We start from the raw sequence: 57,671 nt of genomic DNA, 5'->3' as shown, positions 1-57,671 counted from the left end.
GTAATTTAAGCTCTAAATATAGCTTGATCAAAACTAGCTTTCTTGATTCTAAAAAATTTGAAATTGCTTTGATATAAAGCTGCTCTGAACTAAAAAATTTAGTTTTTTCTTTGATATTATTAAAATATAGATTGATATCCTCATAGCCATTTTTAATAGAGCTTTCCAGCTCACTTATATTGTAATGTAATAAGTAGCGTAATTGTGTAAGGAACGCGTCACTCTTTAGCATCTCAAGTGAAATTCCCATTAAAGCTAAATTTTCTCTAATATAATAATTTTGGTCCACTCCTGGCCCATTTGATATTAAATGAGCATACTCTAGGGATTTACTATGTTTAACTCTATAACCTTTATAATTCTTTTCTCCTTGGTCTTTTTCAAGTATTATATGGCGCTTACTTATAGTAGTATCTGCAAGTAATATACTAGCTGCTAAGATCTCAGGAAGATAAGAGATTTTATCATATACAATATTATGATTTTCACTCCAAGGAATCATATTGCCTTGATATTCTTTAACAATTCCTATTTTTTGCTTATTTTTGATAAAATGAAATTTAGGGGTAACCTGAGGATATAAATGGTTTAAAATTAAACTTGTAATATATTCATTAATAATAATTTTTGGTTTATCAAATTTTATTAAAGCCCGTGGAAAGTCTGAATTTTTATCATTTGCATAATATATATCCCATGTTTCCAAAGGTTTATCTTTTGATTTGTTAAAACTCAGTAACTTTTTAACCTTATCACCAGCATCAACAGTAGCTTTTACTGGGTGGAATAGATTTTGTAACTTAATTATACTTAACATAACATCTTCCCAAAAGTTAAGATTATCTATATTAATTATAAGCTTTTATTAAATAATTAACAAATATTATTTACAATAGTCTGAATTATGATAAAAAAACATAGCAACTATTCAATTGTTTATCATAAGAAATTATGATACTAATTAAATGCATAATTTAGATGTTTTAAGGAAAAATGGATAATCTTATTAATGAACTGCGTGAAGAGCATAAGTGGGATGATATACGGAATAAAGTCCTCAATTACTTCCCTCATATATTAGGCATTATAGGGGCAATACTTATTTTGGTATCTCTTATTAACTGGTATTTACAACTGAGAGAAGAACGTAATGAAGTTGCTACCCAGGCATTGTTTGAGTATTTTACAAGCCATGACGATAAGGCATTACAAGCAGTTAAAAATTCTAATAGCACCATAAGTGAATTTTTAACATTATTAGATAACAATTATAATACCAAACCTAATATTAAGCTAGTAACAGACTTAGCTAACTTAAAAGACAACAAGATAGATTCTAAAAGTATGTTTTTGCCCTTAGAGTTAGAAAAACATGTAGTAAGCATGGTAGCAAAAGGTAACTATAAAGAGGCCAAAAATAAAATCGAAGAACTTTTAGAATCTAAAGAAATCACTCATTCAATGAACCAAAGATTAATCAAATTATCAATAATCATAAATGAGCTTGGTAATGAATAAAAACTGGTTATTTATTATTGCGTTACTATTAAGTAGTTGCGAAAGCTTAGATTGGGTAGGTAATAGCGAAAAAAAAGGGAGTTTAATCGGCGATAGAGAAAGCTTATTTGAAAATAATAACCATCACGAACTAAAAGATATGCAAACAAGCTCAGAGGGTTCCTATTTAGATAGCGCTCATAATGTACTGACGCCCCAATATACAGTCTCGTATTATAATATCCCTCGTCTTAAAAGATTGGTTGACTCTAATGTAGAACCTCATTTAGATCAAACAACTCTGACTTATTTTGATGGTAAGCATTACTATAAATATAATTATAATACTCAAACTTATGAAAGCGATATAGCTTCATTGAGTAAAGAACCTATCATTAGTTTTGCTAAAGCCAAAGAAAAGGTTGTTACCACTGCCGGCAAGCATATAAATTTTTATCATGCTAACGATCTTAAATGGACAAATGATTTGTCCTTACCTATCAGGAATGCGGCTTCTATAAGCGATGACCATGTTTGCCTGAAAAATATTAAAGCTGGGGTTGAATGTTTTACCACTGCTAATGGTAGAAAGATTGTTAGCTTGGAAAATAACTTTCAAGAGGTAACTATTGATAATAAATCTTCTCCTCTCATAGTTGGCAATAATGTCATTATACCTACTAATAATGGTTATATACTTAATTACAACCTTGATAATAAAGAAATTAATTGGACAGCCAATTTAAGTTATAAATTTGATAACCCATTAAGCGGCAGTTTTGCAAACATTAGCCTAACACCGATAATTTCTAATGAAAAAATTATCGTAGCCAATTTTAGCGGTGGGATTTTCGCGGTTAATATCCATAATGGTGAGATATTATGGCATTTACCTATTATGAAGCCAAAAAGCATTGAAATTAATGGGAAATTAGGAATTGTGCTGGATTATGATAACAATATTAATCTAATTAATTTAGACAAAGGCAGCATAATTTGGCAAAAAAAATATAGAGATAAAATGAAGAGTATAAATGTAATCAAAGAATGGATTATAGTAACTACTAATGATAATAGAGTTAAATTTTTAAATAGGTTTAATGGGAATATAGTAGGTGAAATAAAATTAAAAATCGCCTCTCTCTTTAAACCCGTAGAAATTAATAACGATCTTTACATAATCAGTGAAAATAAAATTGCTAAAGTTAGCTTGAAATAAATGCATCATAGAAAATTGAAAGTAGCCTTAGTTGGCAGGCCAAATGTCGGCAAATCAACTTTATTTAATAGGCTAGTAGGCAATAGATTTGCCATAGTAGAAGATACACCAGGTGTTACCCGAGATTATCGATTTGGTAAGGCTCATTTTGGTGAATTAGAGTTTGAAATAATAGATACAGCTGGACTTGAAAAGGCTTTTAGCGAACTTAGTAAAAAAATGACTGACCAATCTCTTAAAATTATTCAAGAAGTTGATTTAGTCTTATTTGTAATTGATGCCACCACCGGTCTCACTCATGCCGACCTTGATTTTGCCAAAATCATTAGAAAACTCGGCAAAGCTACAATTACCATTGTTAACAAATGTGAATCAAGAGCTGTACGAGATAATATCCAAGATGGTCGCAAACTAGGTTTTGATGAGGTAATAGGAGTTTCAGCAGCCCATGGTGATGGCGTAATAGATTTGTATGAATATTTAATAGAGTTTAACGCCACCTATTTTCAAGAAGAATTGGAACAATCTGCCCAAGATGATACCCAAGCTAAACCCTATCTACAAGTTTCCATTGTAGGCAGACCTAACGCCGGCAAATCCACATTGATCAATTCATTTGTAGGATATGAAAGAATGTTAACAGGGCCTGAACCAGGTATTACGCGCGATGCAATTAGTATCGACTGGGATTACAAAGGAAAATGGATCAAACTAGTAGATACCGCCGGAATGCGCAAAAAAAGCATGGTTAATGAAGAGCTAGAAAAACTTTCATATCACGATGCAAAACGTGCTGTGGAATTTTCACAAGTAGTAATAGTTTTAATGGACATAAATAATGCTTTAGAAAAGCAAGATTTATCTATAATAGAGCATGCGATAGACGAAGGAAGAGGAGTTGTGCTTGGTTTCAACAAAATTGATACTCTGACAGCTAAACAACGCAAAGAAAAAATAGCAGAAATTGAATATTTAGTTCATCAGAAAATTTCCTTGATCATTAAAGTTCCTATAATATTTTTATCTGCTACCAAACAACAAAATAGCTTACAAGTTATTGACGAAGCTACTAAAGTTTATGAGCAATGGAAAAAAAGAATAACTACCGCCAAACTAAATGAATGGCTTGAAAAGGCTACTTCTGCACATCCTTTGCCAATGGGGCCAATGGGCAAAAGGGTAAAAATTAAGTACGCAACACAGCATAAAACCCGACCACCCAGCTTTCTGCTTTTCACCACCCGACCTGAGTTGATTGATAAAAGTTACATGAAATATCTTACTAAATCCTTAGCTGAATATTTTGATCTAAATGCAACACCACTTAGATTATATTTGAAAAAAAAAGAAAATCCCTATGTAAATTAAAGCGTTAATGCTAAGATAAATTTAAACTCGCAATACAGAGGCATTATGACCTGGGGTGAAAATCCTGAAGATGGTAATAAAAAACCATGGGGATCACAAAAGAACAATCCTGATTTAGATGAGTTATTTAAGCAAACTCAGCAAAAATTCAAAAAGGTTTTCGGCGGTAACAACGGACCAGAAACTCCTGGACCTTTTGGTTTTGGCTCAAGTGTATTATTAAGTTTGATCATAATTATTACTATAGTTTGGGCAGCAACAGGCTTTTATATCGTTGAAGAAGAAGAACAAGCAGTAGTACTAAGATTTGGTAAATTTGCCAGGCTTGCTAACCCCGGCCCTAATTACCACATTCCCTTTCCTATTGAGAAAGCAATAAAACACAAAGTAACAAACCATCAAATAGAAGAATTTGGATATCGCTCCTCTGATAACAGCACTAAAGATATTTTTAGCGGAAGAAAATTAGACGCTAGAAATATCATTGAAGAAAGTTTAATGCTGACAGGAGATGAAAATATTGTCGATATCAACTTTTTAGTAAGATGGAAAATAGATAATATTAAAAATTATACCTTTAACGTTAAAGATCCAAGATTGACTGTAAAAATGGCAGCCGAAAGTGCTGTAAGAGAAGTAATAGGTTATACCAAATTTGCTGAAGCGCAAACTGAAGGAAGAGCGCGTATCGAGCAAAAATCTATGAAACTATTACAAGACATATTGGATTCATATAACTCAGGTATTATAATTTTAGGTTTGCAAATGCTTAAAGTGGATCCTCCTCAACAAGTAATTGACGCTTTTCGTGATGTGCAAACTGCCAGAGCCGATAAAGAAAGAATCATCAATGAATCTTACTCCTTTAAAAATGACTTGTTACCAAAAACAAGAGGGCAAGCTGATAAAATCGTAAAAGAATCAGAAGCTTATCAATACGAAGTCATTGCTCGCGCTGAAGGAGAAATGAGCCGTTATAAAAGCATCTATGAGCAATATAAAGTTGACAAAAAGGTTACAAAAACCAAGCTTTACTTAGAAACTTTAGAGCAAGTACTGGGTGATGTTAATAAAGTTATAATTGATGATAACATTAAAAGTTTAGCGCCATTTTTACCATTAAGCGATTTAAATCAATTAAAAAAATAGGATACTTGAATGTTTAATTCTCAGCTAAAAATTGTTGCTATTTTTACTGCCTTTTTTGTATTAATTAGTGGGCTTTTTATTGTAGATGAACGTCAGCAGGCTTTAATAATTCAGTTTGGTGAGGTTATCAGAACTGTATCTAAGCCAGGCTTACATTTCAAAGTACCATTAATTCAAGAAGCAAAATTTTTTGAAAAACGTATTCTTAATGTTTTTGCCGCCGAAAAAGAAGTTCTGGCAGCAGATCAAAAAAGAATTATTGTCAATGCGTTTCTAAAATATAAAATTACTGATCCTTTAACATTTTATCAAACTGTACGAGATGAGAATGGTGCAAAGCTTAGACTTATAGGAGCTCTTGAATCATCAATGCGTCAAGTTATTGGTGAAAGGCCCTTAGTTGCGATGCTTACTGATAAAAGATCTGAGATTATGTCTCAAATAGCTCAATTGGTAAACAACCAAACTGAAAAATCCGGCATTAAAGTAGTTGATGTAAGAATTTCAAGAGCAGATTTACCTAAAGAAAATAGTGCAGCAATCTACAGTAGAATGCAAACAGACCGCGAAAAAGAAGCAAAAGAATTTAGAGCTCAAGGTAATGAAGAAGCTTTGAAAATCAAATCAGAAGCTGAAAAAGAAAGTAAAACTTTGCTTGCTAACGCAAAAAAACAATCTGAAATAATTAGAGGTCATGGCGATGCAAAAGCCTATAAAATTCTAACCAATACAATTGGACAAGATCAAGATTTTTATAGCTTTTATAGAACATTACAAGCTTACACATATAGCTTGAAAAAAGATAATACGACTATTATAATGTCACCTAATAACGATTTTATGAGATATTTAAAAACTCTTAGGGATTAGTTATGAGCTTTCTAAGGACTTGTATCTTAACTTTATTTATTTCCAGTTGTATAAATTACTATTCCTTGGCTACAAGTATAGCACCTGATAGCTTTGCTGACTTAGTAACCAAGGTATCTCCATCGGTGGTTAACATCTCAACCACCCAAAAAGCAACCCATAAAGCTGGCCAAAATGGTTTTTTATTTCCTCACGGATCGCCATTTGAGGAATTTAATGAATTATTCGAAAGATTTGGGATTATTCCAGGTTGGGAACCTGAAGATACTGAGCGATTTATCAGCTCATTAGGTTCTGGGTTTATTATTGACCCTAAAGGCTATATAGTAACTAATCAGCATGTAATTGCTGACGCAGATGAAATTACGGTTATTCTCAATGACGAATCAAAATACAAAGCTGAAATAATCGGTTCTGATCCTAAAACTGATTTAGCCGTAATTAAAATTAAATCTGATAAAATCTTTCCTTTTTTAAAATTTGCTAACTCTGAGGAAGCAAAAGTAGGAGATTGGATCATAGCAATTGGCAACCCTTTTGGCCTTGGCGGAAGTGTCACTGCAGGCATAATTTCTGCTAAAGCTAGAGATATACAAGCTGGAAATTTTGATGAGTTCATTCAAACAGACGCAGCAATTAATAAAGGGAACTCTGGTGGACCAATGATTGATATTAATGGCAATGTTATAGGTATTAATACCGCCATTTACTCACCTTCAGGAGGAAATGTAGGAATCAGCTTTGCAATCCCTTCTTCTTTTGCCAGTCCTATTATTGAACAAATTAAAAAAACAGGCAAGGTTAAACGTGGCTGGATAGGGGTAATAGTACATCCTGTTACTGAAGAAATAGCAGATTCTCTTGGCCTTAAAGAAGCACGGGGAGCAATAGTTACCGAAGTGCAAGCTGGTAGTCCTGCCGAAACACATGGGATTAAGCCGGGAGATGTATTATTAAAATTTAATGGTAAGCAAATTGCATCTAGTAGGAATTTACCGCGAATGGTCGCAGGGTTAAGCATAGGTTCTTCAGCAAATATAGAATTATTTAGGGATGGTAAATTAAAAACCATCAATATCAAAGTTGATGAAGTTCCAGGAGAGGCCGAAGTAAAGAAACAAGAGCGTGCTAATAATTCTGCATCATCAGTACTTGATTTACTTGGAATAGAAGTTGCAGAGCTTACCCTTGAACTGAAACAGCAACTTAAAATTGATCCACGACAACCTGGCGTAATAATAACTAAGGTTATTAAAGGTAGTAAGGCTTCACGTAACAACTTAATGCGTAGAGATATAATCCTGCAAGCTAATCAAAAAAGCGTTACTTCTCCTGCAAAACTTGAAGAAATACTATCACAAGTAATAAAATCAAAAAGAAATAGTATTTTATTAATGATCCTAAGAAATAATCAAAAATTCTACGTAGGTATTAATATTGGCGAAAAATAATTAATAACTCATTATTAAGGGTTATGTATGGTTGCTTATTGTTGTTAGCTATAAAATTAGCAGCTTAGTTTATAAAAAACACCAGTTTAGAATAGAGACCCATTAAATAAATAAAAAAGCTGGTAAACCAACAAGAATAAACCATAAAAATAGACATTACACACCTTTGTACTATTTCCAGATAAATTGTATTAACACACATCACGAATGAGAAAATAAACTGCTATAGCTGGCAAAGCAGGTAAAACAAAGGGTTATTAAGCTTAATTCAAATTGCTATCTATTGTGATATATTACCAATTATCTCCGTACAGGAATTTTAAAGTCTACTATTTATAATTCCCACATAAAAATGTACAGGATACTCTCATAACTTGGTTAGCTATAGTGAGCATACAATTAATTAACATCCACGGCTTGTCACGCCATTCATCTTGCTGATGTATTACTTTTAAAGATAAAGCCAGCGGTTCCCAAACAAGCTCTCAGTTTGCCATAGCAAATATACCGTTAAAACTATCAGATTTTTCAAAGTTTAACCAATATTAGCAAATCATGTTATAAAGGTTTAAGCTACATTTAATTATCATCTATAAAAGACAATGGCTTTGATACCACTAAACTAGGCACTCTTGATATCTCGATATCACCTTAGTTAACATGGAATTTAGCAGTAAAATATTCAAGGTTACATTTATCTCAAAGTTCTCAAGCAGTTATTTGCTTAAAGATTTAACTTAATTTATTACATTCACAATGATATAAGGCCACCTAAATTTTTATAAGAATAAATTTTATGCAGAAAAAACCTTCATTTAATCAAAGTTATTTAAAAAATTTAAATTTTAAAATTTTAAATTTAATAATAATGAGGCTAATTCCTGCGATCGTAAGAATGGTGCCGATTAAAATATAATTATTAATATCTTCACCCAAGATTATCATGGAACATATTATGCCGGTTATGGGACCTAGCAAGGAAAAAGGTGTAACTAACTGTACTGGATACTTTTTAAGCATTTCAATCCAAATAGATAGAGAAACTATTGATACTCCCACTGCCAAAAAGAATACTGACATCCATGCTGATAAAGGGGCATTCATTACATATTTAAAATTAAATCCTTCAACAAAATATGCTAAAAGATATTGAAATGGTAATGCAAATAAAGCTCCATAACCAATTACCGAAAGAGCATTAAAATTGCGAATAGACTTTGAAATAAAATTACTAATTGTATACAGAAATGCCGAGACTATAGCCATAGCAACTGGTCCATAATTACTAGCTAGCTTTGGGTTGCCCACCATAATCACAAGCCCTGTAAATGCTATTATAAGCCCTATTATTGTTTTATTGCTGAGTTTTTCACTAAGAAGCAAGACCCCTATAATACAGCTAAAAGGAATATGCATTTGTTGAGCTATTACTGAGGTAGCAATATCTAAGCCAAAATACATGGCCATAACTGTTAAACTTTGAAACCCTAAAGCATTAATGAAACCAAATATAAATACTTTTTTCCAAGGAAAAGTTTTAACTCTCAAATTAAAAGGAACCAAAATTGCGGCAATCATGGTTAACCTTAAAGCAATTAAGGTTAATGGCTGGAAATAGTCAAGGCCATAAAGTACTATGACATAACTAATTCCAACCAAAACATAGGCAAAAACTATACTGAATATATCTATAAGGCGCAATTTTTAGGTAATAATTTGTAGTTTTAATTCATTATTACCATTAAATACCCCTTTATCTATAGTGTCAAATTCCTTAACTACCAGCTCTTCTGCTTGGGTTACGTTTTTAAAATCTGTGATTATTTTGCTAAAGCTTTTTTCAACATTTTTATCTTTACACGCCAGCCAAATTTCTTTAATAGGCGCCTTAAGCGAAATGTTTGCTTCTGATTTAGTTTTACGAACATATTCTAGCAACTCTACCAAATAATCACCTAATACTACCGCCTCTTGGTCATATGGCAGGTTGCTGGCTTCTGGCCAAGTATTTCTTTGATGGATTGATAATACCTCTTTTGGATAAAGAGCCTGGTAAATTTCTTCAGTTACATGCGGCAATAATGGTGCAAATAATTTTAGCACAGTACTTAGAGTATAATAAAGTGAATATACAGCACTTAATTTACCTTGTGGATTACTATCATTTTCATCATAAGCGCGCACTTTAATAATTTCTAAATAATTATCACAAAAAATATTCCAAAAGAAATTTTCAATATGAGCTTTAGCATTACAATACTCAAATTTTTCAAATTCTAAGGTAGCATTTTTAACTGCTTCATTAAGCTTAGATAACATCCAAATATCAACCAATTCAAAAATCTGGTTATTTTTATAAGCGTCTATGGCTGTAATATTATTGATCTCTACTCCTGAAAAATATTGAGCACAGAATTTCGAAGCATTCCATAATTTAGTTACCAGCTTTTTGCCGATTTTAAACATTTCTTCGGAATAAGCGATATCAGCCCCTAAACGTGAATTTGCAGCCCAAAAACGTACAATATCAGCTCCTTTTTCTTGTATCAAATTTACCGGCGTTACTACGTTACCTTTAGACTTAGACATTTTAGTTTTATCTGCCGCTAAACACCAACCGCTAATCATTAGACTTTTCCAAGGAATGGTATTTTCATGCAAGTGAGATTTAACCATAGTATAAAAAGCCCAAGTACGTATAATTTCATGAGCTTGTGGTCTTAAGTCAGCTGGATAAAGCTTTTGATGCCTCTCATAATCAATAGCAAATTCCTTGGTTATAGCTTTACTGCTCAATTGAGGGGTGATAGAGCTAGTTGCCCAAGTATCCATCACATCAAAATCAGGCTCTACTTCTTCCTTACTATAACCTGCTGGCAAATCATGCAAAGGATCAATAGGCAGTTTTTGCGTATTACCAATAATAACCTTCCCCTCTTCTCCAGGTCTTTTCGAATACCAGACTGGAAAAGGAACTCCAAAAAAACGTTGCCTACTAATACACCAATCCCATGAAAGACCGTTAATCCAGTTTTCAAGACGGTGTTGCATATATTCTGGATACCATTTGCATTCTTTAGCTTTGTTAAGAAGTTCTTTTTTATGCTCTAATATTTTAACTGACCACTGTGATGTAACCAAGATTTCAAGCGGGCTACCTGAACGCTCAGCACATTTTACAATATGCACAATTGAGGATGATTTAGTAAGCAAACCATTAGCCTTAAGAAGTTCAATAATTTTTTCACGAGCTTCTTTAATTTTTAATCCGTTTATTGCTTCTAAATAAGGCTTCGCTTGATCATTGATTTTTGCTTGTTGTATATAATCTAAATCATTTAATGCCAATCTACCATTTTTAGCAATAATTTGCCTTAATGGTAAATTATGGATACGCCACCATTCAATATCGGTAGTATCACCGAAAGTGCAGCACATTACTACCCCTGTTCCTTTCTCGATTTCCACTTTTTCATCTGCAATTACTCTTACAGATATTTCAAACAATGGAGTTTTAAGAGTTTTTCCTAATAAACTTTTGTGTCTTGGGTCATCTGGATGTATCATTACAGCTACGCATGCTGGCAGCAATTCAGGTCTAGTAGTAGCTATTACAATCTCTTGATTATCTTCTGTTTTGAAAATGATTTCATGCATTTCCGAATCAAATTCTTTATCAATAATATCGGCTTGAGCCAAAGCAGTTTGATCGATTGTATCCCAAAGTGTCGGTTGTTGGCTTCGATATATATGTCCTTTATTATATAAATCTATAAAAGACATTTGGGATAATTTAGTAACCTCAGGACTAATGGTTTGATATTCTTGATCCCAGTCAAAACTCATGGCAGCAGATCTAAAAAGCTTTCTAAATTCTTCTTCTGCATCCAATACTACTTCCCTACATAATGCAATAAACTCATTTCTAGGAAGATTGACCCCTCTAACATTTTTAGTTTTTTCTACCAGCTTTTCTGTTGGTAAGCCATTATCATCAAAACCAATAGGATAAAATACATTCTTACCCTTCATTCTCATAAACCGAGCGATGAAATCAGCTTGAGTATAGCTAAATATATGCCCCATATGCAAAATACCTGATACTGTAGGTGGCGGAGTATCAATTACAAAATTTTCGCTTCTATCTTTGCTTGGATCCCACTTATATACTTTATGCTGTTCCCAATGATTTTGCCATTTTGCTTCAACTTCTTGTGTATTATATTTATCTAAAATATCATTCATTGTAACCTTGACCTTTTACAAACTTGTATTTAATTGTTCTTTTAACTCTCTAGCCACTTGCTCATGCTTTTTCATTTCTTGCCTTAAATGAGTGATTTTCTCAAAACCTGCGCCGCCGGTAATTAAGTCCTTTAAATTATTTCGCATAATATCAAGAAAATATTCGTTTTGATAAAATTTGAAAAGGTTTTTTAATCGAAGTTTATCATCTTTAAAATTGATATTAATGTTATAAGGAGAATAATTAATAAAGCTTAACTCAACATTTTCATTATTTAAGAGCCTTTCTAAATTTTCTGCCACCTTTTGATCTTTTAATTCTAAAGAACCTATAAATTCACTTTGATCTAAAAAAATATCAGGGCATGCCGCCATTAAAGCTACTAAAATAATTTTGATTCTTTCGTTAGCATCTATGCTTGCAGTTTTAGGAGGCTGCTTCTCCGCTATCCTGCTAGTAATCATCCCACCGTTTTTATAGAATTGGTTTTTTCTTCTAAGAAGCGTCCTTACTTGGTCTACAAAATAATCATAATAATAGGCTTTTTTTTGTTGGTCGCTTATTTGATTAATAGCCTTAAAAAGATTTTTTTCAGCTTGAGCTTTTTGATCAGGAGATAATTTTTCTGGATCGCCTACATATTTTTGCCATATTATAGAAGTAAGCGATATCGGCTTATTCAATAATTTATTTAACTTTTCAACCTGCCCTTCCTTAATCATATCATCAGGATCCTTCCCTTCAGGAAGCAGTACAAATTGGGCTGAATAATCAGTTTCTAGTATGGGCAATATTAAATCTACTACTTTGGAGCTTGCCTTAAGTCCTGCTTCATCACCATCAAAGCAAAAAATAGGTTCATTACAAATTCGCCATAACATTTTTATTTGCTCGGTCGTAATAGCTGTTCCTAAAGGGGCTACCACATTTTCAATGCCCACTTTTGCTAAAGCAACTACATCCATATATCCTTCAGCAACAATAATGTTATTAGGATGAATTAATTTAGCACGATTCAAATTATATAACTGATTCTTTTTAGTATAAATTGCTGTTTCAGAAGTATTTTTATATTTAGGAATATCTTTGTTACTTGCTTCGATAACTCTTCCACCAAAAGCTATAACTTTATTAATTTGATTAAAAATTGGGAATATAAGTCTATCTTGAAATGATTCAATAATATCACCATTACTTTTACGCCAAGCAAGGCCTGCCTTTACTATATCAACTTCTTTATAGCCCTTATTAGTTAGATATTTAATAAGGTTTTTACTTCTATCGGCAAAACCAATTGCAAATTTTTCAATGATATCTTGATTCATTTCACGCATTTGGCAGTAATTTTGTGCTTTAAGATTGGTGCTCAAATTAGCAGCAAAAAACTTTAGGGCTTCACTATTTATTTGATATAGAACTTTATTAGGATCTATAAAGCTTATATTGCTAGAGAGAGTTATTCCTGCTTCTTTGGCTAGCTTTTCAAGAGCAGCTCTGAAATCAAGCTTTTCGGTTTTAATTAAAAAATCAAAGATATTGCCATGCTCTTGGCAGCCAAAACAGTGATAGAATTGCTTAATATCATTAACACAAAAAGATGATGATTTTTCATGATGAAATGGGCACAATCCCCAATATAAATGGCCTTTACGTTTTAAGGCAACCTTTCTGCCTACAAGATCAGATATACGCAGTCGATCCTTGATTTGTTGAGTAATTTCACTAGACATTATTTATCTTAGAGGCTTTGATTTATTATTCTTTGATGATATTCTTTAAGGAATAACTCAAATTGATCAACACCTAAATTTTTATCAATTGATTTTATATCCAATTTTTGAGTATCTCGTGCTATAAAATTCAGCACTTCCCAGCCAGGACTAGCAGGATTTATTTTATCTAAAAACCTTTCAGCAATCCTTTTGACTGCAACATGATCATTTAATTTAGCATAGGCCACAGCAAGCTTAACTATCATCCTTTGTTGAGTCTCACTAGGAGGTATACTAAATTCCCATAACGCCTCACTTAAAGGATCATAATATTTTTTGATGTTATTCCAATCTTTATTTGACCATAATATATCCATTCGTAGCGCTAAAGATTGCTCATCATCGCGGTACCCTATCATATCTAGTGCTTCATTGGTAAGACCAGCATTGATCAAAGCCTTGATTTTTAAATAAAAATATCTTTTCTCAAGTTCTTTATTTAAAGGCTGGTCTAAAGATAGATTTAAAGTCTCAAGAGCTTCGCGGGGTTTACTATTGATAATTTGTACATAGGCCAAATCAGCTATAAGGTTATTTCGAGTTTCTCCCTCAGTACGGAATTTTATCTGATGGTTAAGTAGGCTGCTTGCCTGCTCGAGTAAATCAAGCTTAACCACCTTAGCAATAATGCTACGGTTAACTTGGTCTCCTAATTTACCCAGAGGCGTTAACTCTTGAAATTCATTAAATATTGCTACTATCGTAAAATCATCAGCTAAGTATTTTTGTTCATTGCTTATAAGATCTGCAAAACTCTCACTCATCTTGGAAGCCACCAAAATGCTACTAGGACTTGAAGAAAAATTGTTTACTATTTGCTTCCAACTAAGCAAGGCTTTGTCATATTGTTTAGTCTCCCAATATAATTCCGCAAGAAGCTCTAAATAACTCACTTCAATTTCATCGCCTCTCCAGGTGAATTTAACTTTATTAAGTAATTCAATAGCCTGATTTTGGTTCAGTTCCTTATTGTTAAGCTTGGTTTCTACAAGCTTTAGAACCGCTTTAAATCTATTTTTAGGATCTTCATAATTTGCACTTAGCTTATTTAGAATTACTTCAGCTTTTTTATTATTACCACTAAGGTAATAATAAACCCCTTTAAGATATTCAAGATCATTTGAGTTCTTTAGTTTTTGTAAGCTGAGATAAGTTATCAACTTTCCAGCCTGAGGTAAATTTTTAATAGCAAGATTTGATTCTAACTCTTGTAATGCAAACTGATTTTTTAATTCATCAGGATAGTTTACAAAATAAAAATTTTGATATGTTAGAAAGTTAATTTGATATTTGCTAAATTCAGGATTTATTTTTTGCTGATTGGCAGCTATCCAGCTAAATAATTCATTATGAAATTTGGGTGGTAATGGATCAAAATCAATTTCATCCCAAGTTTGCTTGCTACTTTGGTATCGCCCCATTAAATACTCACTTGCAGCCTTAAATATCTTTACTTCAGGCACTTTATCACAAAAATACGGGTCTGATTTCTCCATAAAATTTAGCATAGCTACAGCTTCACTTAAAAATTTATTTTTAAAATAGTGTTTAGCTATTTCTAATCTATAAATTGATTTTTGTTCTTTGGAAGAATTGGAAACTTTTAAAAATAAGTTATTTAGTTGGTCATCAAATTGGTGGTCTTTTACTTTGCTCCAATTACCAAAATCAAAAAAACTATTTTGATTTTGAAACTTATTAGCTCCATAAGCTCTTTTCTTTGAACTTGGCGAAAAGAGTTTAACTTTATGAGAAGTTACTTCCGTTCTTAACTGATCATTGTTTTTAACTATCACAATACCTTGAAAAGTATTTATAATTTCATAATCCGATGAAGCTATTGTTTGATCAACATAATATAGGTCATTGGCCAGAGGATAGATTAATAATTGATCACCAATTAATGGATCAGTAAATTCTAAATATTTATCAGCATAGGGTATATCAATAACTAGGTCGCTATCTTCAAAATCATAAGGTTTTAATTTAGTAGGTATGCGCTTTTTATTTCTATCATTTGGTATGACAATATGCCAAGTATTGTTTGATCTTACTAAATCTAAATTATTTTGTTGTATACGGAATTTATAAATCACAAAACCATCTTTAGTCACAAACTCTATGTTACCTATATCATAAGGAATATCCTTGGGTATTACAGGAGGATTATGATAACTACCAAATATAATATAAAAATTATCCCCTCGATTAAAACTTACTGCCGGTACAATATGATCCCAAGGAAAACTAATAATTAACCGCTCATTATTTTGATCAAACTTAATGATGTTTTGGGGAGATAAAGACTCTTTATTATCTACTTTAATATCAATATTAGCACTACTAACTTTGGTATTTTTAATCTCTGGTATAGTAGCTGGGCTTGCAAATTGCTCTTTAACTTGAACTGGCTCTTTAGGATGTGCCAAACCCCTTTCTGTACTTCCTGCTAGAAGTTTACCAAGGCTTGTAGCTTTATTCTCTAGCCTCTTGCTAGTTTTTTTTGTGCCTTGATTAAGGGGTGTGATTTTAGGTTGCTTTAAATCGATGTTGTTCTGACTTTGTGAGGTTTCTTTTTGGGAGAATGTTTCATCAATTGGCTTATTTATACTGATAATATCTAGCCCGACAAACTTATCACTTATGAACTTTCTAAACCTAGCTTGATTGTTTAGCTCTATAACTATGTCGTTACCGTTCTTGGTAGTATTCTTAATTATATTGTGATTTAAATTTATAAAACTTGGGGTATCAGCACCTAAGTTAACTATAATCTTAGAATTATTTTCTGTAATATCAAAAACCTTAGGATCATTTACTATAAATATAATCCTTATCCCGTTAGATATAGGCTTAGTGATTGTTTTTACATCTGCTGCAAAAACAAGGTTAATACCTACAATTAAAAATGATAATATTCTAATTATGATTATCATTTTTAATTAAAATACCCCTTATTGGCTGTTGGTCACTTTGAAACTTATAAGTTATATCTAACTCCGTTTTAACACCGTTGTCATTTAAAATTTTTACTATTTGTTCAAAATCTTCATGATATTCTTCAAATTTATTTAACAATCCATCTTTTTCAATACTAATACAACTAAATCTATATTGACGTAAGGTTATAAAAATTTCAGATAATTTTTGCAAATCTTTGATAAATTCATTGGTTAATATAATATTTCCTTCTTTATTGGTAAGATCTATAACTAAATTATCCTCAATGATTTTAATTTTATATTTTAATAAGGAGGGTTGCTCAGAAAATTTTAAATATATTAATTTTTCTAAATAATTTTTTGAAAATGATTGTACATTTAAACTTTTATCTATTTCTTGTTGAGTTTTTTTATTGATACTAAACTCACCAAAGTTTTTTAATGAAAAAGTCATCTTAATTGCTGAGCCTAATGCCTCCCATTTTTTATGATCTGGAGTATAACTCATATAAAGTAGTACCAAAAAACATAATATTAATGACAATAAATCATTAAATATGATTAGCCAGACTTTTGGTTGCTCCTCTGATGACGCCTCGCTATTTTTAATTAATATAGCTAAGCTGTTATTAGATACAGTATTTTCCTTGGTAAATTCCATTATCTATATTCCAGCTCTAAAATTAATTTATCCTTTATTATATCAGTGAAAATAACTTCATAACCTGTTTCTAGCTCCTCTGCCAAGAAATCCATTAAATATGCTTTTTGTATGACTGATAAGCTGTGCGGCAGCAGAAATTTAGAATTTCTAAAACTAAAGTGAGATTTAATATTATAATAAAATTTATATAAAAAATTTTTAAAATTAATATGTATCTTATTTTCATAATATACATCCTCAATATTGACACTTAAACTGTATGCTTGGTTGGCATTGTTAGCATTCTGAGCTATAGGCAATTTATATTCTTGAGCTATTTGATTTGCTTCAGTTTTAAGATCAAAAATGGTGTTTTTTACTAGCCATTCGCCATCAACTTTTTGATTTACTGTATTTTTGGGGTGATCTAATGGTTCTTTCTTACGCGTTAACTGTAAATGGCTAATAATTAGTATAAAAAAACTGATTAAAATCAAATATATTATAATATATAGTAAGGAACGATTATCTGCCATTACAAAAAACTTAAAAAATAAATCCACTTTAGATTAAAGCAAAAGAATTTTTAAGGCAAGTACCTAAAAAAGATTGATCTTTTAAAAAATCTGTATGATAATGATTCTCAATTGCATCAGGAAATTATTTTTTATGGTTAAATTATTAGTTTTTATATTTTCTATGAGTTTTATATTGAATGCTCAAGCTAGTGAGGTTCAGCACTACACCTTAAACATACAAAATCATAGATTTGAACCTGAAATTTTGGAACTTCCTTCCAATACTAGAATTAAACTAAATATTATTAATCATGATAAAACACCTGAAGAATTTGAAAGTATTGACTTAAAGCGCGAAAAAATTATTTTAGGAAATAGTAAAACTACTGTTTCATTTGGTCCATTATCTCCTGGAGAATATATATTTTTTGGTGATTTCCACCAAGACACCGCCCAAGGAAAAATTATTATAAAGTAGAATTATATTATGTTTGCTATTTTTGCTGTTGTATTTAGAGAATTATTGGAAGTAATTTTTATTTTAAATTTGGTGTTAGTAGCTACCGCCGAAATTCCAACTCGAACGAAATATATAATTACCGGCTTACTTATAGGGATATTAGGTTCTTCTATATTAACTTACTATTCTGGCTCAATTGATACTATGGCTGATGGCATGGGTCAAGAATTAGTAAATGGACTAACCCTTGCCTTTACAGCATTAATGATTGCTACAGCTATAATTTGGATTAATAAAAATGCCAGCCAAACTTCTACTAAAATTAAAAATATTTCTTATAATATTACAGTAGGTACTAAAAGCATTAAGTCCCTTGTATGGCTTGTAGCTTTTTTAATTTTTAGAGAAGGTTCTGAATTAGGCATATATTTAACTAGCATTATCCGCACTCACTCATACCCTCTTTCTGAAATTCTTTTAAGCGTCCTTTTAGGCGTGTTATCTGTTAGTTTGGTAAGTTTTATTTTTTACAAAACATCCTTAATCTTTTTAAGAAAATATATATTTAAGCTAACCAATTTTCTTTTAATTTTAGTTGCATGCAGTCTTGCATCTCAAGCTGCTAATTTTTTTATTGCAGCAGGTATTTTACCAGAGTTAATTAATAATTTTTGGGATAGTTCTCAATTTATCTCCCTTAATAGTACTTTAGGTAAAACTTTAAATATTTTGATAGGATATGACGATCGTCCTACGTTAATGTCATTTCTTTTTTATATTATAACTTTCATTATTATTATAAGTGGCATAAAATTTTCTAATAAAACATTTAAACATTCATAAATGAAATTTGTTAATTACTTGGTTTTATGTATTTTGCTAGCATTCGCTAGCCACGGAGAAGGTCTTTCAATAATTCGTGATGCTGAAATAGAATCTTATCTAAATGAACTCACTAAACCTTTATTCAAGGCAGCTAACCTTAAAGCTAAAACTGATATAATTATAGTTAATGACCACGAATTAAATGCTTTTACCATTCCAGGTAATAAAATTTTTATTCACACTGGCTTAATTGCCAACTGTGACTCACCCGAAATGCTTGCGGGAGTAATAGCTCATGAAATTGGCCACATAATTGGAGGGCACTTTTTTTCTCGTCAGGATGTTATTAATAAAAATAACGTTTTAGCTGTAGCATCTACCTTTTTAGGCCTGATGGTCGCTGGCTTAAACCAAGAAATTGGAGCAGGAATAGCTATGGGGGGCACACATTCAGCCTTGTCTAACATTTTTGCTTTTACCCGCTCTCAAGAATCAATGGCTGATATTGCAGCTTTAGATATTTTAAAAAAAACTGATATTTCTACAAAAGGGCTCAGTTCCATTTTACGTAAAATATACGCTCAAGAACGCATTGTTCATTCGGACAATACCTATTATCGTACTCATCCTTTATCCATGGAAAGAATTAATCTAATTGATAAAAATTCTTATCTCGGCACACAACTGAATAATTTTAATTTTAAATTGATAAAATCTAAAATTACTGCTTATCTAGCAGAAAATAACGGGCATAACTTATTAAAAAAAATTAAACATTCTAATAACCCTGATGATTTATATACAAAATCTATTCTTTACTTAAGACAAAACAAATTTCAAGATTCAAGAGTGCAACTCAGCCAATTGATTAAAGCCTATCCTAGCTACCCATATTTTTATGAGCTTGCAGGTATTATTAGTTTTAAACAAAATCAATACGATGATTTTATTAGTAATTACGAAAAAGCTATTAAACTTACTTCCAACAATATTTTACGAATTGAGTTTGGCACTAATCTCTTATCAATTTATGAATCTACCAACAATCAAAAATACTTTAATTTAGCTTTTAACCATCTATTATCAGCTTTAAGTACGAATCCTGACTATATGACTTATTATAATATTGCACGGGCTTATAATCTTAAAGGAGACCCGTGTAATAGTAATTATTATCTTGCTAAAGCCGCACTCCTTATTGGTGATGAAAAAGAAGCTAAATTTTATGCCAATACTGCCTTAAAGCAAGCTGGTAATAATCCTAAACTTAAAGCTAAGATACAAGATTTGCTAAAATAACACTCCTATTTTTTAAGTTAAAAAGCTTTAAATTATCCTATTTATAACCTTATGTTATATGCTATTTTCTAATTATTATGAAACAACTTACTGTAGATTTTTATGAGCAAGATAGCCTAGTAGTAGCTAAAAATTTAATAGGAAAATTAATAATATTTAATCACTTTAAGGCAATTATTACTGAGACTGAATGTTATGCAGGTTTTAATGATCCGGCATCTCATGCTTATAAAGGCCTTACAAAGCGTAATGAGGTTATGTTTGGCAAAGCTGGAATTAGTTATGTTTATTTAATTTATGGTATGTACAACTGCTTAAATATCGTTACTGAAAAAGAAGGTTACCCTTCTGCTATTTTGATTAGAGGAGCTTATCTGATCTCTCCGGAAAAAGTTAATCTAAATGGTCCTGGAAAATTATGTAAATATTTAGGCATAGATCGAGAACATAATAAAATCAGCTTGATCAATAACCATATTTTTTATGTAGTAGATGTTGACTTAAATCCTGAGTTTATTACTACCACTAGAATTGGCATTACCAAAGGAATGGAACTTGATTGGCGTTTTGTCGTAAAAAATTATGATTTTATAAATTCTGTTAAATTTAAATAAAAATTTTTGCTTTTTGTATATATTTAGATTATTTTATATTTTGAATAATTTTATATTTAAAAAGTGAGTAAATCCCGCTTTAATTCATCTCCCCTCGCCTCAAAGATTGCTTCAAAAGCTCAGAAAGCATTTGAATATAGTGATATCCTATTTGCAGGTGCGGTCATTGGTATTATTTTAGTACTGTTATTCCCTGTACCAAAATTTCTATTAGATTTTCTGTTAGCTATTTCTATCACTTCAAGTGTAATAATTTTGATTACGTCTTTATTAATCGGTAAGCCTTTAGAATTAAGCACATTCCCTTCGATTTTGCTGATAGTTACTATGCTTAGGTTATCTTTAAATATAGCCTCTACCCGGCTTATTTTATCAGAAGGCCACACCGGACCTCATGCAGCAGGGAAAATGATTGAAGCTTTTGGCCATTTTGTTATGGGAGGAAACTTAGTAATTGGCATTATTGTATTCGCTATATTAACTATAATAAATTTTGTAGTAATAACAAAGGGTTCTGGGAGAATAGCTGAAGTTGCGGCAAGATTTAGCTTAGATGCTATGCCTGGAAAGCAAATGGCCATAGATGCTGACTTGTCTGCAGGGTTAATTGATGAGATTACAGCTAAATTCAGACGTAAAGAACTCGAAGATGAATCAACCTTTTATGGCTCCATGGACGGTGCTAATAAATTTGTACGCGGAGATGCTATTGCCGGCCTTTTAATTACTTTTATCAACTTTATTGGTGGCATTATTATAGGAGTGGTACAACGAGATTTAGATTTTAGCGAAGCTTTGCATAGTTATACTATTCTTACTATTGGAGACGGTCTTGTGTCCCAAGTTCCTTCGTTAATTGTTTCCTTGGCCGCTGGCTTATTAGTATCAAAATCAGGCGTAGTAGGCTCAACAGAAAAAGCTATATTCGGACAAATTAGTAAATTTCCTCATGCTTTAATGATTTCAGCAGGACTTATGTTTTTAATGGGATTTATACCTGGCATTCCTGCTTTTCCCTTTTTACTACTTGGACTCACCATTGGTGGCATTACTTATATGCTTAATAATAAAGAAATTTTGGAATTATTGGACAAGGCAACCAAAAAAGATGAACCTTTAGAAGCAAACGAACCTCAAACCGTTAAAACAGAAGAAGAAAGCATTACTGAATCCTTGCAAATAGAAAATATTAGGATTGAATTAGGTTACGGTCTAATCGGCCTAGTTAACAACAAAGGGATTAAACTTCCTGATCAAATAAAATCCTTAAGAAAGCAAATAGCCAAAGATCTCGGATTTATTCTCCCGTCAGTTAGAATTCAAGACAACATGGAGTTAGAACAAAATTATTATACTATTTTTGTTAAAGAAATTAAATGCGGAGAAGGGTTAATTAGGCCAGAAATGGTATTAGTTATGAATCCTAAAGGCGGTAAAATTGAGTTTAACGGTGAAAATACTAAAGAGCCTGCATTTGGCCTTGATGCTATGTGGGTACCTGAAATATACCGTGAGGAGGCTATTAATAGGGAGTATACAGTAATTGATCCTATCACGGTTTTAACTACCCATTTAACAGAAATTGTAAAAGAAAATATTACTGAGCTTTTAACCTACAGTGAAACTCAAAAATTATTAGATGATTTAACCCAAGAACATAAAAAATTGCTTAATGAAATTAGTCCCAATCAGATTTCTATCAGTGGAATTCAAAGGATATTACAGAATTTATTAAATGAACTTATTTCTATTCGTGATTTGCAGGCTATCTTAGAAGCTATTTCTGAATGTTGTAGATCAACTAAAAATATTATGTTAATTACCGAATATGTTAGGAGCAGACTTGCACGGCAGATTAGCCATGCCAATATTGATGAACACGGCTTTCTTACTGTTGTAGTGCTTTCAGCAGAATGGGAACAACTTTTTAATGAAAGTTTAGTAGGAACTACTGATGATAGGCAGCTTACCGTTCCACCATCAAAGCTTCAAAAATTTATGCAGGTTATTAAATCTGCTTATGAAGATTTTGCAATGAAAGGCGAGATGCCTGCTCTTTTAGTTAGCCCCTCTATTAGACCTTATATTAGATCTATAATCGAAAGGTTTAGACCTATAACTGTGGTACTTTCTCAAAATGAGATTCATCCTAAGATAAAAGTGAAAACTATCGGCCAAATTTAATTGACACATTGTTAATACATTATTAACATGTTTTTAATCGATTTAACCTTTATTAAGATACACTATGGCTTCTTATTCAACGGCTGCTAATTTAAATGGTGAAAAAGCTTGGCTAGAAGAGTGCTATGATAGCGTTCATATACTTGATATTTTCAATCATATAAAGGAAGATACTATTTCAAGTAGGCGGGTTAGCTCAGCTATTGAAGCTGTCGCTGGCACTAGTTTTGATTATCTCAGCCAGTTGCAGCATGAACAAGACTATATAAAAGATATAAAAGAAGACCTGAATAATAATAAAAAACTGCTAGGAATACTTCATCAGGAAGAATTATCCCACTGGGTAAGCTTCATTGCTCAAATTACTTCTTCCCCAGAAAATCCAAATATTAAAACATTGGAAGTTATTTGCTTTAATAGCTTACAAACAGATTTTAATCGGCAACAACAAAACTCATTAAATAATTTTTTCGGACTAATAGCAGCACAACTTAATATTAACTATACTCGTATACGAGTAAATCACGTGCCAGGATTTGTACAAAAAGATGACCAGTCTTGTGGACCGCTAGCTGTTTTAAACCTACTTTGCCATGTTGGAGAGTTAAAACTTAAATCTAATGTTACTTTTACTCCTAAAGCCCTTAAATATATACGCCGATTACAATACAGATTTGCCAATAAAGAACTCAACTTTGACCAAGCTATTAGAAGAATCAAAAGGACATTTCCTGATATATTTGTTAATCAACCTAAAGCCACGAAAACAAGCATTGCGCCTGAAAATAATCAACCAACTATATTACCTATAATAAATGAAAAAAATACGGCTTCTAAGAAACCAGAGCAACCACTTTCTTTTTTTGGTAATATGGGTGACTTTATAGCGCAACATTCTTTCTTTTTTAAGTGTCTTGGTATTCTAATGGGAGCGTTGGTTATAGCTACCCTTACAGTAGATTTATCTTTGATCAAAAATTATTTACAAAATTATAAAAAACCGGCTAATTTATTGAACTCAAGCATATCTAACATAAATACTTTAGATACAGTTAGCACTCAAGTTTCACACATCCCTTTAACTCCTACTTCATGGCTTTCAAACATCACGAATAATGTAGGAAAGATACTTGCAAAATAGCAATGCTTACCTGTTTGTTTATTAGCTAGCCGGTAATTTTTTGTATTAGCCGATCAAATTGTTCTAAGTTATTAAAGTGTATTGTAACCTTGCCACCATTTTGGGCATTTTCAATATTAACTTTCATTCCTAAATGTTCTGCTAAACTATTTTGAATAGTTATCAGTTCGTCATCTTTATTAGTAGTAATATTACTATTGGCTGGTTGCTGGCTTAGCTTAAGTTTATTTGGATTTTTAAGTAAACTCTCGACTTCTCTTACAGATAGTTTTTTTTCAATAATGTTATCAGCAATTTCTTCAGCATGGATATTGCCTACTAAAATTTTTGCATGCCCTACTGTTAACTGCCCTTTATCAAGATAGCCCTTAATCTTATCAGGCAAATTAAGTAACCTAAGTAAGTTTGTAATATGGCTTCTACTTTTACCTAATTCATTAGCTAATTGCTCTTGGGTATAAGCAAATTTTTCAACTAGCTGTTGATAAGCTTCGGCCTCTTCAATAGGGGATAAATTCTCTCGCTGAATATTTTCAAGCAGTGCAAACTCTAACGCTTCTTTATCTGTAATGTTGATGATTACAACATGTAGCTTAGTTAAACCTGCTATTTTACTTGCTCTAAAACGCCTTTCTCCTGCAATTATTTCATAATAATCTTCAATTTTACGAACAATAACAGGTTGAATTAACCCTTTACTTTTAATCGATTGAGCAAGCTCTTGCAAAGACTCTTCGCTAAAATGCTTTCTAGGTTGGAACTTTCCTGGTCTAATTAACTCAATATCAATTATATTTTCTCCAGTACTGTTATTATTACCGCCCTTTTTCTCGGTAATATTTTTTAAAAATTCTTCATGCTCTCCTAGAAGAATTGATAGCCCTTTACCCAATGTTTTATTCTTCATATTGCGACTCTTTTATTTTTAACACTATTGTCGTTTCGATCATTTTTAAATTTATTATACATTTCTTTAACTAGATATGCATACGCTTGAGATCCTGAACATTTGTGATCATATATAATGGCTGGTTTGCCATGAGAAGGAGCTTCTGTTAGCTTAACATTCCTAGGTATAGCAGTTTGAAACACTAAATCACCCAAACAACCCCTTACATCCTGCTCCACCGCTTCGGTTAATCTATTACGTCTATCATACATTGTCAGCAGCACCCCAATTATTTGTAATTCAGGATTCAATTTTTGCTGGATGAGGTTAATAGATTTTAATAAGTGAGCAAGCCCCTCAAGAGCAAAAAATTCACACTGCAAAGGAATTACCACTCCTTTTGCTGCAGTTAAAGCATTAATTGTTAGCATTCCTAAAGAAGGAGGACAATCTATAATTATAAAATCATAATTATTACTAATTTCAGCTATTTTACTTTGTAGCACATACTCCCGTTTGGGAATATTAATTAACTCTATTTCGGTTGCGCTTAAGTCAACTGTAGAGCTAATAATATCTAGGCCTGGGATAAAAGTAGTAATAATGGCATCTTGAATATTCACCTCATCTATTAATACTTCATATATAGTCTTTTCTCTATTAGAAATTTCTACTCCCACACCAGTTGAAGCATTCCCCTGCGGATCTAAATCAATAAGCAATACTTTTTTTCTAGTTGCAGCAAAAGCAGTTGCAACGTTGATAGCAGTAGTAGTTTTACCAACTCCGCCTTTTTGATTAACTATCGCTATTATTTTTTGATGCATCTTTTATATCTGAGATAATTATTATTTTGCTATTCTGATTAGTTATTGATTCATCAAGACTAATATTCATATGGTATTTTGACAATGCCTTATTTATCTCTTGCTGATAATTTTCACCCTTAAGTAATATTAATTTATGTTTCTCAGGTAGTTTTTTATATACTATTTTTATTAAGTTATCTAAAGCAGTAAATGCTCGCGCTGTAATTACAGCAGATAAATTGGTATCATATACATTTATATCTAGGTTTTCTACTATAGCATCCAGTCCTAAATTTTGAACTACTTGTTTTAAAAAAATTGACTTTCGTCGATCTATTTCAAACAAAGTTACTTTATATCCAAAAATTGCTAATATAATTCCAGGAAAACCGCCCCCAGAGCCTAAATCACTAATTTCTGAATTGCGGCTAATATGCTTAATTAGTTGCAATGAATCTATTACATGTCTATTCCAGAAACTTTCTGATTGTATGTTCTTCTCTGCTACTAAATTTATAGTTTTATTCCATTTGTCTAAGAGAAGCAGATATGCATTTATTTTCTCTAATGTTTCACGTGGAACATTTAAATCAAACTTTTCTAAATACTTTAAATTTAGCAACTTTTATACACCTTTCTGATATGTAAAATAATTGCTATGATAGCTGCCGGAGTAACGCCTTGTATTTGTCTTAACTGAGCAACAGTTTTGGGTTTAAACATTTCAATTTTTTCTACAATCTCAATTGACAAAGCTTTAATATTTTTCAAACTTAGATCATTAGGAATCAACATATTATTTTCTTGTTGAATGATTTTAATATCCTGTTCTTGACGATCTAAATATGGTCTATATAACCCTTCTATTTCGACTGCTCTTTTGGCTTCGTCACTATAATTGTTCAAACTAGATTTAATTGCTAGAAAATTAGCCAGGGTAATATTAGGATAAGATAACAACTCAAACAAACTTCTTTTTACCCCATCTTGGTTTAGATTAAGACCATAGCTTTTAAGATGGTTGGGTGAGTAGCTTTCTAAAAGCAAATCATTTTTCAGATTAGTAATTTGTATCATTTTATTTGTGTATAGCTCTTCTCTTTTTTTGCTTACTAAGCCTAATTCAACTCCTCGATTAGTTAATCTTAAATCTGCATTATCGGCTCTTAAAGAGAGCCTAAACTCAGAACGCGAGGTAAACATCCTATAAGGCTCAGCCACACCTTTTGTTATTAAATCATCTATCATTACACCAATATATGAACTTGATCTTTCTAGTATAAACTCTTTATTAGATAATTTAAGAGCAGCATTAACACCAGCTACAATCCCCTGGCCTCCCGCTTCTTCATATCCTGTAGTTCCGTTAATTTGGCCTGCCAAAAATAAGCTTCCTATCTTTTTGGTTTCTAACGTTGGGTATAATTCTCTGGGATCTACATAATCATATTCAATTGCATAACCGGGTCTAATAAATTCTGCTTTTTCTAATCCTACTATATTTGCAACAATTTCTCTTTGAACATCTTCAGGAAGAGAGGTAGAAATGCCATTTGGATATACCACAAAATCATCTAAACCTTCAGGTTCTAAAAAAATCTGATGCCTTTCTTTATCTGCAAAACGAGAAATTTTATCTTCAATTGAGGGGCAATAACGGGGACCTTTTGATTCAATTTGTCCATTATACATTGGGGATAAAGTTTTATTTTTTTGAATAACTTCATGTACACGCGCATTAGTATGGGTAATATAGCAATTAATTTGCTTAGTAGTAATTTCTGTGTTTAAGTATGAAAATGGCTGAGGTACTGTATCACCCACCTGAGTTTCTAATATATCCCAATTGATTGTTCTGCCATCTAAGCGCGGCGGCGTACCTGTTTTTAGCCTACCCAGTTTAAAGTCAAACCTTTTTAAAGTGTTAGACAATCCTATGGAGGGATTTTCATTAACCCTACCAGCAGGGATCTTTACTGCCCCAATATGGATTAACCCATCTAAAAAAGTGCCTGTAGTTAATACCACCGATCGAGTGTTAATTTTACCGTTCACAACAGTTAAAACTGCGTCAACTTGATTATTATCAAGAATTATATCCTCAACCGAATCAAACAAAATACTTAGGTTTTTATAGTTTGTAAGTTCATTATGCATAAACTCTTTATATAGCTTCCGATCCGCTTGCGCTCTTGGCCCATGAACAGCAGGACCTTTACTCTGATTAAGCATTTTAAAATGTATGCCCGCATAATCTATAGCCCTTCCCATTATACCATCAAGAGCATCAATTTCACGGACAATAGTCCCCTTACCTATGCCACCTATGGCAGGATTGCAGGACATTTCGCCTAAATTGTCAGGCTTTAACGTTATCAATAAAGTGGCAGCACCTAATCGTGCCGAAGCGCAGGCGGCTTCAATGCCAGCATGCCCGGCTCCAATTACAACTACATCGTAATATTTTGTCATGATTGTTTCACGTGAAACATTTATAATTATTTGATCAACTTAATAACGCAAATATTAAATAACTTCAAGTAAATTACATTTGGTAATTAACTTTTAATTTTTTTAACACTTCATCACTGATAAATTTTAACTCTTCATATGCCTGGCTTTTTGGATCAAATTCACTTATTCCTTTGCCTTGAATTATAGCAGAGTTAAAAGCGACACGATTACCTAGAATATTCTTGGAGAGATTTTTTCCATATTTTTGATAAATACTTTCTAAGCCTTTTTTAGTAGGACTAACTCTATTCAAAACCATTAAATAATTAACTCTTTCATAGTCGCAAATATCAACTATTTTATCTACCGCCCATAAATCAAAACTATTGGGCTGAAGAGGAATTATAACAAGATCAGAACATTTTAAAACTTGTTTAATATCTGATTCAGTATGCGGAGGGCTATCAATAATAATGATATCAAATTTAAATTTATAAGAAGTTATCTCTGATGCTAATTTCCAAGCAGAGCTTGCGATTAACTTAACACCTGTGAGCCTATCTCCCATAATCTCTTGGCGCCTTTCAAACCAACGACTAACCGAACCTTGAGGGTCTATATCAACAATTAAAGTTTTAAGTCCTAATTGAAAAAAATTTACGGCTAAATTAATTGATATTGTAGATTTTCCTACTCCACCTTTTTGTTGTGCCACAACAATAACTTTGCTATTCATTGCCTATATAACCAACTTAAAATTACACAATGTTAAAAATTATTCCAGAAAACAACCATTTAGCAATAAAAAAAACCATAGAAATTTTAAATCAAGGGGGCTTAGTCTGCTTTCCTACAGAAACTGTATACGCCTTAGCTTGCGACATTAACAATCAAGACGCTATTAACAAAATATACAACCTAAAGAAACGCGATAGAAACAAACCTCTTGCGATACTATGCTCAGACTTAAAACAGGCTGAACCATTTGTAGAAATCAACAGCATTATCAAAACACTCTCAAAGCACTTTTCCCCAGGGCCTATCACTTATGTGACCAACCTTAAACCTTCAATGGCAGAAAAATTAAGCTTTACAACTAATAACAAAATTGGCTTTAGAATTCCTCAAAATGAGTTTGCTTTAAACCTACTCAGAAACTTTAACAATCCTTTAGTAGCCACAAGCGCAAATATATCCGGAGAAAAAAGCAGCTCAAATATTTACGAAATCACACAGTATTTTAGAGAAGAAGCTGATATTAAATTAATAATAGATGGTGGAGAATCAACACTAGGCATTCCATCAACCGTATTAGATGTGTCTTCTTCCGTAACTTTAATATTGAGAGAAGGCATTATCACGGCAGCGGATATCAAAAAAATTATAAAATAATTTTTAATCCGTAAGCTTTTTAAAAACTTTAAAATTCACAATTAAAAATCCGAAGGTTAATCCCAGAATCCCGAAAACTTTAAAGTTCACCCAAATCTGTTCAGAAAAATTTCGCCAAATTAATTCATTTATTAAAGCTAGTGATATAAAAAACCCACTAAATCTATAAGAGATTGATCTAAGTAACTGCTCATCTAGCTGAGCACCTGAAGGAAGAAGATGTTTTATATAATACTTACGGTTAATCACCCCTATCATTAGTATAACACTTAGAATTACATTAATTACTGTAGGCTTAAGTTTGATAAAAATTGGGTTACCTGTAAAATAGGAAATTATTGCAAAAAAACTCACAACAACTGCCCCAAAAAGATTGATATATGAAATTTTTTTATAAGCTAAATAACTGATTAGATTAGCAACAATTGTACTAAGCGAAAATATTATTGCAGCTATTATTAAATTAGACAACTTATAGGATGCAAAAAAAATTAATAATGGTATAAGTTCTAATAATAAATTCATTATTTTTCCAAACTGATGTTTAAAATTGAAATTGCGACTGCCATAAGACAAACCTTAAAGCAAGGCTATAATTTTTACAAGTTTAAATCTGATTTGCTTGCTGGATTTATAATATCTTTGATCTCCCTTCCGTTAGCAATGGCCTATTCAATTGCTGTAGGACTTCCACCGGCAACGGGCATTTACACTTCAATTGTGGCTGGATTTTTTACATCTTTATTAGGTGGAGCAAAATATCAAATAAGTGGCCCTGCGGGAGCTTTCATCGTTATCCTTGCTCCTATTGTTAGCAAATACGGCCTTAATGGCTTAATTCTAGCTCAAACCATTGCAGCTTTGATAATGATTTTACTAGCTATGACTCGGACTGGCAGCTTAGTATATTTTATCCCTCACCCAGTAGTAGTCGGTTTTACCTCAGGTATTGCAGTTGTTTTAATAGTTATCTCGTTACAAGATATATTAGGCATTAATATTAAATTAAACGGCTATCTTTTTACCAAACTATACGTACTTGCGAAAAACATTACTAATATTAATCTACCTGATATATTCATTTCCATTAGTTCTATACTAATTATAAAAAATATTAACAAACTTAAAATTAAGTATTTAAGCAAAATTCCATCTTTTGTATTAGCAATTATATCTTCTATTCTTGCTACTTTGATTTTTAAGCATTTTGGGTTTACTGTTCAAACTATTAATGATGTGGCAAACTCAGGTGGTGGAAGCGGCAATCCTTTTAAAATCAACCAAGATTTTTTCGAAGTTATTGTTAGTAATTTTAGCTTTGAGACTATCCCTGCTGTCATGCCAGCTGCACTAGTGATTGGCATTTTAGCAGCCTTAGAATCATTACTAGCCGCAAGAATGGCAGATAACATGACTCAGACTAAACACAATCCTCATAGTGAAATTATGGGTATAGGTATTTCAAACTTATTATGCGCTTTTATAATGGGAATGCCTGCTACAGGCGCATTAGCACGCACAGCAACAAACATCCGTTTAGGAGCAAAGTCTCCAATTGCCGGAATGCTCTGTGCATTATTTATTTATCTCTATATATTTTCATTTTCTTCTTTCCTAAAATATGTCCCTCTAAGCTGCTTATCAGCCTTGTTGTTTACTGTAGCAATTAACATGCTTCATATAGAAGAAGTTAAACAAATTCTTAAGTCTCGCCATAAATTTGATATAATAATATTACTTACAGCAATGTTACTTACAGCCATATTTGATATGATTGCAGGAGTATCTGTTGCAATGTTCATAAGTTTCTTTATCAAAATTTTTGAAATTGCCAATCTAACTAAAATCGAAATAGAGCACACACCAAATAGTAAATTGGTAAATATAAGCGGCACCATATTTTTTGCCAACTCTACCCGTATTGTTAATCAATTATCAAGAATTGTTAAGGGTTCAACCAATAGCATAATAGAGATAAATTTTAAAAATGCTATATTACAGGATACTACTGCGATTGCAGAAGTGATAAATTTTAATAAAACTATTGATCCTTCGAAGGTTAGGATTTATCTTAGTAAAGAAAACCAAGTAATGTATGATAATTTTGTAGATATTTAATGAATAAACTGCTTACAACTAAAAATCGTTTAGCTAAAGCTATTGAAAGATTAGAAAATGCTATAGAAAAAACGCTTATTAAAAATGCAACCTCTTACGAATTAGCTCAACAAGAACTAAAATTAAAAGAAGTTATAACAGAAAATGAAAGTTTAAAAAAGCAACTTTTAAAATCAAAATCTACAACGCACGAAATAGCTGAAGAATTAACCGAAACAATTAAGCAACTAAACTTATTAATAGAGCAACAACAAGAGCATGTCAGCAATTAGCTTAAAAATAAATAATAAAAGCTACAGTATTTATTGTTTACCTGAACAAGTACCTCACTTAAATAGGGTATCAACTATATTAGATTCCAAATTAAAGGAATTAAACAAGCAGTTTCCTACTGCAAGTCAAGATCATCTTCTAGTACTCCATTCACTACTAATGCTAGATGAGTTTGAAGAGCTAAAAACTACCATTAAAGATGAAGCAGTTACTGAAACAATAAATTCTGCCGCAGAACACATAGAAAACCTTGCCGAAAAACTGGAAAACCTATATCATTTAAATGATGGGGCTGCTTAGTACGTAAGAATTATGTTTCCCTTGGACCGATAAGTATCTTTTTGGGGAGCTATCTCTTATAATACTTAGGTATTATAACATGGCGCCCACCTTAACAAAAAGGGTCAGTGTGGACTAATCCTGCTTACGGCTAAAGTGGTTTCATCAATATTTTAATATGTCTTTATTAAAATCTATTAAAGGAATTAAACAAGCAGTTTCCTACTGCAAGTCAAGATCATCTTCTAGTACTCCATTCACTACTAATGCTAGATGAGTTTGAAGAGCTAAAAACTACCATTAAAGATGAAGCAGTTACTGAAACAATAAATTCTGCCGCAGAACACATAGAAAACCTTGCCGAAAAACTGGAAAACCTATATCATATAAATGATGGGGCTGCTTAGTACGTAAGAATTATGTTTCCCTTGGACCGATAAGTATTTTTTTGGGGAGCTATCTCTTATAATACTTAGGTATTATAACATGGCGCCCACCTTAACAAAAAGGGTCAGTGCGGACTAATCCTGCTTACGGCTAAAGTGGTTTCATCAATATTTCAATATGTCTTCATTAAAATCTCAATTAAGAAAAGAATATCTAAACTTAAGGAAAGGAATTTTACCTAATACTTATAATTTTGATTCTTCTATAATTACTCATAACCTACTTACAACTTTAAGCCTTTATCCCCCTTCTGTAAGTAAGAATATAGCTATATATTACCCCATCTTCAACGAGCCAAATATTTTAGAATTAGCTAGTTTATTAAAAGATAATATTATTTTATTACCCAAAATATGTGATGCAAAACTTATTTTTCTAAAAATGAACCATGAATTAATATCAAGTTATATTAATAGTACATTGCTTGAACCCGCTGGCGACATAACAAGCAACCAAGCGCCTGATATAATAATAGTTCCAGGCATTGTATTTAACAATCAAGGTTATAGAATCGGTTACGGCAAGGGTTATTATGATAAAACCATTGCATCGCTACCTAAATTACCATTATTAATCGGGGTAGGTTTCGAAATGCAACTAACCGAACTTCTCTTTCAAGAAAAGCATGATATTAAACTAGATTATTTGATAACTGAGAAAAACATTTATAATTATAGCTGACCAGGCTTTTTACCTTGTGATAAAGGATGAAAATCTTTAACAATGCTTGCAAGCTTATTCATAGTCAGATGAGTATATATTTGTGTAGTACTTATATCAGCGTGCCCTAGCAATTCCTGAATAAGCTTTAAATTCGCCCCATTTTCTAAAATATGGGTAGCAAAGCTATGTCTTAATATATGTGGGGAAACTTTAACTGGATCAATATTACTCCGAATAGCAATCTCTTTTAGAAATTGCCCAAATCTTTGCCTAGTTACATACCCCTCCTTGCTAGTAGAAGGAAATAAAAATAAGCCGTTGCTATCTAAGTCTTTTAAATATTCTGCAAGTAGATTACATATCTTTAAATGAAGCGGTATCAATCTTTCTTTGTTACCTTTACCTTTTACTATTAAAAACGGCAGTATTTTACCTTGCTCAAATTTTAGAGACGAATATTTTAACGAAACTAGCTCAGATACTCTCATACCGGTCGCATATAATAATTCTAACATTATATAAAACTTTGGTGATTGCCACGCCTGTGCGGTTTCTAGCAAGGCTTTAACTTCAAATAGTGATAAAAACTTAGGTAGATTCCTAGGAAGCTGTAATAATTCTAAATTAATTGCAGGCGACTCTCTAATAATCCCCTCTTCTACTAAATAATTAAAAAAATGTTTTATGACAGAAATATTCCGATTAACTGTAGAAATTGCAAATCGGTCTATAATAAGCTTGCTAATAAAGTTATTTAAAACATCGGCGGTAATATTAGTAATGTTTAAATTATTACTTGCTATGAATGACTCTAACCTAAGCAAATCATTCTTATATGATTCTATAGTATTTAAAGATGAGGTAACTTCAGATTGTAGATATTCAAGAAAACTTTTAATAACTTCCATAAAAATATTGGATTTGATAATAGTTTTAACATATTATATCAAAAAAATTTGCTTTAAACATGAATTTGATAAAAAACTTAAATAAGCCGATAGTACTGGTTGGTATTATGGGCGCAGGAAAGACCACTGTAGGCTATAGACTTTCTAAAGCATTGGATTTACCTTTTTATGATATTGACCAAGAAGTTGAAAAGATAGCTTGCTGCTCGGTTGCAGATATATTTTTTTATGCAGGTGAAGAATATTTTAGAAAAGTTGAGCTTAAAACAATTATGTCTTTAATTGAGAGAAAAACTCCTATGGTGATTGCCACAGGTGGAGGTGCCTTTATCAACGAAACCATTAGAAAAGCCATTAAACAATATTGTATTTCTATTTGGCTAAAGGCTAACATAGATATATTAGTTGAAAGAGTAGCTAGAAAAACCACTTCGCGTCCTTTAATTGATGGAAAAGATACTTTGTTAGTGATGGAAGGACTAGTGTCCAAGCGTTACCCAATTTATAGCCAAGCTGATATATCAGTAGATAGCGAAGTCCAATCACATGGTCACATGGTACAGTCAATACTTAAGTCTATTGAAGAATATATCTCATAACATGCATCAATTATTAATTTATAATGATTTAAATTCTATTATTGCCTATTTAACCTCTATAAATAAAGATAAACACTTCATAATAGATCAAAAAATTGTTAAGCATTATCCTGATTTATTCGAAGTTTTCTCTAATAAATATATTATTACAGTAGATGAGAATATTAAAAATTTAAATGTTGTATCAAGCTTAATAGCGCAATTGGTAAATGGCCAAATTTCTAAAGATAGCCTCTTAATAGGAATTGGCGGAGGGGTAATTTCAGATATCTGTGGGTTTATTGCTTCAATACTGTTTAGAGGAATAAAGCTCTGCCTGGTCCCTACCACTCTTTTATCAATGGTTGATAGCAGTATTGGAGGCAAAAATTCAATTAATGTTACAAACCTTAAAAATATTATAGGTACTATTTATCCTAGTCATACTGTTATTATTTGTGATAAATTTTTAAATAGCTTAGATAAAAAAGAAATAAGCTCAGGACTTGCAGAAATTATTAAAATTGCATTTACCTCAAATTATAGCTTGTATGATAAATTGCTATCTAAAAACTATCTAACCACTGATTTTAATCAAATAAGTGAAATTATTACACTAGCTATTAAAACTAAACTAGACATTGTTAATCAAGATATACAAGATGCCAACATACGAAAGATCTTAAACTTTGGCCATACGATAGGGCACGCTATAGAATCTATAAGTAATTTTAATATACCTCATGGCTTTGCAGTTGCATTAGGAATGTTGCTTGAAATTAAAATTACTCATAAACTGGGATTAAATAAAAGTACAATAGAGCCTTACTTAGAAAACCTAATAGAAAAGTATAATCTTACTGTTAACTTTGATTACTTAAACTTTAAAGAACCTATTAAGCGCGCTATCAAATTTGATAAAAAGCTTAGCGACCATTCACTTTCAATTACTATTTTTAATAAAATAGGCGAAGCTCAGCTACACCAAATCAGTTTAGATTCATTTATCGATACGTTTACTGGCATTTAACTGTGAGGGCTTATTTAGCAACTCATTATCTATTGGACGAACTTCATTAAATATGCACACAATATCAGCACCATTTCGTAAAGTAAACTGGCTTGCTACTCTTTCAATTACAATATATTTACCTGCAACACGATAATTTATTAAAGCTTCCTTGCCTGTTGAGTCAATTAGAAAGAATGCAGGTATCTCGGCATTCTTATCTCTAAATTCAAAATAAGTAAACTCTCCATCATCAAATATCTTTATAGGAGAAATAGAATCTGCTCCTGAAAGAGTATAATTAAAATTTAGCTTTTCAGGATGATCAAGATCCGGCAATTGGCTGCTTGAGGCATAGTTTTTAATATTAGCGTTAAAGTCTTCATCAGGATAAATAAATTTAACATTAAAAATCATTTCGGGATCATTAATATCAATCGCGTCTTTAGCATGCAGTTCAAAATGATATACTCTTTTGTTAGTAATAAGAGTCATATTAGTAGTAGCATTAGGTTCCACAGGCTTTAAAAACAACCTTTTTCCAGACGGTACTACCTGCCACGCTATTGAATCACCCATGGATATACTTTCTATTACTTCAGTATCATCAAACTCCATACTAGCTTGATATCCATAGAATCCTATAAATTTAAATACGTCTTCTGGATTATAGACAAGCACTCTAAGCCTGCTATCAATCGGCATTGCACGAGGCTCTCTTAACCCCCAAGAGTTATTAGTTAAAGAGAAAAACATAAGAGCAACTAAAAAAATTTTCATAATTTCTATTAACAAATTAACTATTATTTATAATATATTCTTTTACGATAAAAATCAAAGATTTTTGTTTATTCACAATTTTTTCTATATCGGTTAGTTCATAATCTAATGTCAACATTACGTCCTCTATAACTTTTGAGGAAGAAGATGTAGATATTATATTCTTTTTTAATGTTACAATAGCTCTCCCGTTATCTGGCTTAAAACTATCGTAAAATTCAACCTTTATATCGCTAATAACTATTTTAGAATGTTTTTGATATTTAAGTATAGGGCTATTATTATTACTTAAATCCATTTTATGATAAAAGCTTAAGGCGACCTCTCTCGAAGAATTATTTTTTATATACTCAAATTGTTTAGGTATTTGAAAATAATCATACGATTCATACTTAATAACAAACTGCCTAATAAGCATCTCAGCTATTGCCAACTGAGAGGAAACAGGATGCTCTAATTCTTTAATGCTTGATTTAGTAGTAATTGAATTTTCTAAATTAACCATATATATATATTTTTCAGGCTTTTCTAAGATTTTTAAAGAAGTATCAGCAAGCATATAGGCTACTAAAGCCAAAAGAATTATGTAGAATAAAAAATTAAGCCGCTGAGCGGTAGGATAAAGATATTTTAGGCCATACCATTCAATAGCATCCTCAAAATACTTACCAGATTTATAAGAACTATATATTGATTTAGTTATTTCATCCATACTACTACAGACATTTAATTATTTATATTTTAATATATTTAAAGCTTATTTTCAACTAGTTAATCAAACTCGGGCTTACATACCATTAAAAATAAAGTACTAATTAATAATATTATATGTACTAAATTGATTTTATGGTAACAATCATTTAATGACTTTTTAATTAAAAATAATAGCTGCGTAGCAATACTTATTGCTGTCATAATTATAGACGCTAGTAACCATAAATCATAAATATAAAATCCTGCTATATGTAATAAATAAAACCCTGTAACAACCTGCAAAAGTAATAATATAATCATTAAATTTTTGAAAGGAACCTTGTTCTCTTGCAGATAGAAAAATGAATAGGATACATGCCCCCCTATTAACAAACAAGCTAGCAGAACATGTATAAATTTGAATAAACTATAAAACATATTACAAATAACCTCAGAGATAATTTTTTATATCTAATAACATATGATTGTATTTTTTACTAAACAATATTGTATTTATAATTTTTACAAAAAGTATTTAAAGCACTTTTAGCCTTAAATACTTAACAAGCTTTGTTTAAAAATATCAAGCATTATTGGCTTAATTATAAAATCTATTATTTACAAACATTAATAAAATTTTTGTATAATCTATTTAAATAGCCAAACATAGCTACAAAAGACGTTTTGGCAATTTGGTTAACTATACTTGATATCTACCAGCTATTACTCAAGGCTAAACACGCCACTTACATACTGGCGCACCGCCTTACAGGAAAAGCAGGCTACTTTACTTCCTTGAGCATGGAGCTAAAAATTTCTTTTACCAAATTCTCAGGATCATTTGTACCTAGTTTAATAGTATTGACGCCTATTTTGATCATATCCTTAGTAGGTTGCACTGGCAATATTCTATAACCGCTTTTTTCTAAAAGCTTAATAACATTAATGGCCTGTTTTTCGTAATCAGCAATAAAAAAGAGGCCTCGATCAGCCTCTTTTATAGCTTTTATAATAATTTCTATTTTATTTGGATCAAAATAGCTCATTAGCTTTACATATTGATTTTTCTGCCCAGAACTGATAGGGCCGCTTCTTTTATTGCTTCATTAAGAGTTGGATGAGCATGACAGATACGAGCCAAATCTTCACTTGCGCCTCTAAATTCCATTAATATAACAGCTTCATGGATTAAAGTTCCAGCATCTGGTCCTATTATATGTACACCTAAGACCTCATCTGTTTTTTTACAAGCTAGGATCTTTACAAATCCTTCTTCTTGGCCAACAGCTTTAGCTCTAGAATTTGCCATAAAAGGAAATTTTCCTTTATTATACTCTATATTTAAAGATTGAAGCTCTTCCTCTGTTTTTCCAACTGAGGCTACTTCTGGATGAGTATATACTACTCCTGGTATACAATCGTAATTTACATGTCCTGCTTGACCAGCCATGATTTCAACCGCAGCTATGGCTTCTTCCTCAGCTTTGTGTGCGAGCATTGGCCCCTTTATAACATCTCCAACTGCATAAATATTTTGAATAGATGTTTGGAAATGTTCATTGGTTTCAATTCTGCCCATTTTATCAGTGATAATTCCAAGATTTTCTAACCCTAAATTCTTAGTAAATGGTTTTCTACCAATTGAAACTAAAACCACATCAGCTATAAGCTTTGTTTGTTCACCATTTTTTACCGACTCAATTTCCAACGCAACTTTATTATTTTTAGTAGCAGCACTGAGGACTTTAGTTTCTAACTTGAATTCTATTCCTTGCTTTTCTAAAATCTTCTTAAATTCTTTTCCTACCTCTAAATCCATTGCTGGAACAATTCGGTCTAAAAACTCTATAACCGTTACCTTGCTTCCCAAGCGACGCCAGATAGATCCCATTTCAAGACCTATATATCCTCCGCCAATTACTATCATTTCTTCTGGAACCTTGCTCAGTTCTAGAGCTCCAGTAGAAGATATTATATTCTTCTCATCAATTTCAATACCTGGAAGATTGGCCGATTCTGAACCAGTAGCAATTAAAACTTTTTCAGCTTTAATTTCTTCTACTGAACCATCTGCTTTTTTAATTTCTATGGTATTATTGTCCTTAAGGGTAGCAAATCCGTTATAATGTGTGATTTTATTTTTTTTAAACAGCCCTTCAATCCCTTTGGTAAGGGTTTTGACTACTTCACTTTTTTTGGCAAGCATTTGAGCAAGATTAAGCTTAACATTATCTACTTCAATTCCATAGCCTGCAAAGTTGTGTTTAGCTTCTTCATATAATTCTGAAGAGTACAATAAAGCTTTTGATGGAATGCATCCTACATTTAAACAGGTACCACCTAAAGTCTTTCTGTATTCTACACAAGCAACCTTCATTCCCAGCTGGGCAGCTCTAATCGAACCCACATAACCTGCAGGACCGCCCCCGATAACTACTAAATCAAATTTATCTGCCATATTTTAACCTATAAATCTAATAATAATTTTTCTGGATTTTCTATACTTTCTTTTATTTTAACTAAAAAAGTTACTGCCTCTTTACCATCAATCAACCTGTGATCATAAGTTAAAGCTATATACATCATTGGTCTAATGACTACTTGTCCTTTTAAAGCTTTTGGCCTTTCTTCAATTTTATGCATTCCTAAAATGCCCGCTTGTGGAGGATTAATGATAGGAGTAGACATCAAAGAACCATAGATTCCACCATTAGTAATAGAAAATGTTCCGCCTGATAAATCACTCATGGAAAGTTTTCCATCTCTTGCTTTTTTAGCTAGGTTCATTATTTCACTTTCAATACCAGCAAAAGATAGCTTATCTGCATTTTTAACTACAGGAACCACCAGCCCTTGCTCTGTACCTACAGCAACGCCTATATCATAGTAATTTTTATAAATAATATTCTCACCACTAATTTCGGCATTAACAGCTGGCAACTCTTTAAGCGCGGCTACTGCTGCTTTTACAAAAAAAGACATGAAACCCATTTTAACGCCAAATTTCTTTTCAAAAGCGTCTTTATGTTTCTTTCTTAGTTCCATTACCTCAAACATATCTACTTCATTAAAGGTAGTAAGCATAGCTGCGGTACTTTGAGATTCCTTAAGACGCTCTGCTATCTTTTTCCGCAATCTAGTCATCGGCACAATTTCTACCGGTTTATCTGCAGAAACAGCAGGGGACATAATAGTACTCGGCTTGTTAACAGCATCTAATATATCACCTTTTGTAACTCTACCATCTCTTCCAGTGCCTGAAATATTTTGAGAAGCAATATTATTTTCAATAGCTAACTTTTGAGCGGCTGGAGATAAAATTTTGCTTTCTTGTGATTTTTCCTGAGCTTTTGGTTCAGGGCTTTCTACTTTATTTTGCTCATTGGCAGTAGCTTTGAAATCACCTGCTTTTAACAATCCTAAAATAGCACCGATTTCTACAGTAGCACCAGCTTGAATGCTTATTTTTTCAATAAGCCCAGCCGCAGGAGAGGTAACTTCCATAGTTACTTTATCGGTTTCAAGCTCAACTAAATTCTGATCCTGCTTAACCGCATCTCCTTCTTTCACTAACCATTTTCCAACAGTTGCCTCAGTTACTGATTCACCAAGTGATGGAACTTTAATCTCAACAGACATTTAAATCTCCTAGTTTTCAAAAACTTGTTTTAAAATTGCAGCTTGCTCTTTATTATGAATTCTGGTGTATCCTGTCGCAGGAGAAGCAGCAACCTTCCTTCCGATATATTTAACTTTTAAATTAAATATATCAATAAGATTACCGAATATATATTGATATGCTCCCATATTCTTTGGCTCTTCTTGACACCAAATTACTTCAGCATTTTTATATTTATCAAGTTGCTCTTTAATTTCTTGCTCAGGTAAAGGATATAGCTGCTCTAATCTAATTAAAGCTACATCTTTTTTCTCTAATTTAAGCCTTTCCTCGTACAGGTCGTAATATATTTTCCCACTGCAAAGAACTACTTTCTTAACCTGGCTTGGTTCTAGGTTATCTTGCTCTTCTAATACCGGTTTAAATTTAGCACCTTCACTAAAATCTTTTAGACTAGAGACCGCATATTTATGCCTTAATAACGACTTTGGACTCATTATAATTAGAGGCTTTCTAAATTCTCTTTTGAGCTGCCTTCTTAATAAATGAAAGTATGACGCCGGCGTAGTTGGATAACAAACGGCCATATTATCTTCAGCACAAAGTTGTAAAAATCTCTCTAATCTGGCGGAAGTATGCTCGGGTCCTTGGCCTTCATAACCATGAGGAAGCAATAGCACAAGCCCATTTTGTCTAAACCATTTGGTTTCAGCAGAAGCAATATATTGATCTATCATTACTTGAGCGCCATTAACAAAATCACCAAACTGGCCTTCCCACAATACCAAACTATCAGGGTGCGCTAAAGCATAACCATACTCAAAGCCCATTACCGCAAATTCGGATAAAGGACTATCATACACCTGATACTCTCCTTGGGAGCTTGATAGTTTGTTGAAAGGCATATATTTATTTGCATTAACTTGATCATGCCACACGGAATGACGATGAGAGAAGGTCCCTCTTCCGCAATCTTGTCCACTTAATCTAACAGTATAATTTTCTAGCAATAAAGAACTAAAAGCAAGCGCTTCACCTGTTGCCCAATCAATCCCTTCACCTGTTTCAAACATCTGTTGTTTTTGATTAAGCTGCCTTGCTATTTTTGAATTTATATTAAAGCTCTCTGGCACATTAACAATGCCTTTCCCTATAGCTTTTAATATATCTTCTTTAACCCCGGTAAGAGGCTGAACTTTTATAGTTTTACTAGTAGATTGCTTACATTTAGACCATTTTCCTGATAACCAGTCAGCTTTGGCTGGTTTGTAATCTTTAGAAACCTCAAACTCTTTCTCAAGATAATTTCTAAAACTGGTTTTAGCTTCTTCAATAAAGGTTTGATTTATAATATTTTCATTAATAAGCTTGCTAGTATAGGAATCTACAATTCCTTGTTTCTTGCTTATTTTTTCATACATTAATGGTTGAGTAAAGAACGGCTCATCATTTTCATTATGACCATAAAGTCTAAAACAAACTAAGTTCATTACAACATCTTTGTTAAAAGTCTGACGATATTCCACCATCAATCTTGCAAGCTTTGCCACAAGTTCTGGATGCTGACCATTAACATGAATTATAGGAACTGCTGTTATTTTAGCAAATTCAGACGGATACCTAGAACTTCTTCCATCTTTCGGATTAGCAGTAAAGCCAACTTGGTTATTAGTAATAATATGAATTATACCACCAACGTTATAACCTTCTACTTCATTAATAATCAAGCTTTCAGCTACTATTCCCTGACCGCAAAAAGCTGCATCACCATGTAATAAAATAGGTAATATCTCTTTTCTAGCTTGATGTTTATCCTTTCCTTCTTGGGCAACTAATAAATCTTGTTCAGACTTTACTTTTCCTGCAACTACCGGATTGACAGCTTCTAAATGAGATGGGTTAGGTACCATTGAGACTGAAATTTCATTACCAGAAGTAGTTTTTTTAATCGATGAATAACCTAAATGATATTTAACATCCCCTAAAAAATCCATTTCTTCAGGGAATGGTAAATTACCCTGAAATTCTGAAAGCATTGCCACATAAGGCTTACCTAATACCTTTGTAAGCATATTAAGTCTACCTCGATGCGCCATGCCAAATATAGCTCTTTTAATTCCTAGCTCTGCAGATTTTTCTACTATCTGCTCTGCAGCCATTACAGAGGTTTCTCCACCTTCTACTGAAAAGCGCTTAGCCCCCTGAAAACGAACATGTAGGAATTGTTCAAATCCTTCTATCTCTATTAAAGATTTTGCTATTTGCTGCTTTAGTTCCTTAGTAAGATGTTTTGAGAAAACCTCTGTTTCTATTTTATGGTAAAACCAATCTCTTTCTTCTTTGCTTCTCAAATGGCTTATTTCAATCCCTGCATATGAGCAATATACTAAATTAAGAAAAACAACTAAGTCCTTTACCGTTACTTTAGTAATATTAGGAATAAAGTTTTTTATATCAATTTCTTGATTAAGATCGCTTTCTTTAAATCCAAAATTTTCAATATTTAAGCCGATATCTTCTGCTTTAGGTAAAATTTCTAATTGTAAAGGATCTAACTCTGCTAAATAATGCCCTTTAGCTCTGAAAGCCTCAATCATCAAAATAGCTTTAAAATATAAAATTTCGCTATTTGAAACTGTTTTGCTCTGAGCGGTTACAGGCGCAACATCTTCTGTTATTTTAGTAACTGTAACACCTCTTTTATGCCAAGAAGGACCCTCAACATTTTTAGTTACATGTTCTAACTTATCTTGATGAGAATTAAAAAATTCTTGCCATGAAAGATCAACAGAAGCAGGGTTTGTAAGGTATTTTTGATAGATTTCTTCAATATAAATAGCATTACTACCAAAAAGATAAGAATTTTTATCATTTAAAGACATTTCGCAGCCCAAATCTTATAATTTTAAATTTTTCCTAGTATTTTAGCCATAGTAGCACCAATATCCGCAGGTGATTCGCTTACAACAATACCCGCTTTTCTCATTGCTTCTATCTTATATTCAGCGCTATCGTTACCACCTGAAATAATAGCACCAGCATGCCCCATTCTCTTGCCTTTTGGCGCAGTTTGACCTGCAATAAAGCCAACTACCGGTTTTTTGCTTTTAGATTGCTTAAAAAATTCTGCACCATTTACCTCAGCATCACCACCTATTTCACCAATCATGATAACTGCTTCAGTTTCTGGATCATCTAAAAACATTTCTAAACAATCAACAAAGTTGGTGCCATTGATTGGATCACCACCTATTCCAATACAAGTTGACTGCCCAAGTCCAAATGCTGTGGTTTGTGCTACCGCTTCATAAGTTAAAGTTCCAGATCTTGAAACTATTCCTATGTTGCCTCTTTTATGGATATGACCTGGCATAATACCTATTTTGCATTCATCAGGAGTAATAACCCCCGGACAGTTTGGCCCTATCAGCCTAGTATTAGAACCTTGAAGAGCTTTTTTAACTCTCATCATATCAAGCACCGGTATACCTTCGGTAATACAGATTACCAGTGGAACTTTAGCATCAATAGCTTCTAAAATTGAATCAGCAGCATATGCAGGCGGAACATAAATTACCGAAGCGTCCGCTTTAGTTCTTATAACCGCTTCTTCTACACTATTAAATACAGGTAACCCTAAATGAGTCTGTCCACCTTTACCAGGAGTTACTCCTCCAACCATTTTGGTACCATATGCAATTGCTTGCTCCGAATGAAAGGTACCTTGGGAGCCTGTAAAACCTTGGCAGATAACTTTAGTATTTTTATTAATTAATACGCTCATCTCTAACTACCTTTATTTATTATATACAGCTTTAACAATTTTTTGTGCAGCATCACCTAGATTATCGGCCGCAATGATATTTAACCCTGAGCTTGCCAATATTTGTTTTCCTTGGTCTACATTGGTACCTTCAAGCCTTACCACTAGCGGGACAGATATCCCCACCTCTTTAGCAGCAGCAATTATTCCCTCGGCAATAATATTACATCTCATAATACCACCAAAGATATTAACCAAAATACCTTTTACTTTAGAGTCAGACAGGATAATCTTAAATGCTTCACACACTTTTTCTTTATTAGCGCCACCACCAACATCCAAGAAGTTTGCAGGCTCTCCACCATTTAATTTAATAATATCCATAGTGGCCATTGCTAAACCTGCACCATTAACCATACAGCCAATATCACCATCCATTTTAATATAACTCAAACCAAAGTTACCTGCACGTTGCTCTAATGGATCTTCTTCATCTAAATCTCTCATTTCAGCAATTGCGGCATGTTTAAATAAACCATTATCATCTAAATTGAACTTGGCATCTAAGGCAAGAAGATCGCCTTTAGTATTCAAAATAAGCGGATTAATCTCAATCTGGCTTGCATCTGTGGCTATAAAAGCCTTATAAAGGTTGCTTAAGAATTTGGCCATCTGCTTTTGTTGGTTACTATCTAATTCCAAACCAAATCCAAGCTTTCTTGTATGGAAGTCTTGCAGATGGGTTGCAGGGTCAATAGCAAATTTAATAATTTTTTCAGGACTATTTTCTGCCACCTCTTCAATATCTACACCGCCCTCTCGTGAAGCCATTACCACTACTGATGAAGTAGCTCTATCTAATACTAAACTTAGATAAAATTCGTGAGCTATATCAGAACCTTCTTCGATATATACCTTACGTACTACTTGTCCTTCAGGCCCTGTTTGATGAGTTACTAAAGTCATTCCAAACATCTTGCTAGCAAATTCTTTAGCTTCTTCTTTTGTTTTAGCAAGCTTTACGCCACCTGCTTTACCACGTCCGCCAGCATGGATTTGAGCTTTTACTACATACAAATTAGTATTAAGCTCTCCTATTTTACTATCAAATTCATTAATATTAACTAATACAACCCCTTTAGATGCAGGTACGTCATATTTTCTTAGAATTTGTTTGGCTTGATATTCATGAATATTCATTAGAGCTACCTTAACCTTTATATATTTAAAACTTCAACTAGGCTTCTTACTGCATTCACTGAATGATTAAAAGCATTTTTCTCTTCATTGTTTAATTCTATTTCAACTATTTTTTCAACACCATTACTGCCAATTATTACTGGCACACCTACATAAAGATCTTTTACGCCATATTCACCATTTAATTTAACAGCACATGGTAATAATCTTCTTTGGTCATATAAATAACTTTCTGCCATTTCAATAGCAGAGGCAGCAGGAGCATAATATGCAGAGCCTGTTTTAAGCAGTGACACTATTTCAGCTCCCCCATCACGGGTACGTTGGACTATTTTTTCGATACGTTCTGCAGTAGACCAGCCCATTTTAATAAGATCCGGCACTGGTATACCTGCCACAGTTGAATATCTAATTAGCGGCACCATAGTATCACCATGGCCACCAAGCACAAAAGCGTTTACATCCTTAACTGAAACTTTAAACTCTTCAGCTAAAAAATGCCTAAACCTAGCAGAATCTAAGATACCTGCCATGCCAACAACTTTATTTGCAGGAAGACCGCTAGCTTTTTGCATTACCCATACCATAGCATCAAGAGGATTAGTAATTACAATTACAAAAGCTTCCGGACAATATTTTTTGATATTTTCAGCAACAGTCTTTACAACGCTTGCATTTATATTCAACAAATCATCTCTACTCATCCCTGGCTTTCTAGGCACTCCAGCAGTAACTATAACTACATCTGAGCCTTCTATTGCGCTGTAATCATTAGCGCCTGTAAGGGCAAGAGTGGTATTTTCTACCGCACTTGCTTGAGATATGTCTAAACTTTTTCCTTGAGGTAATCCTTCCGCAATATCAAACAATACTACGTCACCTAAGTTTTTTAAACTTATAAGATGAGCTAAAGTACCTCCTATATTGCCACCACCTATTAAGGCTATTTTATTTCTTTTAGACATAACTTTTCCTCCGAAATGATATTTATGAATTCATAGACTCAAAGAAGTCAGAATTATTCTTAGTAGGCTTTAATTTATCTATTAAAAATTCAATAGCATCAACTGTTCCCATTGGATTAATAATTCTTCTTAATACCCACATCTTACTTAGGGTTCCTTTATCAAACAATAAATCTTCTTTTCTGGTACCAGATTTAGTGATATCTATTGCAGGGAATACTCTCTTATCCGCAACTTTACGATCTAAAATAATTTCAGAGTTGCCTGTTCCTTTAAACTCTTCAAAAATCACTTCATCCATTCTAGAGCCTGTCTCTATTAATGCTGTTGCAATAATAGTAAGAGACCCACCTTCTTCAATATTTCTAGCAGCTCCAAAGAAGCGTTTAGGTCTTTGCAAAGCATTAGCATCCACACCACCGGTTAAAACTTTTCCTGAAGATGGTACTACAGTATTATACGCTCTGGCAAGCCTGGTAATGGAATCTAATAAAATTACCACATCCTTTTTTTGCTCAATAAGCCTTTTTGCTTTTTCTATTACAATTTCTGCAAGCTGCACGTGTCTGGTAGCTGGCTCATCAAAGGTTGAGCTTACCACCTCGCCTTTTACCGATCTTGCCATATCTGTTACTTCTTCTGGCCTTTCATCAATTAGCAACACTATCAGTATTACTTCAGGATGGTTGGTTGCAATCGCATGAGCAATGTTTTGTAACAACATGGTTTTACCAGTTCTAGGAGGAGCTACAATCAACGCTCTTTGGCCTTTACCTAATGGGGAAACTAGGTCAATTATTCTAGTACTTAAGTCTTTACCGTCTCCACTATCATTTTCAAACATCAATCTTTCTTGAGGGTATAACGGAGTAAGGTTATCAAAGTGAACTCTTTGACTCACTATTTCAGGGCTTGAAAAGTTAATTTGATTTATTCTTACTAACGCAAAGTATCTTTCACCTTGCTTAGGAGCTCTAACCTGGCCTTCAATAGTATCACCTGTTTTAAGCCCAAATCTTTTTATTTGGTTAGGAGATACATAAATATCATCAGGGCCAGCCAGGTAGTTTGCTTCAGAAGATCTTAAAAAGCCAAAACCATCTGGTAATACTTCTAAAACTCCTTCACCAATAATTAGGCCACCTTGCTCAGCAATCCTCTTTAATATTCCAAAGATTATATCTTGCTTAAGCATCATACTAGGGTTTTCAACCTCATATTTTTCTGCAAGCTCCACAAGGTAGGAAGAAGATTTCTGTTTTAGCTCTTTTAAAAGCACTGTTTCTGCAGGCTTTATAGGTATGTTTTCTAACTGATTTATTGTAGGCTCAATTTCAGCATTGTTAAGGTTATTTGAAGAATCACCACTAAGTTGATCCTTGGGTTTATTATTATCTATTGTCATTATTAGGTACTTATTATGAAATTGATTTAGTTAGATTTGTGATTACATCGGGAATTGTTATGATTTTAATTCTATTTCCTTAATTGTCAAATTTATAATCATCATTCGTTTTTTAAATAAAAAATATTTCTGAATTTATACTAGTGTTTTTTAGAATGGTTTTACTACTGCCAAAATTATTATTAAGATTACAATTATTGTAGGTATTTCGTTTATAATTCGAAAAAATTTAGCATTTTTTATAAAAGTTTTATTTAATAAATCTTTTCGATATTTCGCTAAAAGTCCATGAAATCCTGTTAAAATTAAAATTAACAACAATTTAACATGAAACCATTTACCTAAATTTTCAAAACCTACAATTTTCATTAAACTTAAACCAAATATAAAAGTTAAAATCATTGCAGGATTTATAATTATTTTTAACAATCTGCGCTCCATAACTTCAAATACTTTACATATTTGATGATTACTTTGGTTCTCAGTATGATAAACAAATAGCCTAGGTAAATAAAACATCCCTGCCATCCAAGCAACAATTGAAATAATATGAAGAGCTTTAAACCATAAATAATAATTTTCCATTTTTATCAGCTTTAATTTGAATTAATACAACCACAAAACTCTTTATCACATATCCGTTTAAAAGGGTAAAATTTTATTGCCGGATTATCTATCAAGCTTTTTGTGATATCTTTTAGCGAGTTAATAAAATGCTCATTAACACCTAAAGTAGGAACCCTATAATAATCTAACACCCCAAATTCCACAGCTAAATCTTTATATTCAATATCTAGTTCTACTAAAGTCTCTGAATGCTCTGATACAAAAGAAATAGGCACTAAAATAATTGCTTTTTTAGCTTTGCCAGCCTTTTTTATTTCTTCATCGGTAAAAGGCTTAATCCAACTTACTGGGCCTACTCTAGATTGATAAGAATTAATTGTTTCTATATCTTTTTCTTCAAGTCTACTTACTATTAGCTTTGTGCTTTCCTCTACTTGCCACTGATAAGGATCTCCGTTTTTTATTATTTTTTCTGGTAGGCCATGAGCTGAGAATATAATTTTAATATCTTGTTTGCTATACTTACTTAAAGCCTGTTTTATATAGTTGTTAACGAGATCTGCATATGCTTTTATAAAGCTTTCTTCAAAAGGGTAGCAGCACGCTACTTGTAATTTAGCTTGTGAGCTAGATCCTTTAAAATAACTTTCAAACTCTCTAACTGAGGACATGGTAGTAGTAGTTGAAAATTGTGGATATAAGGGTAATAATATAATTTTATCCGGGTTAAATGCTTCTATTTTTTTCATTACATCCTTACAGAAAGGATGCCAGTAACGCATAATTATTTCTATCTGAAATTGGGTATCAGGATATTCATCCTGCAAGCTTTTAAAAAGTTGTTTTTTTTGAGCAATAGTATTCTCTAATAAAGGAGATTTGCCTCCTATTTGCTTATAAATTGCAATTGCTGTTTGCTCGCGCTTTCTAGAAATAAACCAAGCAATTATAAATCTCAAAAATTTTGGTACTCTTAAAATCAAAGGATCATTAAACAGATTAAACAAAAATGATTTAACGTTTTCTGTTTTATCAGGGCCTCCTAAGTTCATTATTACTACAGAAATTTTATTCATGATTTAGGACTTTTAACTAATTTTATCATCTTTTCAACTTGGTCAATGCGGGCTTGAGGAGTAATACCATGACCTAGATTAAAAATAAATTTACGTTTTTTAAAGCTGGTTAGAATATCGTTTATTTCAGTTTCTAAAAAAGGTGAGGTTGTAGTTAGTAATAATGGATCCAAATTACCTTGAATAGCTATTTCTTGGTTAATATTTTCATTAATCCATGTTCTATCAATATTTTGATCAATAGCTAAACAATGTGGCTTAACATTATGCGCAAATTTAGAATAGTTTAAAGATGAGTTTCTTGGAAAACAAATCGTATATACTTTAGGATAGGTTTCTTTAATAAATTTTATAATTTCCTTATTTGGTTTAATTACAAATTCCTCATAAAACTCACCATGCAATAACCCAGACCATGAATCAAAAACTTTAATTATGTCACAACCAGCTTCTATTTGGTTGCTTAGATGGCTCTTTACTTCAACGGTTAATCTATCAATCAAGCTCTTAAATAAATCAAAATTTCCATATAAAAACTGCTTAGTTGATTCAAAGTCTTTTGAATGTGCCTTAGTCATATAGCAGGCTAAGGTAAACGGTGCCCCTGAAAACCCTATTAAACTTTTGGTTTTATCAAGCTTACTTCTAGTAAGTTCAATGGCTTCATAAACAAATTTAAGTTTGTTTAGATTAGTTGGATTTTCTATAAAAGCTGATGAAAACTCTTGAAGGATCGGCCCTTTAGCTTCAATAAAGTTAACTTCCTGTCCTAATGAATCAGGGATAACTAAAATATCTGAAAAAATAATAGCAGCATCAAAATTAAATCTTTTTATTGGTTGTAATGTAACTAAAGCTGCGCTTTCTGGATTGTAACAGAAATCCATAAAATTTTTAAAATTTTCTCGAACAGCGCGATATTCAGGTAAGTATCTACCTGCTTGTCTCATTAACCATATTGGTATTTCTTTTTGAGAGTTATTTGTATTTTCAAATATATATCTAATTTTATTTATATTCATTTAATAGAGTTGTTGATTATTATTAACAGCAGTATAAGTGGATTCTTAAATATTCACAGGTTTTTCCACAAATTCTTCCACAAAAAAAATTATACTTAAAATTGTGGATAAAACGGTGGATAAAATTTGTAAACAATAAATTTTTAAGTACACTCACAATATGTGAAAAAATATAATAACTTTTCTAAAAACATAATTATCCTCATAATTAAGATAATATGGATAAAGTTGTCTACATGTGGATAAACAACTGAAATATTGCTAAATTCTGTAGATAAAAATTAGGGAAAAGTTATCCACAAAGTTATCCACAGAATTATACATATAGTTAAACACAGAGATTTAAACAGTTATGGAAGCACTAAAAAAAGTAAATCTTTATCTAATTTCGGATTCAACCGGAAATACTTTAAGAGTAATGTCTAAATCAGTTACAGACAGGTTTTCAGGAGTAAAATTTAAGATAACAGGCTATTCGTTTATAAGAAACATCCGTCAAATAGATCAAATAATAGAAAATATTAGCAAAAGACCCGGTATAGTAATGTATACAATTATTGATGACGAGGTTAGAAACTATCTTAAAACAGAATGTGATAAGATAGGTGTGGAATATATAGCTGCGCTTACACATGTTATATTCAATTTAGCTAAATTTTTAGATATAGACCATACCTCTTTAAGCCATAGAAAGCTTGAACTTGATGAAGATTATTACCAAAAAATAGAAGCGATTAAATTTACTTTAAATCATGATGATGGGCAAAATTATAAGAATCTAGACAAAGCGGATATAATAATTGTAGGAGTCTCAAGAAGCTCTAAATCTCCTACGTCGGTATATTTAGCTAACAGAGGTTTTAAAGCTGCGAATGTTCCCTATACAATAGACTCGCCTATTTTAGAACATTTAAAATTATTAAAAAATCCATTTATAGTAGGACTAACAGTGTTACCTGAAAGATTGATAGATGTAAGAAAAAACAGGCTTTTAACCTTAAAGGATAAAAACCAAAATTCGTACACAGATATAGAAGAAGTAAGAGAAGAAGTAATGAAAGCTAAAAAGTTTTTTCAACAAAACGATTGGCCGATAATTGATGTAACTCAAAGATCCGTTGAAGAAATAGCATCAAAAATTATTCAATTATATGAAAATAAGGAAATTTAGTGGCTAAAGAATTAATAAGTGGCTTGTATATTATTGCTACACCTATAGGAAATTTAAAAGATATAACGCTACGAGCCTTGGAAACACTAGAGGCTTGTGATGTAATTTACTGCGAAGATACTAGAGTAACGGGGAAGCTACTTGCTCATTATAATATTAAAAAAAATCTGAAAGTTTATAATGATCATTCTACTGAATATAATCGTGAAAAAATTTATAAAGAAATTTTAGAAGATAAAAAAATAGTATTAGTAAGTGATGCAGGAACCCCATTAATTGCAGATCCGGGATATAAATTGGTAAAATTTTTAAGAGAAAAAGGAGTTGCGATAACTAGCCTTCCAGGAAGTTGTTCTCTTATTACGGCCTTAACTCTTTCAGCAGCACCAAGTGATAAGTTTACTTTTATAGGGTTTCTACCTAAAACCAAGGGACAATTGGAAAATACTTTTAAAGAAATAATAAGAGTGAGAAGCACTTTTATAGCATTTGAAACCGCTAAAAGATTAAAAACATCTTTAACCATTCTTAAAGAGCTTAATGAAGTGGTGCAAGTATCAGTGGTAAGAGAAATAACCAAGCTATTTGAAGAAGTCATTTCAGGGAGTACAGGGGAGGTGCTTGAAAAATTAGCAGCAAATCCAGATAAAATAAGGGGTGAAATAGTTTTAATAATAAATTCCAGTGAGCTGGAGACTGAAAGTGATAGTGAGGAAATTAGGGGCAAGATTACAGATCTAGCTACAAAATATTACACAACTAAAGAGATAGTTGAATATCTTAAAAGTTTTCATAATATTTCAAGAAATCAGGCATATAAATTAATAATGGAAGTTGTGGGAAAATAAAAATAATGTGTGGAATTTTTGGGGTAATTGTTGATAAAGAAATAAATTTATCAGAAGAGCTAATCTTAGGTCTTAAAAAACTTGAATACAGAGGATACGATTCAGCTGGAATTGGTATTATTAAAAATAATGAACTGCTAATTAAGAAAGCAGAAGGCAAAATTAACAATTTGAGCCAAAAAATAAAAGAATCGCCTATTTTTGCTAAAGTAGGAATTGCTCATACTAGATGGGCAACACATGGAGAACCAACAGAAGTTAATGCCCATCCTCATGCCCATGAAAATATTGCAGTAGTGCATAATGGGATAATAGAAAATTATTATGAATTAAAAAGAGAGCTGCAAGCTAAGGGATATATCTTTAAATCTGAAACTGATAGTGAAGTGGTACCTTTTTTACTTTATGAGTTAAGTAAGAAAACGGATAACTTTTTAGAAGCAATTTCACAATTACTTAAGCGCTTAGAAGGTGCTTATTCTTTAGGGATAATTAAACTAGGAGCTCCTAAAATTTATGCAGTTAAAAATGGTGCACCATTGATTATAGGGCAGGGAAGCAGTTCTAATTTTGTTAGCTCAGATGTTTATGCTTTAGCTGGTAAGGTAGATCGGGTGATTTACCCAGAAGATGGAAGCATAATTGAAATTAGTGAAACAGAGATCAATATTTTTAATCAAAAACTTACCAAGCAAATAGTTAAAACCACCCCATTGTTAATCAACGCCCATCAAGTGGAAAAAAATGGTTTTGAAACTTTTATGCTTAAAGAAATTTTTGAGCAAAATGAAACCTCAAAAGTTTGTATCAGTAACTATTTTGATTTTAGCCATACCAATATTAATCTTCCTCAAGCCCCGAAAGTTTTAGTTAATAATCTGGATTATATAACTATTGTAGCCTGCGGCACTTCCTACTATGCAGCAAATGTAGCTAGATATTGGTTTGAAAAAATTGCTAAAGTAAATGTAATTGTAGAAATTGCCTCGGAATATCGTTATAGAAAGATAGCTTTTAAGGAAAATAATATCGCTATTTTTATTTCTCAATCAGGTGAGACCAAAGATACCTTAGCAGCCTTAGAATATGCTAAAGAAAACAACCAATTTATCATGGCAATTGTAAATGTAGTTGAAAGCTCAATAGCCCATATTGCAGATGTAGTGCTGCCGATTTATGCAGGGCCAGAAATAGGAGTAGCTTCTACTAAAGCCTTTACTAATCAGGTTATAACGTTACTTGCTTTATGCCTACTTATTGCAAAACATAAAAATATTCAAATTAAGGAATATTTGCACTTAATAAATAACCTAACCAGTAACTTTGAGAAAATTTTAAGTATTAACAATAAGATTGAGCAGGTAGTAAAGCTATTTTGTAATTCAAGCTCTTTGCTTTATATAGCGAGAGGAATCCTTTATCCTATAGCTCTTGAGAGCGCTTTAAAGCTAAAAGAACTATCTTATATTCATGCAGAAGCAATTCCTGCAGGAGAGCTTAAACACGGCTCAATAGCCTTAATAGACGATTCTTTGCCAATTATTGTATATAATAGTTCGCATCTCGCAGATTATCAAAAAACTAATGCAAGCATCCAAGAGGTAATAGCTAGAAATGGGCAAGTTATCTTAATTGGTGATATAGAAGCTATTAATCTATTTGAGGGAAAACTTAAAGCTTCAGTTGAAATTCCACAGTTTGATGAGATCTCATATCCATTTATTTATGGTATTGTAGGACAATTATTAGCGTATTATACCGCCAAATCGTTAAATCGAGATATTGACCAACCAAGGAACCTAGCTAAATCAGTGACGGTTGAATAAAAAAAGCCCTAGATTTCTAGGGCTTTTTTTAATTCATCTGGCATAATTAAAGTTATGGCTATTCCTAGAAAGAAATCCGGTTCTTCTAGCCTGAGTTCTTTCTAAGAAGGTAGAGTCTTTAAGTTCTACATTAACCCAGTCATCAAGCTCTGTTGTTTCTAAATTAGTTGCAGGAGTTTCTTTAATAAGATTTTTAGTATGTTCTCTTAAATCGATGGCTATGCTAGTAAATAGCTCATCAAGATCTTTAACATTCCCTTCAAGTTTAGTATCTAAAGCTCCGAATAAGCTATCAGGTAAATATACAGTTGTTCTTTGCTCATTCTCCAATGGGATTGGAAAGAATTTCTCTTTTTCTTCTAAACTTACCCTAATAAAATCTTCGCCAGCCATACTCTCTTGCATAGTTACAGATATAGGTTTACTAATATAAGATTCTATATCTTCAGCGGTTGTTTGAGCAGAAAAATCACTTTTATTTATAAATACTAGACTTTCTTTACCGTCACAGCCTTTGATTAAGACGGCAGTAAAATTGCTCAACACTTCACCAACTTTTTCATAAATAGCCTCTGAATTAAACAGTGATAAGCTATTTTTTTGAGTAGATAACATGCAGTTGTACGATCTTGTAACCTTTCTAATTTCATTAAATAAGTCACTATGTTTTTCAGTATCTTTTTTAAACTTATTACTTATAACTTTGAATAAGCCTTTAGGAATACATAATGATTTAGCGGCAACTGGAAGATCTGTATCTTTCATATATAAAGCTTCATTTTTTCCTAAATAATTGTTAATATTTTCAAAATTAAGTTCACCTTTAAACTGTTCTTTAGGAATAAAAACCAATCTTTCTTTATTATCAGTATCAAACAATGTAACTACATGATGGTTTTTGAGTTCATCACGAATTTTATCACTTCTTGATTTACCAATAGTACGATTACGGATTCCTTTTTTTATTTTGTTAAAAAATCCTTTAGGACTTAGGCTTGTTGTGTTTTTAACAGTAGCTTCACTAACTTCAATTGAACCTGCAGCTAGTGTGGTTGCTGTGGTTGCACCAATAAAACTAGCGGCAGCAAATCCTGGAGTATTAGCAAGAAGAACTACACCAGGAGTAACTGTAGGATATAAGAAACCAAAAATGCCTGAACCATAGCTTATAATTGCGGCAGGAGCCCCAGCCCCAGTATATATCGCTGATGCACCAATAACATTGCCCCACAAGCTGGTAAGAGGTATTATTACCCCAGCCCCAGTAGCCAGGGCCGTAGCACCAGCTGCAGCTCCAAGTGCTCCAATACCGCCATAAACTGCATATTTAGCATAATGGGTGGAATTTTTCTCTAAATAGTCTTTAACAGCATTATCTAAATCTTGCTGAAATTCTTCTATTTCACTAATATTCATTATGTTAACCATTTTTTAAGTTATATTTAATGTAACATGCGTAAAATTATAATGCAACATATTATTTAAGAAAGTGTTAATAAAATTTGTATGATTAATGTTAAGTATGCAATTGAAAGGTGTTTATGTTATTGATATTGCAACAAATTAGTATAGGCGTTATAATAGAAAACTTTGCTACCTTGTTGTGTGAATATTTCTAAAAACAAAGCATGAAAAGAGGGTGAAAGAGAAAGGCGAGAAGGCGGTTTGGAGTTAAACAACAAAAAATCTACGGAAGTTTATCCAGATCTGATAAATTTTTCTTTGTCTTGTGTCTTACTTGATTTAATAGGATCTCTTCTAGGATTCTACTATAAACCTTCACAACACCTAGATAGTAAATAATGTTACTTATCAAGCTTACAATTGCAAAAATCTGGTTTAACTTTAATTGAAGCAATACTAATAGTAAGATCTTTAGCTTTATTAGGGTTCATTTGGGCAATGATAAGTGCTGATTTGGCTTCTTTCATTTTATTAATGACCGGAATTAAAATATCCATATCTAATTCCTCAAAAATCCTAGCAGCATCTTTAGGCTTCATATTAGAATAGATTTTAACTAGGCTATCTATCTTATCATTTTCTTTCTGCTCAAGGGACTTAAGAAGCCTTAAGACCTCATCTCTCATAGCGGTTATCTCTGAAAGTTTATTAGTAATCTTCCCTTCAGTTATTTTAAGTATGTTCTCTTGGTCAATAAGTTCTTTAGCCTTTTTTTCAATTTCTTCACGGCGGCTAGATAATTGTTTTAGCAAGTCTATTTGTCCAGGAGTACAAAGCTCACTACCGGTGAGCTGGATTGAGTTGCGGCATTTTTGATTTGCTTCATTATGGGCAACTGAAGTTTTTGGTTTTTCATCTTGCTTATTTTCTTGCTGTTTTGTCTCACTTTCGCTTGCTTCTGCAAAACTAATGCTTAAGCCAAATTCACTAAGAGACATCTTAGAATCAACTGCTACTTCTGCCACTCTTAAACATAAAGTTATCGCAGAAAAAGTTATCATTAATGGCAGAAATCTAAGCCTCATCCGGGTAACGTACCTTAATTTAATATGTATTAATTAGAATATTAGAGAAACATGCAGCAATGTAAATGAAAAGTTTGCAAAAATTTTAATATTTTAAGCAAAATACAAGCCTATAAAGTTAATTAACCCTAAACCAATATTGCTTTTAAAGATTTTTTGATAATTTTTCCAGTATTTAACCAGATAGATTTGGGTAATTAAATGAATAATGATTAAAATAAAGGATAAGT

The 57,671-nt window shown here is 32.2% G+C and carries 53 protein-coding genes and 2 other RNA genes (2 of these 55 cut by a window edge); 25 read left to right on the top strand and 30 right to left on the bottom strand.

All coding sequences use genetic code 11. The features are described from left to right. On the bottom strand, positions 1–817 hold the 5' portion of the coding sequence (locus EF513_RS03665; RefSeq protein WP_125216063.1) for a hypothetical protein. 533 nt of this gene lie to the left of the window's left edge; only the first 817 of its 1,350 coding nucleotides appear in the window; its start codon is at positions 815–817; its stop codon lies off the left edge, out of view. 176 nt (positions 818–993) lie between these two features. On the opposite strand from EF513_RS03665, the gene EF513_RS03660 reads away from it, so the two are divergent. From EF513_RS03660 to EF513_RS03635, 6 genes are read left to right on the top strand one after another with little or no spacing between them, the layout of a single operon-like run. Then, the gene (locus tag EF513_RS03660; RefSeq protein ID WP_125216062.1) at positions 994–1,518 is read left to right on the top strand and encodes a hypothetical protein; all 525 of its coding nucleotides are present in this window, start codon (positions 994–996) and stop codon (positions 1,516–1,518) included. Further along, complete coding sequence (locus EF513_RS03655) at positions 1,511–2,716, top strand: outer membrane protein assembly factor BamB family protein (protein ID WP_164503816.1); 1,206 nt, start codon at positions 1,511–1,513, stop codon at positions 2,714–2,716. The genes EF513_RS03660 and EF513_RS03655 overlap by 8 nt, the downstream gene beginning before the upstream one ends. After that, entirely contained in the window at positions 2,717–4,084 is a 1,368-nt protein-coding gene (der, locus tag EF513_RS03650) for a ribosome biogenesis GTPase Der (protein ID WP_125216060.1), read from the top strand. It begins immediately after the preceding gene. A gap of 45 nt (positions 4,085–4,129) precedes the next feature. Then, positions 4,130–5,233, top strand: coding sequence for an FtsH protease activity modulator HflK (hflK, locus tag EF513_RS03645; protein WP_125216059.1), 1,104 nt, complete (start codon positions 4,130–4,132; stop codon positions 5,231–5,233). A gap of 9 nt (positions 5,234–5,242) precedes the next feature. Next, a complete protein-coding gene (gene hflC / locus EF513_RS03640) occupies positions 5,243–6,103 on the top strand; it encodes a protease modulator HflC (RefSeq protein WP_125216058.1) in 861 nt (286 codons plus the stop codon). Between the two features lie 2 nt (positions 6,104–6,105). Then, positions 6,106–7,554, top strand: a complete 1,449-nt coding sequence (locus EF513_RS03635; RefSeq protein WP_125216057.1) for a DegQ family serine endoprotease — start codon at positions 6,106–6,108, stop codon at positions 7,552–7,554. A gap of 825 nt (positions 7,555–8,379) precedes the next feature. Here the strand turns inward: EF513_RS03635 and EF513_RS03630 are convergent. Genes EF513_RS03630 through EF513_RS03605 form a run of 6 tightly spaced genes read right to left on the bottom strand, consistent with a single transcriptional unit; the run spans position 8,380 to position 17,693 of the window. After that, positions 8,380–9,255, bottom strand: a complete 876-nt coding sequence (locus EF513_RS03630; RefSeq protein WP_125216056.1) for a DMT family transporter — start codon at positions 9,253–9,255, stop codon at positions 8,380–8,382. 3 nt (positions 9,256–9,258) lie between these two features. Next, a complete protein-coding gene (locus tag EF513_RS03625) occupies positions 9,259–11,799 on the bottom strand; it encodes a valine--tRNA ligase (RefSeq protein WP_125216055.1) in 2,541 nt (846 codons plus the stop codon). Positions 11,800–11,814: 15 nt separating this feature from the next. Beyond that, positions 11,815–13,530: a DNA primase gene (gene dnaG, locus EF513_RS03620; protein ID WP_125216054.1), complete on the bottom strand. Its 1,716-nt coding sequence runs from the start codon at positions 13,528–13,530 to the stop codon at positions 11,815–11,817. Positions 13,531–13,538: 8 nt separating this feature from the next. After that, a complete protein-coding gene (locus tag EF513_RS03615; RefSeq protein ID WP_125216053.1) occupies positions 13,539–16,508 on the bottom strand; it encodes a tetratricopeptide repeat protein in 2,970 nt (989 codons plus the stop codon). Then, on the bottom strand, positions 16,492–17,175 hold the full coding sequence (locus EF513_RS03610; protein WP_125216052.1) for a flagellar motor protein MotB: 684 nt from the start codon (positions 17,173–17,175) through the stop codon (positions 16,492–16,494). Before EF513_RS03610 ends, EF513_RS03615 begins: the two co-directional genes overlap by 17 nt. Beyond that, the gene (locus EF513_RS03605) at positions 17,175–17,693 is read right to left on the bottom strand and encodes a hypothetical protein (protein ID WP_125216051.1); all 519 of its coding nucleotides are present in this window, start codon (positions 17,691–17,693) and stop codon (positions 17,175–17,177) included. The genes EF513_RS03610 and EF513_RS03605 overlap by 1 nt, the downstream gene beginning before the upstream one ends. Positions 17,694–17,826: 133 nt before the next feature. Here EF513_RS03605 and EF513_RS03600 point away from each other — a divergent pair, with 133 nt between their 5' ends. From EF513_RS03600 to EF513_RS03575, 6 genes are all read left to right on the top strand, one after another. Then, positions 17,827–18,153 (top strand): cupredoxin domain-containing protein, encoded by a 327-nt coding sequence (locus EF513_RS03600; RefSeq protein WP_125216050.1) that lies wholly within the window; start codon positions 17,827–17,829, stop codon positions 18,151–18,153. 9 nt (positions 18,154–18,162) lie between these two features. After that, complete coding sequence (locus EF513_RS03595; protein ID WP_125216049.1) at positions 18,163–18,978, top strand: FTR1 family protein; 816 nt, start codon at positions 18,163–18,165, stop codon at positions 18,976–18,978. After that, entirely contained in the window at positions 18,979–20,259 is a 1,281-nt protein-coding gene (locus EF513_RS03590; protein WP_125216048.1) for a M48 family metalloprotease, read from the top strand. 77 nt (positions 20,260–20,336) lie between these two features. Continuing rightward, positions 20,337–20,873, top strand: a complete 537-nt coding sequence (locus EF513_RS03585; protein WP_125216047.1) for a DNA-3-methyladenine glycosylase — start codon at positions 20,337–20,339, stop codon at positions 20,871–20,873. A 63-nt stretch (positions 20,874–20,936) separates the two neighbouring features. Beyond that, positions 20,937–23,057, top strand: coding sequence for a flagellar biosynthesis protein FlhA (flhA, locus tag EF513_RS03580; RefSeq protein WP_125216046.1), 2,121 nt, complete (start codon positions 20,937–20,939; stop codon positions 23,055–23,057). A 64-nt stretch (positions 23,058–23,121) separates the two neighbouring features. Further along, positions 23,122–24,198 carry a Ulp1 family isopeptidase gene (locus EF513_RS03575; protein ID WP_125216045.1) on the top strand — a complete coding sequence of 359 codons (1,077 nt, stop codon included), beginning with the start codon at positions 23,122–23,124 and terminating at the stop codon, positions 24,196–24,198. Positions 24,199–24,223: 25 nt separating this feature from the next. Here the strand turns inward: EF513_RS03575 and EF513_RS03570 are convergent, their stop codons facing one another. The 5 genes from EF513_RS03570 to EF513_RS03550 all read right to left on the bottom strand — a co-directional run bounded on the left by EF513_RS03570 (position 24,224) and on the right by EF513_RS03550 (position 29,086). Beyond that, positions 24,224–25,105, bottom strand: a complete 882-nt coding sequence (locus EF513_RS03570; RefSeq protein ID WP_125216044.1) for a ParB/RepB/Spo0J family partition protein — start codon at positions 25,103–25,105, stop codon at positions 24,224–24,226. Further along, entirely contained in the window at positions 25,102–25,914 is an 813-nt protein-coding gene (locus EF513_RS03565) for a ParA family protein (RefSeq protein ID WP_125216043.1), read from the bottom strand. Before EF513_RS03565 ends, EF513_RS03570 begins: the two co-directional genes overlap by 4 nt. Next, positions 25,886–26,518, bottom strand: a complete 633-nt coding sequence (gene rsmG / locus EF513_RS03560; RefSeq protein ID WP_125216042.1) for a 16S rRNA (guanine(527)-N(7))-methyltransferase RsmG — start codon at positions 26,516–26,518, stop codon at positions 25,886–25,888. Before rsmG ends, EF513_RS03565 begins: the two co-directional genes overlap by 29 nt. Then, the gene (gene mnmG, locus EF513_RS03555) at positions 26,512–28,368 is read right to left on the bottom strand and encodes a tRNA uridine-5-carboxymethylaminomethyl(34) synthesis enzyme MnmG (protein ID WP_125216041.1); all 1,857 of its coding nucleotides are present in this window, start codon (positions 28,366–28,368) and stop codon (positions 26,512–26,514) included. The genes rsmG and mnmG overlap by 7 nt, the downstream gene beginning before the upstream one ends. Positions 28,369–28,441: 73 nt before the next feature. Continuing rightward, positions 28,442–29,086 carry a ParA family protein gene (locus EF513_RS03550; protein ID WP_125216040.1) on the bottom strand — a complete coding sequence of 215 codons (645 nt, stop codon included), beginning with the start codon at positions 29,084–29,086 and terminating at the stop codon, positions 28,442–28,444. A 29-nt stretch (positions 29,087–29,115) separates the two neighbouring features. On the opposite strand from EF513_RS03550, the gene EF513_RS03545 reads away from it, so the two are divergent. Further along, positions 29,116–29,742, top strand: coding sequence for an L-threonylcarbamoyladenylate synthase (locus EF513_RS03545; RefSeq protein ID WP_125216039.1), 627 nt, complete (start codon positions 29,116–29,118; stop codon positions 29,740–29,742). 3 nt (positions 29,743–29,745) lie between these two features. On the opposite strand, the gene EF513_RS03540 is transcribed toward EF513_RS03545, so the two are convergent. Beyond that, positions 29,746–30,267: an inner membrane-spanning protein YciB gene (locus EF513_RS03540; RefSeq protein ID WP_125216038.1), complete on the bottom strand. Its 522-nt coding sequence runs from the start codon at positions 30,265–30,267 to the stop codon at positions 29,746–29,748. 15 nt (positions 30,268–30,282) lie between these two features. On the opposite strand from EF513_RS03540, the gene EF513_RS03535 reads away from it, so the two are divergent. From EF513_RS03535 to EF513_RS03505, 7 genes are all read left to right on the top strand, one after another. Further along, positions 30,283–31,860, top strand: a complete 1,578-nt coding sequence (locus EF513_RS03535) for a SulP family inorganic anion transporter (protein WP_125216037.1) — start codon at positions 30,283–30,285, stop codon at positions 31,858–31,860. Next, a complete protein-coding gene (locus tag EF513_RS03530) occupies positions 31,860–32,132 on the top strand; it encodes a hypothetical protein (protein WP_125216036.1) in 273 nt (90 codons plus the stop codon). Before EF513_RS03535 ends, EF513_RS03530 begins: the two co-directional genes overlap by 1 nt. Next, the gene (locus EF513_RS03525; RefSeq protein ID WP_125216035.1) at positions 32,119–32,433 is read left to right on the top strand and encodes a cell division protein ZapA; all 315 of its coding nucleotides are present in this window, start codon (positions 32,119–32,121) and stop codon (positions 32,431–32,433) included. Before EF513_RS03530 ends, EF513_RS03525 begins: the two co-directional genes overlap by 14 nt. After that, positions 32,420–32,579, top strand: a non-coding RNA gene (gene ssrS, locus EF513_RS03520) — 6S RNA. Before EF513_RS03525 ends, ssrS (EF513_RS03520) begins: the two co-directional genes overlap by 14 nt. Positions 32,580–32,678: 99 nt before the next feature. Further along, positions 32,679–32,819, top strand: coding sequence for a hypothetical protein (locus tag EF513_RS03515; RefSeq protein WP_125216034.1), 141 nt, complete (start codon positions 32,679–32,681; stop codon positions 32,817–32,819). Beyond that, a non-coding RNA gene (gene ssrS, locus EF513_RS03510) (6S RNA) lies at positions 32,806–32,965 on the top strand. The genes EF513_RS03515 and ssrS (EF513_RS03510) overlap by 14 nt, the downstream gene beginning before the upstream one ends. A gap of 11 nt (positions 32,966–32,976) precedes the next feature. Then, positions 32,977–33,540 carry a 5-formyltetrahydrofolate cyclo-ligase gene (locus EF513_RS03505; protein ID WP_125216033.1) on the top strand — a complete coding sequence of 188 codons (564 nt, stop codon included), beginning with the start codon at positions 32,977–32,979 and terminating at the stop codon, positions 33,538–33,540. Here EF513_RS03505 and EF513_RS03500 read toward each other — a convergent pair. After that, entirely contained in the window at positions 33,531–34,430 is a 900-nt protein-coding gene (locus EF513_RS03500) for a tyrosine recombinase (RefSeq protein ID WP_125216032.1), read from the bottom strand. The two genes, EF513_RS03505 and EF513_RS03500, sit on opposite strands and share 10 nt — an antisense overlap. 59 nt (positions 34,431–34,489) lie before the next feature. On the opposite strand from EF513_RS03500, the gene EF513_RS03495 reads away from it, so the two are divergent. Both EF513_RS03495 and EF513_RS03490 read left to right on the top strand, forming a co-directional pair. After that, positions 34,490–35,029, top strand: coding sequence for a shikimate kinase (locus EF513_RS03495; protein ID WP_125216031.1), 540 nt, complete (start codon positions 34,490–34,492; stop codon positions 35,027–35,029). Position 35,030: 1 nt separating this feature from the next. Further along, entirely contained in the window at positions 35,031–36,038 is a 1,008-nt protein-coding gene (locus EF513_RS03490) for a 3-dehydroquinate synthase (protein ID WP_164503814.1), read from the top strand. On the opposite strand, the gene virB9 is transcribed toward EF513_RS03490, so the two are convergent. The 13 genes from virB9 to hemE form a co-directional block, all read right to left on the bottom strand. After that, positions 36,009–36,797 (bottom strand): P-type conjugative transfer protein VirB9, encoded by a 789-nt coding sequence (gene virB9 / locus EF513_RS03485; RefSeq protein ID WP_125216029.1) that lies wholly within the window; start codon positions 36,795–36,797, stop codon positions 36,009–36,011. The two genes, EF513_RS03490 and virB9, sit on opposite strands and share 30 nt — an antisense overlap. Before the next feature lie 16 nt (positions 36,798–36,813). Further along, positions 36,814–37,509, bottom strand: a complete 696-nt coding sequence (locus EF513_RS03480) for a VirB8 family type IV secretion system protein (protein ID WP_125216028.1) — start codon at positions 37,507–37,509, stop codon at positions 36,814–36,816. Positions 37,510–38,272: 763 nt separating this feature from the next. Further along, positions 38,273–38,536: a hypothetical protein gene (locus EF513_RS03475; protein WP_125216027.1), complete on the bottom strand. Its 264-nt coding sequence runs from the start codon at positions 38,534–38,536 to the stop codon at positions 38,273–38,275. A 5-nt stretch (positions 38,537–38,541) separates the two neighbouring features. After that, a complete protein-coding gene (gene lpdA, locus EF513_RS03470; protein WP_125216026.1) occupies positions 38,542–39,948 on the bottom strand; it encodes a dihydrolipoyl dehydrogenase in 1,407 nt (468 codons plus the stop codon). An 8-nt stretch (positions 39,949–39,956) separates the two neighbouring features. After that, complete coding sequence (odhB, locus tag EF513_RS03465; protein ID WP_125216025.1) at positions 39,957–41,129, bottom strand: 2-oxoglutarate dehydrogenase complex dihydrolipoyllysine-residue succinyltransferase; 1,173 nt, start codon at positions 41,127–41,129, stop codon at positions 39,957–39,959. Between the two features lie 9 nt (positions 41,130–41,138). After that, entirely contained in the window at positions 41,139–43,991 is a 2,853-nt protein-coding gene (locus tag EF513_RS03460) for a 2-oxoglutarate dehydrogenase E1 component (RefSeq protein WP_125216024.1), read from the bottom strand. Between the two features lie 23 nt (positions 43,992–44,014). After that, complete coding sequence (sucD, locus tag EF513_RS03455; protein WP_125216023.1) at positions 44,015–44,893, bottom strand: succinate--CoA ligase subunit alpha; 879 nt, start codon at positions 44,891–44,893, stop codon at positions 44,015–44,017. Positions 44,894–44,905: 12 nt separating this feature from the next. Continuing rightward, positions 44,906–46,072, bottom strand: coding sequence for an ADP-forming succinate--CoA ligase subunit beta (gene sucC / locus EF513_RS03450; RefSeq protein WP_125216022.1), 1,167 nt, complete (start codon positions 46,070–46,072; stop codon positions 44,906–44,908). A gap of 17 nt (positions 46,073–46,089) precedes the next feature. After that, positions 46,090–47,037, bottom strand: a complete 948-nt coding sequence (gene mdh, locus EF513_RS03445) for a malate dehydrogenase (RefSeq protein WP_125216021.1) — start codon at positions 47,035–47,037, stop codon at positions 46,090–46,092. 22 nt (positions 47,038–47,059) lie between these two features. After that, the gene (gene rho, locus EF513_RS03440; protein WP_125216020.1) at positions 47,060–48,442 is read right to left on the bottom strand and encodes a transcription termination factor Rho; all 1,383 of its coding nucleotides are present in this window, start codon (positions 48,440–48,442) and stop codon (positions 47,060–47,062) included. Positions 48,443–48,592: 150 nt separating this feature from the next. After that, positions 48,593–49,027 (bottom strand): protoporphyrinogen oxidase HemJ, encoded by a 435-nt coding sequence (gene hemJ, locus EF513_RS03435; RefSeq protein ID WP_125216019.1) that lies wholly within the window; start codon positions 49,025–49,027, stop codon positions 48,593–48,595. An 11-nt stretch (positions 49,028–49,038) separates the two neighbouring features. Continuing rightward, positions 49,039–50,085 (bottom strand): ferrochelatase, encoded by a 1,047-nt coding sequence (gene hemH, locus EF513_RS03430; RefSeq protein WP_125216018.1) that lies wholly within the window; start codon positions 50,083–50,085, stop codon positions 49,039–49,041. After that, on the bottom strand, positions 50,082–51,107 hold the full coding sequence (gene hemE / locus EF513_RS03425) for a uroporphyrinogen decarboxylase (RefSeq protein ID WP_125216017.1): 1,026 nt from the start codon (positions 51,105–51,107) through the stop codon (positions 50,082–50,084). The genes hemH and hemE overlap by 4 nt, the downstream gene beginning before the upstream one ends. A 352-nt stretch (positions 51,108–51,459) precedes the next feature. On the opposite strand from hemE, the gene EF513_RS03420 reads away from it, so the two are divergent. Genes EF513_RS03420 through glmS form a run of 3 tightly spaced genes read left to right on the top strand, consistent with a single transcriptional unit; the run spans position 51,460 to position 54,952 of the window. Then, the gene (locus tag EF513_RS03420) at positions 51,460–52,278 is read left to right on the top strand and encodes a pyruvate, water dikinase regulatory protein (RefSeq protein ID WP_125216016.1); all 819 of its coding nucleotides are present in this window, start codon (positions 51,460–51,462) and stop codon (positions 52,276–52,278) included. Then, positions 52,278–53,126, top strand: a complete 849-nt coding sequence (rsmI, locus tag EF513_RS03415) for a 16S rRNA (cytidine(1402)-2'-O)-methyltransferase (RefSeq protein WP_125216015.1) — start codon at positions 52,278–52,280, stop codon at positions 53,124–53,126. Before EF513_RS03420 ends, rsmI begins: the two co-directional genes overlap by 1 nt. A gap of 5 nt (positions 53,127–53,131) precedes the next feature. Further along, positions 53,132–54,952, top strand: a complete 1,821-nt coding sequence (gene glmS, locus EF513_RS03410) for a glutamine--fructose-6-phosphate transaminase (isomerizing) (RefSeq protein ID WP_125216014.1) — start codon at positions 53,132–53,134, stop codon at positions 54,950–54,952. Between the two features lie 33 nt (positions 54,953–54,985). Here the strand turns inward: glmS and EF513_RS03405 are convergent, their stop codons facing one another. From EF513_RS03405 to EF513_RS03395, 3 genes are all read right to left on the bottom strand, one after another. Further along, entirely contained in the window at positions 54,986–56,368 is a 1,383-nt protein-coding gene (locus EF513_RS03405; RefSeq protein ID WP_125216013.1) for a hypothetical protein, read from the bottom strand. A 389-nt stretch (positions 56,369–56,757) separates the two neighbouring features. Then, positions 56,758–57,417 (bottom strand): MotE family protein, encoded by a 660-nt coding sequence (locus EF513_RS03400; RefSeq protein ID WP_125216012.1) that lies wholly within the window; start codon positions 57,415–57,417, stop codon positions 56,758–56,760. 117 nt (positions 57,418–57,534) lie between these two features. Further along, positions 57,535–57,671: the 3' end of a UbiA family prenyltransferase gene (locus EF513_RS03395; RefSeq protein ID WP_125216011.1), read on the bottom strand. Its footprint extends 703 nt past the window's final position; 137 of the gene's 840 nt are visible here — the last part of the coding sequence; the start codon falls outside the window, past its right edge — the gene reads right to left on this strand; its stop codon occupies positions 57,535–57,537.

Origin of the sequence: Rickettsiales endosymbiont of Stachyamoeba lipophora, from assembly GCF_003932735.1 — a bacterium.
Classification (GTDB): domain Bacteria; phylum Pseudomonadota; class Alphaproteobacteria; order Rickettsiales; family 33-17; genus RICK01.
Note: the sequence above shows the minus strand (reverse complement) of the source record. Positions and strands in the feature narration are given on the sequence as shown.

Excerpts from the sequence above, each read along its gene's own strand:
- rho (WP_125216020.1), bottom strand. The coding sequence starts at position 48,442 with ATGACAATAGATAATAATAAACCCAAGGATCAACTTAGTGGTGATTCT.
- EF513_RS03400 (WP_125216012.1), bottom strand. The coding sequence starts at position 57,417 with ATGATAACTTTTTCTGCGATAACTTTATGTTTAAGAGTGGCAGAAGTA.
- EF513_RS03660 (WP_125216062.1), top strand. The coding sequence starts at position 994 with ATGGATAATCTTATTAATGAACTGCGTGAAGAGCATAAGTGGGATGAT.
- EF513_RS03600 (WP_125216050.1), top strand. The coding sequence starts at position 17,827 with ATGGTTAAATTATTAGTTTTTATATTTTCTATGAGTTTTATATTGAAT.
- virB9 (WP_125216029.1), bottom strand. The coding sequence starts at position 36,797 with ATGAAAATTTTTTTAGTTGCTCTTATGTTTTTCTCTTTAACTAATAAC.
- EF513_RS03490 (WP_164503814.1), top strand. The coding sequence starts at position 35,031 with ATGCATCAATTATTAATTTATAATGATTTAAATTCTATTATTGCCTAT.
- der (WP_125216060.1), top strand. The coding sequence starts at position 2,717 with ATGCATCATAGAAAATTGAAAGTAGCCTTAGTTGGCAGGCCAAATGTC.
- EF513_RS03540 (WP_125216038.1), bottom strand. The coding sequence starts at position 30,267 with ATGAATTTATTATTAGAACTTATACCATTATTAATTTTTTTTGCATCC.
- EF513_RS03405 (WP_125216013.1), bottom strand. The coding sequence starts at position 56,368 with ATGAATATTAGTGAAATAGAAGAATTTCAGCAAGATTTAGATAATGCT.
- dnaG (WP_125216054.1), bottom strand. The coding sequence starts at position 13,530 with ATGTCTAGTGAAATTACTCAACAAATCAAGGATCGACTGCGTATATCT.
- EF513_RS03480 (WP_125216028.1), bottom strand. The coding sequence starts at position 37,509 with ATGGATGAAATAACTAAATCAATATATAGTTCTTATAAATCTGGTAAG.
- EF513_RS03500 (WP_125216032.1), bottom strand. The coding sequence starts at position 34,430 with ATGGAAGTTATTAAAAGTTTTCTTGAATATCTACAATCTGAAGTTACC.
- EF513_RS03655 (WP_164503816.1), top strand. The coding sequence starts at position 1,511 with ATGAATAAAAACTGGTTATTTATTATTGCGTTACTATTAAGTAGTTGC.
- EF513_RS03475 (WP_125216027.1), bottom strand. The coding sequence starts at position 38,536 with ATGAGCTATTTTGATCCAAATAAAATAGAAATTATTATAAAAGCTATA.
- EF513_RS03505 (WP_125216033.1), top strand. The coding sequence starts at position 32,977 with ATGTCTTCATTAAAATCTCAATTAAGAAAAGAATATCTAAACTTAAGG.
- EF513_RS03635 (WP_125216057.1), top strand. The coding sequence starts at position 6,106 with ATGAGCTTTCTAAGGACTTGTATCTTAACTTTATTTATTTCCAGTTGT.
- EF513_RS03570 (WP_125216044.1), bottom strand. The coding sequence starts at position 25,105 with ATGAAGAATAAAACATTGGGTAAAGGGCTATCAATTCTTCTAGGAGAG.
- EF513_RS03460 (WP_125216024.1), bottom strand. The coding sequence starts at position 43,991 with ATGTCTTTAAATGATAAAAATTCTTATCTTTTTGGTAGTAATGCTATT.
- EF513_RS03525 (WP_125216035.1), top strand. The coding sequence starts at position 32,119 with ATGTCAGCAATTAGCTTAAAAATAAATAATAAAAGCTACAGTATTTAT.
- EF513_RS03515 (WP_125216034.1), top strand. The coding sequence starts at position 32,679 with ATGCTAGATGAGTTTGAAGAGCTAAAAACTACCATTAAAGATGAAGCA.
- EF513_RS03605 (WP_125216051.1), bottom strand. The coding sequence starts at position 17,693 with ATGGCAGATAATCGTTCCTTACTATATATTATAATATATTTGATTTTA.
- sucD (WP_125216023.1), bottom strand. The coding sequence starts at position 44,893 with ATGAGCGTATTAATTAATAAAAATACTAAAGTTATCTGCCAAGGTTTT.
- EF513_RS03595 (WP_125216049.1), top strand. The coding sequence starts at position 18,163 with ATGTTTGCTATTTTTGCTGTTGTATTTAGAGAATTATTGGAAGTAATT.
- EF513_RS03565 (WP_125216043.1), bottom strand. The coding sequence starts at position 25,914 with ATGCATCAAAAAATAATAGCGATAGTTAATCAAAAAGGCGGAGTTGGT.
- EF513_RS03550 (WP_125216040.1), bottom strand. The coding sequence starts at position 29,086 with ATGAATAGCAAAGTTATTGTTGTGGCACAACAAAAAGGTGGAGTAGGA.
- EF513_RS03420 (WP_125216016.1), top strand. The coding sequence starts at position 51,460 with ATGGAAGCACTAAAAAAAGTAAATCTTTATCTAATTTCGGATTCAACC.
- hemJ (WP_125216019.1), bottom strand. The coding sequence starts at position 49,027 with ATGGAAAATTATTATTTATGGTTTAAAGCTCTTCATATTATTTCAATT.
- EF513_RS03610 (WP_125216052.1), bottom strand. The coding sequence starts at position 17,175 with ATGGAATTTACCAAGGAAAATACTGTATCTAATAACAGCTTAGCTATA.
- odhB (WP_125216025.1), bottom strand. The coding sequence starts at position 41,129 with ATGTCTGTTGAGATTAAAGTTCCATCACTTGGTGAATCAGTAACTGAG.
- mdh (WP_125216021.1), bottom strand. The coding sequence starts at position 47,037 with ATGTCTAAAAGAAATAAAATAGCCTTAATAGGTGGTGGCAATATAGGA.
- EF513_RS03575 (WP_125216045.1), top strand. The coding sequence starts at position 23,122 with ATGGCTTCTTATTCAACGGCTGCTAATTTAAATGGTGAAAAAGCTTGG.
- EF513_RS03545 (WP_125216039.1), top strand. The coding sequence starts at position 29,116 with ATGTTAAAAATTATTCCAGAAAACAACCATTTAGCAATAAAAAAAACC.
- glmS (WP_125216014.1), top strand. The coding sequence starts at position 53,132 with ATGTGTGGAATTTTTGGGGTAATTGTTGATAAAGAAATAAATTTATCA.
- EF513_RS03585 (WP_125216047.1), top strand. The coding sequence starts at position 20,337 with ATGAAACAACTTACTGTAGATTTTTATGAGCAAGATAGCCTAGTAGTA.
- EF513_RS03625 (WP_125216055.1), bottom strand. The coding sequence starts at position 11,799 with ATGAATGATATTTTAGATAAATATAATACACAAGAAGTTGAAGCAAAA.
- hemE (WP_125216017.1), bottom strand. The coding sequence starts at position 51,107 with ATGAATATAAATAAAATTAGATATATATTTGAAAATACAAATAACTCT.
- sucC (WP_125216022.1), bottom strand. The coding sequence starts at position 46,072 with ATGAATATTCATGAATATCAAGCCAAACAAATTCTAAGAAAATATGAC.
- hflK (WP_125216059.1), top strand. The coding sequence starts at position 4,130 with ATGACCTGGGGTGAAAATCCTGAAGATGGTAATAAAAAACCATGGGGA.
- EF513_RS03530 (WP_125216036.1), top strand. The coding sequence starts at position 31,860 with ATGAATAAACTGCTTACAACTAAAAATCGTTTAGCTAAAGCTATTGAA.
- EF513_RS03590 (WP_125216048.1), top strand. The coding sequence starts at position 18,979 with ATGAAATTTGTTAATTACTTGGTTTTATGTATTTTGCTAGCATTCGCT.
- EF513_RS03495 (WP_125216031.1), top strand. The coding sequence starts at position 34,490 with ATGAATTTGATAAAAAACTTAAATAAGCCGATAGTACTGGTTGGTATT.
- hflC (WP_125216058.1), top strand. The coding sequence starts at position 5,243 with ATGTTTAATTCTCAGCTAAAAATTGTTGCTATTTTTACTGCCTTTTTT.
- EF513_RS03535 (WP_125216037.1), top strand. The coding sequence starts at position 30,283 with ATGTTTAAAATTGAAATTGCGACTGCCATAAGACAAACCTTAAAGCAA.
- mnmG (WP_125216041.1), bottom strand. The coding sequence starts at position 28,368 with ATGACAAAATATTACGATGTAGTTGTAATTGGAGCCGGGCATGCTGGC.
- EF513_RS03615 (WP_125216053.1), bottom strand. The coding sequence starts at position 16,508 with ATGATAATCATAATTAGAATATTATCATTTTTAATTGTAGGTATTAAC.
- lpdA (WP_125216026.1), bottom strand. The coding sequence starts at position 39,948 with ATGGCAGATAAATTTGATTTAGTAGTTATCGGGGGCGGTCCTGCAGGT.
- hemH (WP_125216018.1), bottom strand. The coding sequence starts at position 50,085 with ATGAATAAAATTTCTGTAGTAATAATGAACTTAGGAGGCCCTGATAAA.